Origin of the sequence: Nonomuraea turkmeniaca (assembly GCF_005889735.1) — a bacterium.
Taxonomy (GTDB): domain Bacteria; phylum Actinomycetota; class Actinomycetes; order Streptosporangiales; family Streptosporangiaceae; genus Nonomuraea; species Nonomuraea turkmeniaca.
Genome location: NZ_VCKY01000073.1, coordinates 1 through 42,658, shown reverse-complemented (window position 1 = coordinate 42,658; position 42,658 = coordinate 1). Strand labels below are relative to the sequence as shown.

Here is a 42,658-nt window from a genome sequence, read left to right as displayed (position 1 = left end):
GCTGCTTCACCCACGCCCGCGAAGGATGGTGCCCCGAATCCAGCGATCGAGCGTGCAGGCCGTCGGCGTACAGGGTGGTGTTCTCCCCATCGAGCTTCTCGGTGACCACGACCTCCCGCCCGCGCATCCCGGACAGGTCACCTGCTCGCACATCGTCCGGCGTCGCGCCAGGCGACCAGGGGAGATGAGGGGTACGCGGATAGTGCACGCGCATGATCCCCTCCCCTGACAAACGCTTGGTCGCGTCACAGTACAAGCGGCCAGGAAAACGGATCTACCGAATATCCACCACAGCGACGACCACGGGCAGTTCTCTCCTCGGGAGACGCGCCGCATCTCCGTTCCGGAGCTTCCGGGCCTCTCCACATACGGTCCCAACATGGACACAAAGCGGACATACAGGATGAATGCGAACATTCTTGGGCCATACCTGAAGATCACCTGTGAACGCCAGAGCATGTTAGACGGAGCAGCGCTCAATCTGGTTCCTGGATCTGGGACACAATCAAGCGGCTACTGTGTGCAACATCGCACTAACGGAACTTTGGTCCCATCCACCACGCCCCCCGCGTACCCTGCAAAAACATCTCCTTCCGATAACAACACGGCTAGGCCTCTGACAGATAACAGCACAGTAACGCGGGTAACGGCGCCTACCAGATCGTCCAAACCGGGTTCCACCTGCGGAGATCACCACGCTATGTTCCTTGCTATCCCTTTACTGACGCATGGGACGCATGTTGCGACCCACGACAGAGCAAGGAGCAGTTCCCTTGAAGCGCATCCTCATCCCCGCCGGTGGCGCCATCATGGCTACCGGCCTTCTCGCCGCCGGCCTGGCCGGTGCGGCCCAGGCCGACCAGACGACCGCCTCCGACCCGATGGCGACGAGCGCGGCCAACGCGAAGGCCATCGCCCAGTTCTGGGCGGAGAACAACGGTGCTGCCCTTAAGGCCGCGACCGAGTCCGACGTCTGGACCAAGTCCGACGTGGCCAAGCTGCAGAGCAAGGGCGGCTACAGCTCGGACACCAAGCCGGGCTCGACCGCTCCGATCGGCGAAGAGAAGAAGACGACCTCCAAGGTCCAGAACGTCAACATGCCGAAGACCATCGGCAAGGTGTTCTTCGTCAACAGCAAGGGCGAGAAGAAGTGGTGCTCGGCCACTTCGATCCAGTCCAAGTACCGCAACCTCGTGGCCACGGCCGGTCACTGCGTCTACGACACGGCCAACAACACCGAGGTTGTGTCCAAGTGGGTCTTCGTCCCCGGCTACTACCAGGGCAAGGCCAACTGGGGCATCTACGTGGGTAAGCAGGCCTTCACCCACTACGACTTCGACACGTACGAGGACTACGACCGCGACTACGCGTTCGTTACCGTGTACAACGGTGTCTCCATCGGCAACGGCACGCCGAAGAAGGTCACCAAGGAGGAGTGGGACAAGTACCCGGGCATCAAGGATGCCAAGGACGAGCCCATCACTCAGGCCGAGTACCAGAAGTGCAAGGACTACAACGGCGGCGAGACCCCGGACTGCTGGGCCAAGACGACTGACTACGACGACTTGGTGGGCCCGAACTACACGGGCGCCATCGAGACCAAGAAGGAAGTCACCAAGGAGCAGTACGAGGCCTCCAAGGTCGCCGAGCCGGGCAACGGCTCCAAGTTCGGCGAGCCGGTCACGGAGCATGTGACGGAGTCGGAGTACAAGGCCTACAAGGGCCCCGGCTACCAGATCAAGGACGCAAAGGGTAACTACACGATTACCCATTACTTCCTTCGCTACTGGGTGAAGCGGACCACCGAGGTCAAGTACTACCGGACGACGTTCTTCATCATCGAGGGCTACGTCAAGGACGCCGGCCGTCTCGGCGACAACGTCGGCGGGCAGGGCTTTGCCTGGAACCAGCCCACCGGCAAGTACGTCCGCGTGTTCGGCTACCCGGCCGCGAGGCACCCCGACGGCAACAAGGCCTACACGGGCGTGACGCCGAAGTGGTGCTACGGCAAGACCACCTCGAAGCTGGTGGGCTCCGCCGCCAAGAAGATCGAGGAGCACGTCGCCCTCAAGTGCGCCATGACCGAGGGCGCCGACGGTGGCCCGTTCCTGTACAAGTACAGCAACGCCAAGCGTCTCGGCTACGTGAACGGTGTCATCAGCACCTTCAACGACCAGGACGGCAACGGCCGCGTGGACTACGTCTCCTCGCCTTACTTCGACGGTGAGACCAACGTGGTCTACAAGGCAGCCGCGGCCTCGTGGTCCGGCAAGATCGTCTAGTGACGATCAGCGATCGGTCCTAGACCGTTCGTGTCACACTGCAAGAAGCAAAAGGGCTCGGCGCCGCCGGGCCCTTTTGCTATCCGGTCCCAGAAGTGAAGGCGCTTGGACGCATGGCGCGCCCATACGGTGCCCTCAATCCAGTGTGATCTGTGTCACACATCCCTCTTGGGCCGGATCAGGAGAGCACCACAGCCCCGGCGACCACATTGACAACTTCCTTATGTTGATCAGGGCAAATGGTCGCGAGACGAACCCTTCTCACCCTTGCGCATCGGCAACTTAAACATCACAGAACGGTTACGCCCGGCTTGTCGCATCTTTTCCTCTCAAAGCGACTACCCGAGTTCAAGATCGACACTGTATGTTCCTGGCTATCCCTTTACTGACGCATGGGACGCAAGAGGCGTTCCACGACAGCGCAAGGAGTTCATCTTGAAGCGCATCCTCCTCCCCGCCGGTGGCGCCATTCTGGCCACCGGTCTGCTGGCTGCTGGTCTGGCCGGCACGGCTTCCGCCTCGGGCGTCGTCGACACCGACCCGCTGGCCCCGAGCAACAAGGTCGCCGAGACCGTCGACTTCTGGCTCAAGGCGAACGGCGCTGCCCTCAAGGCCGCGACCGTCTACCGCTACGACTACAAGGAAGTCAACAAGCTCGTTCAGACGGGCGGCTATACCGCCGACACCAAGCCGGGGTCGACCGCCCCGATTGGCGAGGAGAAGAAGACCGCCGCCAAGGTCCAGAACGTGAACGTGCCGAAGTCCATCGGCAAGGTTTTCTTCGAGGGCACTGACGGCAAGCTGTACTGGTGCTCCGCCACCTCCATCCAGGCCAAGTACCGCAACCTGGTCTCCACGGCCGGTCACTGCGTGTACCAGCCTGGTGGGAACGGGCACGTCCTCAACAAGTGGGTCTTTGTCCCCGGTTACTTCCAGGGCAAGGCCAACTGGGGCATCTACGTGGGTAAGCAGGCCTTCACCCACTACGACTTCTCCAACTACGAGGACTACGACCGCGACTACGCGTTCGTCACCGTTTACAACGGCATCCGCCTGACGAACGGCCAGAAGAAGGTCGTTTCGAAGGCGGACTGGGACAAGTACGAGGGCATCAAGGACGCCTTCGAGGTCGAGATCTCCAAGTCCGAGTACGACAAGTGCAAGGACTTCAACGGCGGCGAGACGGCTGACTGCTACGCCAAGACGTCCGACTACGACGACCTGGTTGGTCCCACCTACCCGGGCGCCATCGAGGTCAAGAAGGAAGTCAGCAAGGACGAGTGGACTGCCGCTGCGGGTAAGACCGGCAACGGCTCTCAGGTGGCCGAGACCGTCAAGGAGAACGTGACGGAGTCGGAGTACCTCGGCTACAAGGGTCCGGGCTACCGGATCAAGGAGGCCGATGGTACGTACACCATCACCCACTACTACCTGAAGTACTTCGTCAAGCGCACCACCACGGTGAAGTACTACAAGACGGTCTTCTACGTCCTCGACGGCTTCAGCAAGGACGTCGGTCGCCTCGGCGACAACGTGGGCGGTCAGGGCTTCGCCTGGAACCAGCCGACCGGCAAGTACGTCCGCACCTTCGGGTACCCGGGTGGCGAGCACGGCGACGGCGACAAGCCCTACTCGGGCGTGACGCCGAAGTGGTGCTACAACAAGACGTCCGCCAAGGCGAACGTGATCGCGGCCATCAAGGCTGAGGAGCTCGTCTCGCTGAAGTGCGCCGTCACCCCGGGTTACAACGGCTCGGCGTGGCTGCTCAAGTACAGCAACACCAAGCGTCTCGGCTACGTCAACGGTGTCACCACCGCTGCGTTCGGCGACCTGGACGGCAACAACCGCTACGACACGATCTTCTCGGCGTACTTCGACGGCGAGACGGCTGCTGTCTACAAGGCTGCTGCCAACCTGTGGTCCGGCAAGCTGGGCTAAGTCCCAGATTGGCTGGAGCTGGGGGTCCAAACCTCAGACCACTGCTTTACCCGAAGGGCTCGGCTTCTGCCGGGCCCTTCGGCCTATGTGGTGAAAAAAGTGAGAAGACCTCTTACCAGAGTGACTAATGGGTCGATAGGGTCTTTACACTCTTTCTTGACAACCGTTGTGGAGCCTCTGTTGAAGCGCCTGCTCATCCCCCTCGCCGCTGCCGGCTTGAGCGCCGCCACCCTCGCCCTTCCCGCCAACGCGGAACCGCACTGGGCCACTGACCCCCTGACACCGAAGCCCGCCGACGCCTACAGCAGCGCCAACTTCTGGCTCGACGCCAACGGAGCCGCTCTGCGCAAGGCCACGCAGTACTACTGGGACTTCAAGAACGTCCCCAAGCTCGTGGGCGCTCAGAGCAACACCCCCGACGACGGCAAGCCCGGCATGACCGCCCCCACGGGCAATGTGGCGGCCGCCACCAAGGTCAAGAACGTCAACCTGCCGAAGACGATCGGCAAGGTCTTCTTCCTCGACCAGGCCGGCAGATACCGCTGGTGCTCGGCCACCTCGATCCAGTCCCGGCACCGCAACCTGGTCGTCACCGCTGGACACTGCGTGTACGAGAAGGGCAAGGACGTCTTCCGCAAGTGGGTCTTCGTCCCCGGCTACTACCAGGGCATGGCTCCTTGGGGCATCTACGTGGGCGCGTACGCCTTCACCGCCTACGACCTCGACACCTACGACGACTACGACGGCGACTACGCCTTCGTCGCGGTTCACAACGGCTTCTCCCTCGCCGGTTCCAAGCAGGTGAGCAAGGCCGAGTACGACAAGTGGCTGGGCGACAAGTGGGCGCAGGACGCCCAGATCACCCAGGCCAAGTACACCAAGTGCGTTGACCTGCATGGCGGCGAAACGCCGGACTGCTGGGCCAAGCTCGCGACGACCAGCGACGTCGTCGGCCCCGACTATCCGGACAAGAAGCGCGCGTTCAAGGAAGTCTCCAAGGAAGAGTATGACAAGGCCCCGACCGGGAACGGCAACGGAGCCCAGGAGCCGCTCAAGACCGTCGTCGACCATGTGACGAAGTCCGAATACGAGGCGTACAAGGGTCTCGGATATCGCAAGATCGACGCTCTGGGCAATTACACGATCACCCACTACTTCCTCGGATACTGGGTCAAGGAGTCGACGAAGACCCTTTACTACAAGACCGTCTTCACCGTGGGCATCGCCAAGAACCTGGGCCGCCTCGGTGACGTCGTCGGCGGTCAGGGCTTCGCCTGGAACCAGCCGATGGGCCAGAAGGTGACCGTCTTCGGCTACCCGAGCGCCCACCAGCCCGACGGCGACAAGCCCTACACCGGCCTCACGCCCAAGTACTGCATCGGCAAGACCGGCACCAAGACGTACCAGGTCAACACGTTCAAGGCGGAGACCCACCAGGTCCTGAAGTGCTCCATGACGCCCGGCGCCGACGGCGGCCCCTGGCTCCTGCGGTACGACAACAACAAGCGCACCGGCTACGTCAACGGCGTGACCAGCGTGTTCCACGACCAGGACGGCAACGACCGGATCGACTACATCAGCTCGGCGTACTTCGACGGTGAGGTGGCCGCTGTCTACAACAAGGCCAGCTACGCGGAGACCAAGGTGATCGTTGGTCCCAAGGGCGAGCTTCTCCAGTAGACGGTGGGCACCCGGTAAGAAACGGCCCGGAGCGGGGAGAAGAGCTCCGGGCCGTTCCCGTTTCGGGTGACCGATTCACGCGGAGGTGAGCTCTCGGGTCCGCTCCCGCAGCACCCTCACCACCCGCTCGTTCTTGTGAGGCTGCAGCCGCCTCCGCAGATCCGCCGCGTACGACCGCGACCGCACCGACTGCAACTCCTCCGCCATCGCCATGGCCGTCCCGGCAATGGAGCACGCCTCCTCCAGCTCCCCGCACTGCACCAGCCCGGCGGCCAGCAGGGACAGGTTGAACATCCGCCCACGCACGTACCGGGAGTCCATGTCGAGCGAGCGCCGCGCATACCGTACGGCCCGCTCCCCCTCCCCCAGGTCACGGAAGCAGTGGGCGAACTTCGCCGACAGGTACGCCTCGTCGAAGTAGCTCAGCCACCGGGGTTCGTCGACGGGTCTGCGGGCGTCGAAGGCGCGTTCGGCCGCGTGCAGTGAGGCGCCGCAGGAGCGGGCGTCACCGCGGCCGGCGTGGGCGTGGGCCTCCAGGACGTGGGCGGAGGCCAGCAGGGTGTTCACGCCCGCGCTGCGGGCCGCGAGCTGGGCCGCTCTGGCCAGGTCGAGGGCGTGGGCCGGCTGGCCCACGTAGATGGCCTGGTGGGCCATTCCGGCCAGGATCTCGCCGCCGAGCGTGTGGTCCTCGGCGCCCCTGGCCAGGCGGAGTGCCTGGATGAGGTAGCGCTGGGCGAGCCCGTGCTGCTCCATGTCGTACGCCATCCAGCCGGCCAGCCGGGTCAGCTCTGCGGCCGCGGACGCCAGGCGGCGGCCGGTCGCCTCGCCGTACGAGCCGTCCTTGAGCAGGGGCGTGACGGCACTGTCGAGGTATTTGACCACGGACGTCCGCACGCGGCCGCTGCCGAAGCGGTTGTCGAGCTCACCGAAGGACCGGGTGACCTCGTGGATGGCGGCGATCTCGGCGCTACCCACGCGCCGTATCCCCCTGCCGCTCGGATGTCCCTCTAACGGGGACGTCAACCAGCGCATGGCTCCTATGGAGCCTGCTCCTATTGCGAACGTCGAGTCGATCAGAAACCTCCGTCTCTCTACGTCGGCCCGCCACAGCGCGGTCACAGTCGCGACCCCCTCCTGCCACGTGTGCGTGAACTCCTGCCCGAGATCGAGGGGTGTAATGATCGCCGGCATTCCGAGGTCTTCCGAGGTGACCCGCCTGCCGAGCCGGAGCGCGAAGAGCTCCGTCAGCAGGCAGGGCACCGGGTCCCTCGGGCGCTGGCCACCGATCCAGCGCAATACCGAGCTGTGGTCGTACTTCAGACCAGGGGTACCGCGTGCGGCTCCCAGATCGTTGAGGCGCCTGGCCAATCCCTTGTGGGAAAAACCCGCCTCCGCGATGAGCTGCTGCAGCAGTCGATTCGGCTCGCGTCCCATCGCTCTCCTTGTCGCAGGAGCCGGCGCCCACATCATTACAGCGAGCTACAGTTATAGCACCTTGCGTAAAGGATTTATGGCAGTTCCCAATGGACGTCCAAACTCGCTTCGCTTGCGCCGCCGGCTCCGCGTGTGCGGCGGGTGGCCGGCGGCTCGGTCTCGGGCGAGTAGCTCACGTACCCAAGGCAACGCCAAGCAATCGGAAAGCGGCCTTGACGTGCCTAGATGCGGGCGACGCCGTCGGCGCGGGCCTGGGCCGCGACCGCGGCGGTGACGGCGGGGGCGACGCGGTCGTCGAACGGGCTGGGGATGACGTACGCGGGCGCGCGGTCGTCTCCGACGACGTCGGCCAGCGCGTTGGCCGCGGCCACCTTCATGTTCTCGGTGATGGTCGAGGCTCGCACGTCCAGCGCGCCCCTGAACACGCCCGGGAACGCCAGCACGTTGTTGATCTGGTTGGGGAAGTCGGAGCGGCCGGTTGCGACCACTGCGGCGTGCCTGGCGGCCACCTCGGGGTGAACCTCGGGGGTCGGGTTGGACAGGGCGAACACGATCGCGTCCTTCGCCATCGACGCGATGGCCTGCTCGGACACGGTGGAGCCGGACAGGCCCACGAACACGTCGGCGCCCGCCAGGGCCTCCTCCGTGGAGCCGGTGTGGCCGGCCCGGTTGGTGTCGCGGGCCAGCGCCTCCTTGGACGGGTTGAGGCCCTCCCTGCCCTCGTAGATCATGCCCTTGGAGTCGGAGACGGCGATGTCGCCGATGCCGGCCTCCAGGAGGATGCGGGTGACCGCGACGCCGGAGGCGCCGGCGCCGGCCACGACCGCGCGCAGATCGCCGAGCGGGCGGCCGGTCAGGCGGGCGGCGTTCTGCAGCGCGGCGAGCACCACGATGGCGGTGCCGTGCTGGTCGTCGTGGAAGACGGGGATGTCGAGCAGGTCGCGCAGGCGGGCCTCGATCTCGAAGCAGCGGGGCGCGCTGATGTCCTCGAGGTTGATGCCGCCGAACGACGGCGCCAGCCGCACGACGGTCTCGACGAGGGCGTCCACGTCGGTGCAGTCAAGGCAGATGGGGACGGCGTCGACGTTCGCGAACTCCTTGAACAGCAGCGCCTTGCCCTCCATGACCGGCATGGCGGCCGACGGGCCGATGTCGCCCAGGCCGAGCACGGCGGTGCCGTCGGAGACGACGGCGACCACCCGGGAGACCCAGGTGTAGTCGTTGACCAGCGCGGGCGTCTCGGCGATGGCCGTGCAGACCCGGGCGACGCCGGGCGTGTAGGCGAGCGACAGGTCGTCCGCGTCGCGGACGGGAACGGTGGAGCGAACCTCGATCTTGCCGCCGCGGTGCAGCGCGAAGGCCGGATCGAGATCGAGTGTTTCGACGGATGCGGAAGCGGGCGTGGCAGCCACAGCGACCCCTGTGATCGGTTGGAAGCGGAAGAAACCTTCGGCGGACGAGCGCGAGCGGTCTGGCTTCGGTAGCTGCCAGGATCCCCTCGGCGATCATCGTCGTGAGGGGGTTCGGGGGTCACCCGTGACCCCATAGTGCCACATGGTGAGATGGTGTTCGGTGTCGGCGTCGTCGCCGTTCCGTTGACGCATCGTTAAACAGCTGATGACGGACCGGTGCAAAACCCCACTTAAACTGCACAAAACCCGAGATTCACATCTAGGAGGCCGTACATGGCCCTCAGCCTTAAGGGCCGCCGTGGCTCAGCCATCGGCGCGCTCGCGCTAACCGCCGTTTTCGCCCTGTCCGCATGCGGGAGCGAGTCACCGAGCACGGATTCCGGAGCGACGACGACCGCGAGCGCCACGGCCGCGGGCGGCGTCCAGCTGGTCTCCCCCGGCAAGCTGACCACGTGCACGAACCTGCCGTACCCGCCCTTCCAGTCGAAGGACGCCAGCGGCAAGATCGTCGGCTTTGACGTCGACATGATCGACCTGGTGGCCAAGAAGCTGGGCGTGACCCAGGAGATCGTCGACATCGACTTCGACTCCATCAAGGGTGGTGCCGCGCTCAACGCCGGCAAGTGCGACGTCGCCGCCGCCGGCATGACCATCACCGATGAGCGCAAGCAGAACCTCGACTTCTCCTCGCCGTACTTCGACGAGGTCCTCGGCCTCGTCACCAAGAAGGGCGCGGGCATCCCCACGCTCGAGGACGCCAAGGCCAAGGGCCTGAGCGTCGGCGTGCAGGCCGGCACCACGGCCCTCGACCTGTCCAAGTCCAAGGGCATCGAGCCCAAGGAGTTCAAGGACTCCGGCAAGCTCCTGCTCGCACTCCAGTCCGGCCAGGTCGACGTGGTGGTGCAGGACCTGCCCGTCGTCGTCGAGTGGATGAAGAAGCCGAACATCTCCTCGGCCTACGAGCTGTCCGGCCAGACCCCGACCCAGGCCCAGTACGGCTTCGCGGTGAAGAAGGGCAACGCCGAGCTGCTCAAGGCCGTCAACGAGTCCCTGGCCACAGCGATCAAGGACGGCACCTGGACGAAGGCCTACGAGCAGTGGATGGGCGCCGCTCCGGCCTCGACGCCGTCACCCACCTCCTGACCATGGCGGACACGCCCATCTCGGCTGAGCCCGCGCGCAGCGGGCTCAGCCCCAGGAAACGACGCCAGATCAGTCTCGGCGTCCAGTACGCCGTCTTCGTCGCCGTCCTGGTGGCAGTGGCGATGCTGGCCGACTGGCCGAAGATCGCGGAGAACTTCTTCAACGGCCCCGTCGCCGCGGGGATGTTCCCCACGCTCTTCACGGTCGCGCTGAAGAACACGCTGATCTTCACCCTCGCCGGCTACGCGATCGGCTTCGTGCTGGGCCTGGTGCTGGCGCTCATGCGGCTGTCGTCCGTGGCGCCGTACCGGGTGGTGGCGCTGGTCTACATCGAGATCTTCCGCGGCCTGCCCGCGCTGATCATCTTCCTGCTGCTCGGGTTCGGCCTGCCGATCGCGTTCCCCGGCTTCAGCCTGCCCGGCGACGTCTACGGCACGGTGGCGCTGGCCCTCGGCCTGGTCGCCGCGGCCTACATGGCCGAGTCGTTCCGCGCCGGCATCCAGGCGGTGCCCAAGGGACAGATGGAGGCGGCCAGGTCGCTCGGCATGAAGCCGACCCGGGCGATGATCTCGATCATCCTGCCGCAGGCCATCAGGATCGTGATCCCGCCGCTGACCAACGAGCTGATCCTGCTGTTCAAGGACTCCTCGCTGGTCTTCACGCTGGGCGTCACCGCGGCGACCACCGAGCTGACCAAGTTCGGCTCCGACACGACGATCGACCAGGCCAACAGCACGCCGCTGATCGTGGCGGGCGCCACCTACCTGCTGATCACGATCCCGCTCGGCATCGTGGTCCGCCGCCTCGAAGCGCGTCAGGGGAGGAAACGGTGACGCACGCCGTAGAGATCCGGGATCTGCACAAGTACTTCGGCGACAACGAGGTGCTCAAGGGCATCGACTTCACGGTCGAGCCCGGGCAGGTCGTCTGCGTGATCGGGCCCTCGGGCTCGGGCAAGTCCACGCTGCTGCGGTGCGTGAACATGCTGGAGGTCCCCACCAAGGGCCAGGTGTTCATCAATGGGGCCGAGCTGACCGACCCCGACGCCGACATCGACGCGGCGCGGCGCCACGTCGGCATGGTGTTCCAGCAGTTCAACCTGTTCCCGCACCTCACCGCGCTGCAGAACGTGATGATCGCCCAGCAGCGGGTGCTGGGAAGGGGCAAGAACGAGGCCGAGATCATCGCCAGGGAGAACCTGAACAAGGTGGGGGTCGCCGAGAAGTGCGACGCCTACCCCGGCCAGCTGTCCGGCGGGCAGCAGCAGCGAGTGGCGATCGCCAGGGCGCTGGCCATGAACCCGGACCTGATGTTGTTCGACGAGCCCACCTCGGCGCTCGACCCTGAGCTGGTCGGCGACGTGCTCACCGTCATGCGCAAGCTGGCGGAGGAGGGCATGACCATGCTCGTGGTCACCCACGAGATGGGGTTCGCGCGCGAGGTGGCCGACCGGGTGGTGTTCATGGACGGTGGCGTGATCGTCGAGGACGGCGAGCCGTCCAAGGTGATCGGCAATCCCAGTCACGAACGCACCCGCACGTTCCTGCACCGCGTCCTGCACCCCGAGGGCTGACGACCAGGAGCGGCAGCGATCCGAGCAGGCGGGGTGCTCCGGCATCCCGCCGCTCGTGTAATACTCCGGCATGGACCTGACCTCTTACGCCGAGTGGGCGGTCCGCCTCGCCAACGATCCCGCCCCTCCGCCCGACCTGGTGCGGCTGCGGGACGAGCTGGCCGCGGTCTTCGACGCGGCCGGTGCCGAGCGGGCCGTGGTGGAGCTGCTCAACGCCCTGCTCGTGCGGTATCCCGTACGTCCCCAGCTGACCGACCACGACGGCGGTCACTGGCACCTCCACCTGGCCGAGGACCCCGCCGCCACCGCCGTGATGGGCCTGGCCGCGGTCGTGGCCGAACTGGGCGTGGACCGGCTGGGCCGCTGCCGTGAGCCCCGCTGCGGGCTGGCCTTCCTCGACACCTCCTCCAACCGCTCCCGCCGCTACTGCTCGGCCCGCTGCGCCAGCCGCGCCAACGTCGCCGCCTTCCGCGCCCGCCGCAAGAACGCCTCGTAAGCCCCTAGCGTCGCCGCCTTCCGCGCCCGCCATAAAAGCGCCTCGTAAGCGCCTAGCGTCGCCGCCTTCTCACCAGGGGCCAGTAGCGCAGCACGACGCGCCCGACGATGTCGTGGACCGGCCCGAAGTCCCAGCTGTCGCGCCGCCCGCTGGCCCGCTGGTTGTCGCTCTCCAGCCACCATCCGTCCGCCCCGTGCCACTGGGCTCTCTTCACGATCAGCCGGTCCGGATCGTCGGGAAGCCTGGCCACCACGAGGTCACCCGGGTGGACGGCGGCGTTCCTGCGCACAAGAAGCCAGTCGCCGGGAACCAGCCTGGGACGCATGGAATCCCCTTCGACACGCACTCTCATCCGCGCTGACCCCCCACTCCGCGGGCGTTCCGACCCGAGTAAGGTCGGTTGTGGACCAAGCTGATTCAGCATCCAGGAAGGACTTTCTGATGCTCGCACGACTGCTACGACCCAAGCATGTCGCTTCCGCACACTGCGACCTGCCCTGTGGGGTCTACGACCCCGCTCAGGCCCGCATCGAGGCGGAGTCGGTCAAGGCGATCATGGAAAAGTACGCGGCCAACGAGGACCCGGTCTTCCGCGCCCGCGCGCTGACCATCAAGGAGGAGCGCGCGGAGCTCGTCAAGCACCACCTGTGGGTGCTGTGGACCGACTACTTCAAGCCGCCGCACCTCGAGCAGTACCCCCAGCTTCACCAGATCTTCTGGGACGCCACGAAGCTCGCGGGCGCCGCCGGCGCCAAGGGCACCGTCGACGTCGCCAAGGCCGAGGACCTGCTGGGCAAGATCGACGAAATCTCCAAGATCTTCTGGGCGACCAAGGCCGCCTAAAACGGCACATAAGGCTCTGTGCGGCCCCAGGCCGCACAGAGCCTTTTCCGTCGATGGCGAGTCTGAATAGTCCAAGCACCTCTCCGGGGCGGTAAGTTGCAGTTGGCGTCGGATTCGCGAGGAGGAACGTGACCGAGGAAACCGAGACGCGCGCGGAAGGCGTGGCCGGCATCCGCGACGTGGTGAGCATCAGGCTCCCCGCCGCGAGCGCCTACCTGTCTGTGTTGCGTACGGCCACCGCCGGACTGGCGGCGCGGCTGGACTTCACGCTGGACGAGATCGAGGATCTGCGGATCGCGGTCGACGAGGCGTGCGCCATGCTGCTGAGCGAAGCGGTGCCTGGCACCGACCTGACCGCCGAATTCGAGTTGACCGGGCACGAGATGCAGGTCAGGGTCGAGGTGGCGACGGTCGGAAGCTCCGCTCCCAAGCGTGACGACTTCGCCTGGATGGTGCTGACCGCCCTGGCCGACGATGTCGACGCGGTGACCGGCTCCCCCGATCGCATGGCGATCGTCCTGCGTAAGCGCCGAGGCGCGGCCCAAAGAACGGCGGGGCCGGCGTGACGGAAAGGACTGGAGCCATGGCCACCAGCGAACACGCCGTGCCCGACAGGGTGCGCGCCCGTCAGCTCTTCGCCGAGCTGGCCGAGCTGGGACCCGAGGAGCCGCGCCGCCAACGCATCAGGGACGAGCTGGTCGAGCTCCACCTTCCTCTGGTCGAATACCTCGCTCGCCGCTTCCGCAACAGGGGCGAGTGGCTCGACGACCTCACTCAGGTCGCCACCATCGGTCTGATCAAGTCCATCGACCGCTTCGACCTCAACCGCGGCGTGGAGTTCTCCACCTACGCCACGCCCACCATCGTCGGCGAGATCAAGCGGCACTTCCGCGACAAGGGCTGGGCGGTCCGCGTGCCGCGCCGCCTGCAGGAGCTCAAGCTCTCGCTGACCAAGGCCATAAGCGATCTGTCGCAGCGCGAGGGCCGGGCCCCGACGGTGGCCGAGCTGGCCTCCTACCTGAAGATGACCGAGGAGGAGGTGCTCGAGGGCCTGGAGTCGGCCAACGCCTACTCCACCGTCTCGCTCGACGCGCCGGACTCCGGCGACGACGACGCCCCTGCCGTGTCCGACTCGCTCGGCATCGTGGACGAGTCGCTCGAGGGCGTCGAATACCGCGAGTCGCTCAAACCCCTGCTCGAGCGGCTGCCGCCGCGGGAGAAGCGCATCCTGCTGCTGCGTTTCTTCGGCAACATGACGCAGTCGCAGATCGCCACCGAGCTGGGCATCTCGCAGATGCACGTCTCGCGTCTGCTGGCCCGCACGCTGGCGCAGCTGCGCGAGGGTCTGACCGCCGAGGACTAACCATCGCCGTAGAGCGCGTGGGTGGTGACTAACCGTCGCCGTAGAGCGCGTGGGTGGTGGGGGGCGCCAGCAGCGTCGCCAGCCCGGCCAGGGCGACCACGATCAGCGGGATCCCGAGCTGGGGTTGGTCCGACTGGATGAGCGTGACGGCGACGGGCATCATGAAGATCTGGGCCAGCACGCCAGGTGAGCGCCCCCACCGCTCCATCTTGAACAGCCCGCCCCAGGCCACCCAGAGCAGCCCGGCCCCGACCAGCGCGCCGAACGCGGCCACGGCCACGGCCGACGTCATGTCGTCAGGCTTTCCGATCAGCGCCTCCACCGCGACGAAGAGGCCGAGCCCGAGGGCGACGAGACCCTCCAGGGCGACGATGGCGGCGGCGAGCAGGAGGGTCAGTGGACGACGATTCACGTCCGTACGCTACCAGCCGACCGGCCCCCTTCCCGGGCCGGTCGGGGCCGTCCGGAGGGCCCGTCACGCAGCCGGTTCCCAGGCCGGTGGGCCCGCCAGGAGCGCCCGCCGCGCATCTGGGAGAAATGGGACATTCGGCCGATGAAGGAAGGCGGCTGTCGCGGGCTACGCTGGCGATATGCGCGCGATGTTGCTGGTGAACCCCAAGGCCACGACGACGAACGCCCGTACGCGGGACGTGCTGATCCGCGCACTCGGCGCGGCCGTGGAGCTCACCGTCGAGGAGACCCGCTACCGGGGGCACGCGGCTGCGCTGGCCGCCACCTCCCTGGCCAAGGGCTACGACATAGTGGCGGTGCTGGGCGGCGACGGGACGATCAACGAGACCGTCAACGGCCTGCTCAACCCGGTCAACGGCGACGACGCCCCGCTCCTCGACGATCCGAGCACCGGCCGGCCCGCGCTGATCGTCATCCCCGGCGGCAGCGCGAACGTGTTCGCCCGTGCGCTCGGCCTGCCCAACGACCCGGTGGAGTCCACGGGCGCGGTGCTGGAGGCGCTCAGGGACGGCCGGCGCAGGACCGTCGGCCTGGGTCAGGCCCTCTGGGAGGGGCAGAGCAGGTACTTCACGTTCTGCTCGGGGATGGGGTACGACGCCGAGGTTGTACGGGCCGTGGAGGGCCTGAGAGGCACAGGCCGGAAAGCTACCCCGACCCGGTATGTGAACACGGCTCTACGGCACTATCTGGCCACGGACAAACACCATCCCGCGATGACGCTGACCGGTCCGGGGATCCCGACCGCCAGGGGTGTGTTCATGGCGATCGTTTCGAACACCTCACCGTGGACATATGTCAGGAGCAGGCCCGTGCGGCCGACCCCGTGGGCGAGCTTCGAGACGGGGCTCGACCTGCTGGGGCTGCGTCGCATGGGGTTGATCTCGCTCACGCCGGTGATCCGGCACATCCTCACGGAGAGTGATGCCCTTCCGTCCGGCCGGCATCTCGTTCAGCTGCACGATGAGCCCGAGTTCACGCTCACCGCGGACCGTCCCGTGGCCTTTCAGCTGGACGGGGACTACCTGGGTGAACGCGAAACCGTAACTTTCCGGTCTACCCCGAACGCGTTACAAGTTCTGGTCTAGCCGGTTACATTCGGTCATTGTGTGACGCATCCGACATCCATAACGGCCAAAACTTCGCCCCAACCCCCTTGCGTGCACTCTCCGTGGCTGAAAAGCTCACTACTGACGTCGGAACGTAGGACCTTTAACAACCCCATAGGTTCTACCAGGGCGTCAGCGGGCAGCCCCCGGTCCTGAAGAAGGATCTGGGGTACTTGTTCGCGTGAGTTAGTGAAACTCTTCACAAAGTAGTGGCCGCACGGAGCCGACAAGGCTTCATCTACAAAGGAGTGGACGCATGGACTGGCGCCACCGAGCTGCCTGCCGTGACGTGGACCCCGAGCTGTTCTTCCCGATCGGGAACACCGGCCCTGCCCTCATGCAGATCGAAGAGGCCAAGCAGGTCTGCCGGTCGTGCTCGGCCGTCGACGCCTGCCTGAAGTGGGCGCTGGAGTCCGGCCAGGACGCCGGCGTTTGGGGCGGTCTGAGCGAGGACGAGCGCCGCGCGTTCAAGCGCCGCTCGGCTCGCGCCCGGGCCCGCGCCAGCGCCTGACCTGCCGTTTCAGGGGCTCACGCCCGTCGGGAGCGGGATCGACAACACGGCCTCCGTGCCGCCTTCGAGTCGCGGCTGGATGCAGATCCTGCCTGACAGCTCCCCTTCGACGAGCGTACGGACGATCTGCAGGCCGAGGCTGGTGGAGCTGTCGAGGTCGAAGCCCTCGGGCAGACCTCGCCCGTCGTCCCACACGGTGACGTTGAGCCGGTCGAGCGCCGGCTCCACCACCACCTCCAGCCGCTTGGGCCGCCCGTGCTGCAACGCGTTCTGCAACAGCTCGGTCAGCGCCATGGCCAGCGGTGTGGCGATCAGCGACGGCAGCACGCCGAACCCGCCGACGCGCCGGGGCATGACCGCGACCTCCGGCGACGACACCTCCCCCGCCATCGCGATCACCCGGTCGGCGATCTCGTCGAAGTCCACGAACTCCTCGGGGGCGTGCGACAGCGTCTCGTGCACGATGGCGATCGACCCGACCCGGCGTACCGCCTCTTCCAGCGCCTCCCGGCCCTCCGGGACCTGCAGGCGCCGCGCCTGCAGGCGGAGCAGCGCGGCCACGGTCTGCAGGTTGTTCTTCACCCGGTGGTGGATCTCGCGGATGGTGGCGTCCTTGGTCATCAGCTCGCGCTCGCGGCGCCGCAGCTCGGTGACGTCCCTGATGAGCACCAGCGCGCCGATGCGGCCGCCGCCGACGATCAGCGGGATGGCCCTGAGCTGCACGATCGTCCCGCCGGACTCGACCTCGGTCTCCTTGGCCGCGCGCCCGCTGGCCACGATCATGAGGTCTTCGTTGATCGGCTCATCCGAGTAGCACAGTGTGGCGGTGATTCGGCCCAGCTCGGCGCCGACCAGGTCGGCGTGCAGGCCGAGCCGCCGGTAGGCGGACAGGGCGTTCGGAGAGGCGTACGTGACGCGCCCGGCCCGGTCGAGCCTCAGCAGGCCGTCGCCGACGCGCGGCGAACGCACCAGGATCGGCTCCTCGCCGGAGAACGGGAAGCGGCCCTCGGCCACCATCTGCGCCAGGTCAGAGGCGCTCTGCAGGTACGTCAGCTCCAGACGGGAGGGCGTACGGGCGGAGGACAGGTTCGTGGAGCGCTGGATCACCGCCAGGAAGCGGCCTTCGCCGCCCTCCACCGCGCGCCGGACCGGGATCGTCTCCTCCCTGACCGGGACGCCTGTGGACCAGTCGGGGTCGCCCTCGCGGCAGATGCGGCGCTCGTTCCACGCGGTGTCGATGAGATAGCGCTCGCCCTTGGCCGCCACGGAACCGACGATGTCGTCGTGGTAGACGGTGGGCCCGGTCGTGGGGCGCATCTGGGCGATCGCGATCCAGCCGTTCTCCCCCAGTAGGGGCGCCCACAGAATGAGGTCGGCGAACGACAGGTCGGCCAGCAGTTGCCAGTCGGAGACCAGCGAGTGCAGCCAGTCGAGGTCCGCCGCGTCGAGAGCGGTGTGGCGGGCGACGAGGTCGCTGAGAGTCGGCACGAATGCATCATGCGTGCTCCGCCCCGCCAGAACCAAACCGGCCCCTGGAGTCAGCGTGCCGATGAGCGGGCAATACTCCCCAGTAGGCCGCCGCACGCCCGCCTGCTCGCGCAGTGAACACGGATACGGCATCGTTCACCCGACCGGCCTTATTACGAAATCTCATATTGTGAGAACAGTCACACTGCCGAAGTTGCGGGGGAAGCCGAAGGTGATCTCCACGGGCACGTCGTACCGCCGCGACACGGGTCGCCTACGTGCGGGGACCTGCGGCGGGCCGTTCGACGCGGCCACCGTACCGGCCTCGGTTGCGAGCGTGCGCGCCGCTGTGGATATCCTTCACCATCAGCCTGAGCAGCCCGGATTCGCACGTGCCAGGCACCGTACGCGCTCGGTGCCGGTCGGCCGCTGTCGCCCGCGGTTGACCGTTCGGGCCAATGTGAGTTCCGATGATCTCGCGGTGATCAGACACGCCTCACCGCCGTGGCAGAAGTGAAGGTGAGCGCGTGACAGACGACAGCCCCCGCGTACCGAAGTACTACGACGTCAAACGCAGCCTGCTGGAGCTCACCAAGAGCCTGCCGCCAGGCACGGCGCTGCCGCCCGAGCGCACGCTGGCCGTGCGGTTCGAGACCTCCCGCACCACCGTCAGGCAGGCGCTCACCGAGCTGGTCGTCGAGGGACGGCTGCTGCGCATCCAGGGCAAGGGCACGTTCGTGGCGCAGCCGAAGGTGGCGCAGGTGCTCCAGCTGACCTCCTACATCGGCGACCTGCGCACCGCCGGCCTGGAACCCGACACCAAGATCCTCGAGATGGGTTACATCACCGCGGACGAGGCCCTGGCGCGGCGGCTGGCCATCAATCCGGGCGGGCGCGTGCTGCGCATCCACCGGCTCCGGCTGGCCAACGGCGAGCCCGTCTCCATCGACACCACCCATCTGTCGGCGCGGCGGTTCCCGCGGCTGCGGCGGGAGCTGGAGGCGCACTCGTCGTTGTACGAGACGCTGCACAACGCCTACAACGTGCGGCTCACGGACGCCGAGGAGATCATCGAGACCGTGCTCGCCACCCCGTACGACGCCAAAGCCCTGGGCGTGGACGTCGGCCTCCCGATGCTCCTCCTCACCCGCCACGCCTTCGACGCCGACGGCAATCCGGTCGAGTGGGCGCAGTCGTTGTATCGCGGCGACCGGTACAAGTTCGTCACGCGACTGCGCCGTCCATAAAGGTCAAAACCCTTTTCTCTTACGGCAGGCCGGCTTGACCGCCTCGCCGACGTTGGCGCGCGACATTCAAGCGCCGGTCGTGAACGCTCACGTGGTTCTCGCCGTGACGAGCGCATCGTGGGCCGGCCAGGTGGTTCATGCCTACGCTGGGGTTATGAGCATCCTCGTCGTCACAGGGACCGATACCGGCGTCGGCAAGACGGTCGTAGCGGCGGCCGTAGCGGCGCTGGCCAGAGGACGGGGCTCTTCCGTGGCCGTGGTCAAGCCCGCTCAGACCGCCCTCGCTTCCGGCGACGCAGGGGACCTCGACACCGTCATCCGGCTCTCCGGGGTGACCACCACGTTCGAGTTGTGCCGTTACTCCGAGCCGCTCTCCCCTGCCGCCGCGGCGCGGGTGGGAGGGCTCCCACCCGTGTCGTTGGCGGATGTCGCACGGCTGGTGCGGGAACTGGCGGAGAGCAACCGGCTGGTGATCGTGGAAGGCACTGGCGGGTTGCTGGAGCGGTATGACGAGGACGGCGGGACCATCGCGGATCTGGCGCGATCGCTGGGCGGGCAGGTGCTCGTGGTCGTGGGGGCAGGGAGCGGGAGCGTCAATCAGGCGGCGCTCACCCTGGAGGCCCTCGCTCATCGTGGGCTCGAACCGGTCGGGCTCGTCATCGGGCGATGGCCTGAGGAGCCCGGGGTCGTGGAGCGGAGCAACGTGGCCGATTTGGAGATGCTGGCGGCACGGCCGCTGGCGGGTGCGTTGCCGGAACGGGCGGGCGGCCTCGGCAGGGAGGCGTTCGCACAGGTGGCGCGCAAAGGATTGGGGCCCGCGCTCGGTGGCGTGTTCGATCCCTCGGCGTTCCGGCAACAGGTCCTCTAGCAGGAGGCCTCGGGGAGCTCGCAGACTCTGACCGTCATGGTTTCCGCCTGGGCTATCAGGTCACGGAACCGCTGGATCGGCAGGCTCTTGGTCGGCCAGGCGGACTCGCCCACCAAGTAGACGGCGGCGCCCCGGCGTACCGCCACCGCGTGCTCGCCGTTCTCGAAGAAGCGGCCGCCTGCGCGCAGGCCCTCGTCGCCCACGTCGAGCGGCCTGGAGAAGTAGCGGTAGCGTTCCCAGCCCTTACCGACGTCGGCGCATTTCCTGAGGTCGGCGCGGAGCAGGTTCATGGCCCGCTTGGCGTGCTCGACGTCCTTGTAGACGACCAGCTGCTCGTACTTGCTCTCGTAGCCGTCCCCCGCGTAGAGCACGGCGCGGGTGGTCAGGCGTCCCCCGTCCCGGCGCGAGCGGTGGAAGCACGGGTTGAGCTGAAGTGGCAGGTTCCTGGAGTCGGTCTCCTTGTAGGTCTCCCACTCCTTCGCGGGCGGATGTGACTCCATGAACAACATTCCGTCCGGCAGCCCGCCGGACATCATCGCCGCCGCCAGTGCGACGGCGACCCCCATCTGGATCATTGTCGACCTCCCTGCCTCATGAGATGCCGGAAGGTGCGGATTAGTTCGGCCGGGGGGGTAGAGCTAGCCCCACCCTCCATCCGCACACCAGACGTATTTCGCGTGTTCCCTACAGCTCAATACCGTGGAGGCATGAAAGTCCCCCGTCCGTGGTCGGCACGGGCCTGGCTCGACACGGGACACGTGATGATCGGCCTGCCGGTCGCCATCGTGCTCGGTGGGCTGACGCTCGTCCTGATCGTGGCGCCTCCCCTGCTGCGGCGCCGGCTGCCGTGGTTCACCCGGGTGCAGCGCTCCCGGTTCGAGGCGTTCCTCGGCGTGCACATCCCGCCCGTGCAAACGCCGAGCCAGTGGCGCAGCCCGGCCACGTGGCGGCAGATCGGCTACCATCTGCTGTCCCCGATCGTGGGGCTGGCGGCCGCGTTCCTGGTGGCGGTGGCGTGGGGCGGGGCGATCGTGGGGCTGTTGTCGTTCCTGCCGGCGAAGCTGTCGGGCCCTCCGCTGGAGTTCGTGTTCGACCTCAGGGACAACCGGGTGGTGCTGCTCTTCATGGTGATCGGGCTGGTGCTGATGGTGCTCGCGCCGATCCTGGCGCGCGGCATGGCGGCGCTGGACCTGTCGGTGGCGCGTACGCTGCTCGGCCCCAGCCGGTCCGAGCTGGGGCAGCGGATCGAGACGCTGACCGAGAGCCGGGCCGGCGTGATCGACGCGGCCGACGCCGAACGCCGCAGGATCGAGCGGGACCTGCACGACGGCGCCCAGCAGCGGCTGGTCTCGCTCGCCATGAACCTGGGCCTGGCCAGGGCCACCCTGACCGACCTGCCCGAGCCGGCCAAGGAGGCCATCGCGCAGGCGCACGAGGAGGCCAAGCAGGCGTTGAAGGAGCTGCGCGACTTCGTCCGGGGCCTGCATCCGGCCGTGCTCAACGACCAAGGCCTCGACGCGGCGCTGTCCGGCGTCGCCGCCCGCGCCCCCTTCCCCGTGAAACTGCACGTCGACATCGAGCGGCGTGCCACCCCGACCATCGAGGCGGTGGCCTTCTTCATCGTGTCCGAAGCACTGACCAACATCGCCAAGCACGCTGCGGCCACCAAGGCCGAGATACGCGTGCGGAGCGAGCGCGACCGGCTGCACGTGCTCGTGTACGACGACGGCTGCGGCGGCGCCCGGCTGGACGCCGGCACCGGGTTGCGCGGCCTGGCCCAGCGCATCGACTCCGTCGACGGGACGCTCCGGCTGTCCAGCCCGCTCGGCGGCCCGACGACGATCGAGGTGGACCTGCCGTGCGAGTAGTGCTCGCCGAGGATTCGGTGCTCCTGCGTGAGGGGCTGATCAGGCTGCTCGACGCCTCAGGCATGGAGGTCGTGGCGGCCGTGGACGAGGCCGAGGGGCTGCTGCGGGCGGCCGAGGAGCACCGGCCGGAGCTGGTCATCACCGACGTCCGCATGCCGCCCACGCACACCGACGAGGGGCTGCGGGCCGCGCTCGTGCTGCGCCGCCAGCAGCCCGGCCTGCCGGTGCTGGTGCTCTCGCAGTACGTCGAGGAGCGCTACGCCGCCCAGCTGCTGGCCTCGGCCACGAACGGCGGCGTCGGCTACCTGCTGAAGGACCGGGTGGCGGACGTGGCCGAGTTCATCGACGCGCTGCGCAGGGTGGCCTCCGGCGGCACCGCGCTCGACCCGGAGGTGGTGGCACAGCTCCTGCTACGCGGCAACAGCGACCCGCTGGAGCGGCTGACGCCCCGCGAGCACGAGGTGCTCGGGCTGATGGCGGAGGGCCGTTCCAACACCGGCATCGGCCAGGCTCTCGTCCTCAGCGAGGGAGCCGTGGGCAAGCACATCGGCAACATCTTCACCAAGCTCGACCTGCCCCCTGCCGAGGGCGACCACCGGCGGGTGCTCGCCGTCCTGCAGTTCCTGAAGATCAGGAGCCTGCCGTGAGAGCCGCCTGGCTGACGGCCGGGGCCGTGGCGACGGTGATCGCGCTGCTGATGTCCACGTCGCTGCTCTGGCGCGGCTTCGCCAGAGCCAGGACGCCGGTGGACACCGAGCTGAGGTCCATCCCGTTCACGAAGGACAAGGTCGAGATCGCGGCGGCCTCCGGGCAGGTCGATCTCGTCATCCTGCCCGGCCAGGCCGGCGAGCTGCTGATCAACAGGACGCTGCGGTGGTCAAGGGACCGGCCGGACGTCACCGAGGACTGGGACGCCACCGCCTCGACCCTGCGGCTGGAGGTGTCCTGCCCGGGTGCCGACCAGCCGGACGGCCCCATCTGCCAGGCCGAGTACATGATCACCGTGCCGCCGGAGACCGACATCGTGGCCAGCACGACCCGGGGCGAGCTCGACGTGGCCGCGACCTTCGGGAGCCTCCGTCTGACCTCCGTCTCGGGCGACCTCCGCCTCCACGACGTCGCCGGCTCTGTGTGGGCCAGGACCGGCACCGGGCGCATCGAAGGGGAGCGGCTCGACGGCGACGTGGCCGACGTGGAGGCCGGCTCCGGCCGAGTCCATCTGTCGTTCAGCGGCCCGCCGACGTCCGTCCGGGCTGTGGTCAGGACCAGAGGCAACATCACCATAGGCGTGCCCACCGGGGCCTACAACGTGGCCGTGGACGCCACCAACTCCACCATCGGCATCAAGCGGGACAAGGAATCACCGCGGAAGATCATCGCGACGACGGCGGAGGGCACCGTGTCCTTGTTCCACCATTGAAGGTCTGTTTACCCGTGTGACTGGTTGGTAAGTTCCCCGGCATGGAGTCTGCGAAGCACGCCGGTGACGCCGCCGTCGCCGTGTCCAAGGCCTATGGTGTCGAGACCATGTTCACCCTGTCGGGAGGTCATGTCTTCCCGCTCTACGACGGCGCGGTGCACGAGGACATGCGCATCCTCGACGTACGCCACGAGCAGAGCGCGGTGTTCGCCGCCGAGGCGACGGCCAGGCTGACCAGGAGGCCGGGACTGGCCGTGCTGACCGCCGGCCCCGGCATCACCAACGGTGTGAGCGGCATCGCGACCGCCCACTTCAACGGCTCGCCGGTGGTCGTCATGGGCGGGCGCGCACCCCAGTCGCGCTGGGGCAGCGGCGCGCTGCAGGAAATGGACCACCCGCCGCTGCTCGGCCCGATCACCAAGTTGTCGTTCACCGCGAGCGGCGCCGACTCCGTCGGCCAGGACGTCGAGTCGGCCTTCCGCACGGCCGTCGCGCCTCACCGGGGCCCGGTCTTCCTCGACTTCTACATGGATCATCTGTTCTCTCCATCGCCGGTCCACAAGGTGCAGACGCAGACGCCGTCGCCGCTGGAGCCCGACCCCGACGACGTGGCCGCGATCGCGCGGCTGCTGGCCGAGGCCGAGCGCCCGGTGCTGGTGTACGGCTCGGACGTGTGGATGGACCGGGCCGAGGAGGCGGCGCGGGACTTCGCCGAGACGTGGCGGCTGCCGGTCATCCCCAACGGCCAGGGCCGCGGCATCCTGCCCTCGGGGCACGAACTGCTGGTCACCCGGGCCCGCGGGCAGGCCTTCGCCCAGGCGGACCTGGTGATCGTGGTCGGCACGCCGCTCGACTTCCGGCTGGGTTATGGCTGGTTCGGGGGCAAGGACGGCGCGCCGCTGGCCCGCGTGGTGCACATCGCGGACGCGCCCTCGCAGCTGGCCACGCACATGCAGCCGGTCGCGTCCGCCGCCGGCGACCTTTCGGTGGTGTTCTGGAGCCTCGGCACCGCCTGCGGCGACGCGGGGGTCAAGCCGGACGCGTACGCCTCGTGGGTGTCGAAGCTGTCCGAGGCGGCCGCAGCGGCCATCGCAGGCGACGCCGGGCTCCTGGCCTCGGACTCCGACCCGATCCACCCCATGCGCGTGTACGGCGAGCTGGGGAAGGTGCTGGCCGAGGACGCCGTGGTGATCGGCGACGGCGGCGACTTCGTCTCGTACGCGGGCAAGTACGTCGAGCCCAAGCAGCCGGGCAACTGGCTCGACCCGGGCCCGTACGGCTGCCTGGGCACCGGCCTCGGCTACTCCATCGCCGCCCGCCTGGCTAGGCCGTCCTCCCAGGTGGTGCTGCTGCTCGGCGACGGCGCCGCGGGCTTCTCGCTGATGGACGTCGACACCCTCGTCCGCCACAAACTGCCGGTCGTCATGATCTGCGGCAACAACGGCATGTGGGGCCTGGAGAAGCACCCCATGCAGCTGCTGTACGGCTACGACGTGGCCGCCGACCTGCAACCGCAGTGCCGCTACGACCAGGTCGTGACTGCGCTGGGCGGCGGCGGCGAGCTGGTCACCAAGCCGTCGGAGATCGGCCCGGCGCTGCGCAGGGCGTTCGACTCGGGCGTCCCCTACATGGTGAACATCGCGACCGACCCCCAGGTCGCCTACCCGCGCAACACCACCGGCGTATAGCCGCTACTTCGGCGTGGTGGTGGGAGTCACCGACGGCGTCGAGCAGACGCCGTCGATGACGACCAGCGTGACCGGCTTCGTCACGTCGTACGCCGTGCCGCCGGCCGGGTTGGTCTTCTGGATCTTGCCACAGCGCATGCCGTTGACGCTGGTGGTGTTGTCGATCACGCGGGTGTCGAAGCCGGCCGCCACCACCATCTCGTCGCCCTGCAGGAAGGGCATGCCGACGACCTTGGGCACGAGCACCTTCTTGACGGTCGGTGTGGGCGTGCTCGACGGCGTCTTCGACGGTGTCGGGCTGGATGACTTCGACGGCGTAGGGGTCGGAGTCTCCTCTTTCTCGGTCTTCGTGGGCCTCGGCCGGGTGGTGATCGGCTTGGGATCCGGCGTCGACTCCGCGGTCCTGGTCCTCTTCGGGCTCGGGGGCTTGGTCGTGGTCTGGGTCGTGCTCTTCGTGGCAGCGGGAAGCGTGGTGTTCGTCGGCGTCGGGGCCCCGGTGGTCATGCCGGTCAGCGCGACGGCGGTAGCGCCCGCGCCGAGCACCACCAACGCGGCGATGCCCGCGATCAGACCGGTCCTGCGCGGGGCCTTGGCGGCGCGGCGGCCGCGCCGCTCGGCCACCGTCGTCGCGTCCTCGTTACGGGCGATGCGCATGCCGGTCTGGTACGGGCTCGCCTCGTACTGACCGGTCTGGTGCGCCGGGTAGTCCGCCGGCGGCACCATCGTGGCCCCGGTGACCGGCGGGTGCACCGGCTCAGGGACCTGACCGCTGGCGATCGCGCGGGCCGCCTCGCTCATGGCCTTGGCCGTCGGGTAACGCCTCGTCGGGTCCTTCGACAGAGCGATCTCGACCAGGGTGCGCACGGCGTGCGGGATGTCGGCAGGGAGCGGCGGCGGGGCCTCGCGGATGTGCTTGAGCGCGATCGTGACCGCGCTGTCGCCGTCGAACGGCCGCTGCCCCATGAGGCACTCGTACGCGACCACGCCGAGCGCGTAGATGTCGACCGCAGGCGTGACAGGGGCGCCCTCGGCCTGCTCGGGCGCGCAGTAGGCGGCCGTGCCCAGCACCATGCCGGCGTCCGTGAGCCGGTTGGCCAGGTCGGAGCGGGCGATGCCGAAGTCGGTCAGCACCAGCGTGCCGTCGCGCTGCACCAGCAGGTTGCCCGGCTTGACGTCGCGGTGCACGATGCCCTGGTCGTGGACGGCCTGCAGCGCCGACGCGGCCTGCGCGATCAGCTCCATGGCCGCCTGCGGCGGGATCCTGCCCAGCCTGGCCAGCAGCCGGTCGAGCGGCTCGCCGTCCACGAACTTCATCACCAGATAGACGGTGTCGCCGCTGACGCCGTAGTCGTAGACGTCGACGACGCCCGCGTGGTTGATCGTGGCCATCGCCCGCGCTTCCCCCTGAAAGCGAGCGACGAACCCAGGATCCTCCATGCGGCCCGGAAGCAGCACCTTGACGGCGACGGTGCGGGCAAGGACGATGTCCTCGCCTCGCCACACCTCGCCCATGCCACCGGCGCCGATGCGGGTATCAAGCCGATACCGCCCCGCCAGTGTTGTCCCTTGGGCCACCATGATCCCCCGCTAACCCCCTACCTCTGTAACCTCTTCCACCCCGCGGTTCTCCAACAAAGCGAACCTTTGTCGCGGTGAGGTAACACAGCGGTCACGGAACTCAGAGAGTGTACGACTCACTAGTCTCACATGCCACTCATATGTCTCAAGCCGTACAAACCCTATCCTGCGGCCTTAAGAAGCTACTTGTCCGCGTTTCCGGGAAGTCAGGTGACCTATTAGAGGGTGCCCGCAGGGCCCCCTAGGCTGATCCCATGACGCTCGCTCCGGGTCTCCGCTCCCAACTGCTCATCATGGTCGAGATGGAGGACACCGCGAAGAGGATCGGCAGCGGAGACGTGCCCGTGCTGGCCACGCCCCGCCTGCTCGCGCTGGCCGAGGCGGCCACCGTACGCGCGGTCGAGCAGCACCTCGCGCCCGGCGAGACGTCCGTCGGCACCAGGGTCGAGCTCGAGCACCTCGCCGCCAGCCCGCTGGGCGCACACGTCCAGATCACCGTCGAGCTCACCGAGGTCGACGGCCGACGGCTCGTCTTCGCCTTCACGGCCCACGACAAGCGCACCGTCGTGGGCCGCGGCACGATCGAGCGCATCGTGGTCGACCGCACCGAGTTTCTGGCCCGCTCCCGCCGTCGCCTGGGCTGAGGAAGGCGGCTCCCCAGTGACCGACCCCGCCTCCACGCAGTGGAGGCCGTGAACAGGGCGCTACTCGATGACGGCGATCAGGTCACCTTCCTGAATCACGTCGCCCTCGGCCACCTTCAGTTGTGCCACCACACCGTCGTCCTCGGTCAGCACCGGGATCTCCATCTTCATGGACTCGAGGATGACCAGCGTGTCGCCGTCCGAGACGGTGTCGCCCTCGCTGACGAGGACCTTCCACACATTCGCCACCATCTCAGCGCGTACCTCAGCCACCAGGACTCCCCTCGATCATCGATGTACACACCTTAGGCCCGCATCCTTGCGACCAAGCCCGTGTCATAGTCGCCGGTGACGAACTCGGCGTTGTCCAGCAACTCCACACAGAACGGCAAGTTGTTCTTGGGGCCCACGACCACGAACGCCCCGACCGCCTTACGGCCCTTCTCCAGCGCGTCGGCGCGGTCTTCGCCGTACACGCAGAGCTTGGCCATCAGCGGGTCGTAGAACGGCGTGACCGTGTTGCCCGCCTCATAACCGGAGTCCACCCGGACGCCGTCGAAGCTGGGCTCGTCCCACTCCATGATCTTGCCGGGTCCGGGGAAGAACCGCTTCGGATCCTCGGCGTAGACGCGGAACTCGATCGCGTGCCCCCTGGGCTCGGGCCGCACGTCGGGGCTCTCGCCCGCGGCGACGCGCAGCTGCAGCTCGACCAGATCCAGGCCGGTGACCAGCTCGGTGACCGGGTGCTCCACCTGCAGCCTGGTGTTCATCTCGAGGAACACGAAGTCCTGCTTGTCGGCGTCGACCAGGCACTCGACAGTGCCCGCGCCGAGGTAACCGACGGCCTCGCCGGCGCGCACGGCGGCGGCCAGCATGCGCTCGCGCAGCTCGGGGGTGATGCCAGGGGACGGGGACTCCTCGACGACCTTCTGGTGGCGGCGCTGCACCGAGCAGTCCCGCTCGCCCAGGGCCACGATTCGGCCGTCGGGCAGGCCGAGGATCTGCACCTCGACGTGGCGGGCCCGCTCGATGTACCGCTCGAGCAGCACCGCCGGCCCTTCGAGCGCGTCGCCTCCGGTGAACCTGGCGGCCGCCCGCGCCGCCTGCTCGTACGCCTTGCTCAGGCCCTCGTCGTCGAGGGCCACGCTCATCCCGATGCCACCACCGCCGCCCGCGGTCTTGACCATGACCGGATAGCCGATGGACTCGGCCGCCCGCAACGCCAGCGACAGGTCGGTGACGGGCTCGCGGGTGCCCGCGGCGACCGGCACGCCGGCGGCCTCCATGAGGTTCCTGGCGTTGATCTTGTCGCCCATACGGTCGATGGCCTCGGGCGCGGGACCGATCCACACCATCCCGGCGTCGATCACGGCTCTGGCGAACGCGGCGTTCTCCGCGAGGAAGCCGTAGCCCGGATGCACCGACTTGGCGCCGGTCACGCGGGCCGCTTCCAGCACCTTCGCGACGTCCAGGTAGCTCTGCGCGGGGTTGGCCGGGCCGATCGGCACGGCCTCGTCGGCCTCACGCACGAACGGCAGGTCGGCGTCGGCCTCCGAGTAAACGGCGACGGCACGCAGCCCCATCCGCTTGACCGTGCGGATGATCCGCCGCGCGATCTCCCCCCGGTTGGCGATCAGAACGGGTCCCAGCGAATCAGTAAGCACGCGCCCACCCTATGGCCGCCACCGGCTTACCCCCTTTCCCCCGAAACCACCGATCCGGCGATGGCGTTCTGTAGAAACCCCACAAAGGTGAACGGGTGGAAACGTGACCAGCGCATGCCGAACTGCGGGAGGACCACAACCGCCTAGAGACGGCCCCGGTCGATCACGCGCGCCAGCGCCTCCAGCGCGTGCGGATCGTACGCCCCGCCGGGGGCCAGCCTGATGCGTTCCAGCGCGGCGCCCGCGCGGTCACGGTCGGTCGAGGGCCCCACCAGGTCGTCGTAGGCGTTGGCGACCTTGATGATGCGGCTCGACAGCGGCGGGTCGTCGGCGATCGGATCGCACTGACGTCTGACGACCTCCGCCACCCGGTCCAGCACGCCCGTCTGCTTGATCACCTCGGCGCCCAGCTCGGCGATGCGACGGGCCTGCTCCGGCTCGCTGAGCACGGTGGCGCCGCCGGGGATGGGGTCACGCAACGACAGCTGGCCGATGTCGTGCATGAGCGCGGCGTACTCCAGCTCCAGCAGCTCGGGCTCGGCCATGCCCAGCTCTCTGCCGATCGCCAGGGCCAGGCGGCTGACCCGGCGCGAGTGGCCGGGCTCAACGTAGCCGCCGACCTCGGTGACGCGGGACAGCGCGCGCACGGTCTGCAGGTAGGTGGCGCGGATGCCGGCGTACTTGCGGAAGGCGACCTGCGTGACCAGCAGCGGCGCCGCGAACACCAGCAGCGCGACCAGGTCCATGCTGTGCGTGGCCAGCGCCAGCAACACCCCGGACGAGCCCACCGCCGCGCCGAGCGGCAGCGCCATGTTGAGCTCGTCGCGGACGGCCACCCGGAACGCGGTGCGCACCTGCTCGGACCTGAGCCAGGCCGCGACCAGCACGTCGATCATCACGGTGGCGACGATGAGCGCGACCATGACGGCGAGCGCCGGCCACCAGGTGCTGGTCGGCGCCTCGGTCAGCCGGTAGAGCGGGTCGGCCAGCGGGCGGAAGGCGAAGGCCAGCAGCGCGCCGGTGAGCAGGCGGCGGGCCATCCCGTCCAGGCGCGGCGGGCGGCCCACCGCCAGGTGCGGCAGCGCGCCCGCCAGCATGCCGACCGCGATCACGGCCACGACCTGCAGGGCCGAGTGTTTCAGCTGATTCTGGCTGAGGTCGAGCAGCAGCGTGTAGCCGAGCGCGGCTGCGGCGCCGATGGGCGCGACCTCCCTGTTGCCCGGCATGGTGAGCCTGGCCAGCTCGCCGACCGCGATCAGCGCGCCGAACCCGACGGCGATCTGCGGGCGATCGAGCCCGACGGCGGCCGTGTGCGCGATGCCCGCGACCGCGACCAGGCCGGCGGCGCAGATCAGCAGCAGCTGGCCCGAGTCGAGCCGGCGCAGGACCGTGTTCGCCGACCGTTCAGTACGCCTGGGGCGTTCCGTGGTGATCATGGCCCGGTCACGACCTGGATCGGCATGGTCGGGTCATCGTGGTCCTTGATCGGGGCCTCGGCCGGGTCCGGCGGCGGCTCGACGCGCCGCGGCGGCTGCCACGGCTCCCGCTCGAGCGCGCGGATGAAGGCCGCGACCATGACGGGGTCGAAGTGCTTGCCCGCGCTCTTGCGCAGCTCCTCGATGGCCTCGGGCACGGGCCTGGCGCCGCGGTAGGAGCGGTCGGAGGTCATCGAGTCGAAGGCGTCGGCCACCGCGATCACCTTGGCGAACTCAGGGATCTCGTCGCCGGCCAGGCCCATGGGGTAGCCGGTGCCGTCGTGCTTCTCGTGGTGGTGCATGATCCCGGCGTACGCCTCGTCGAGGAAGCCGATGCCGCGCACGATCTCCAGCCCGCGCATCGGGTGCAGCTGGATCGCGGCGAACTCCTCCTCGGTGAGCGGCCCGTCCTTCTGCAACACCTTGGTGGGTACGCCGAGTTTGCCCACGTCGTGCAGCATGCCGGCGTACCGGATGGCGCGTACGCGCTCCAGCCCCATGCCGATCTCCTGAGCGATCATGGACGAGGCCAGCGAGACCCGCGTGCAGTGGCCGCGCGTGTAGTAGTCCTTGGTCTCCACGGCCTGGCAGAGCGCGGCGATGGTGGCGTCGTACGAGCGCTGCTGCGCGTGGTACTGCCCGAAGGCCCACCGCGCCACGAACAGCGGCAGCAGCACCAGCACCGCCGAGATCGACTGCACGGTCGCCCAGAGCCCGGCCACGAGCAGCCCGAACGTGCCGTACCCCAGATAGGACAGCAGGAACTGGACCATGCCGCGCAGCGGGACCTCGGTGGCCCGCACCCTGGTGGCGAGCCCGATCATGGTGAGCGTGAGCGCGATGTTGAGCGGCACGAACACGGCCGTGGCCGCCACGTAGGGGCCGATGAGGTCGTCGAACGCGTTGACCTGGGGCACGCCGACCTGGCCGTCGAGCGCCACGTAGACCCGCCCGGCCACGTAGCCGCAGATGGCGAACTGCGCGCCGTTGAACAGCCGTTTGATCAGCGGCAGCCCCGGCCGCACGCTGAGCACGGCGGTGAGCCCCACCAGCGCCGCGCCCTCCGGTCCGATCAGCACCACGGCAGCCAGCGAGGCGGAGAAGCTGACCGACACCGCGAACTGGTCCACGTTGAGCAGCGTCGGCATCGACTCGCACACCAGAAAGAGCAGGGCGAGCACCAGCAGGACATCGAGATCCTCCGGGGCCACCGGAGCGCCGGAAGTGATCGCGCCGCGTACGACGAGCGCGGCCGCCGCGCCGATCACGGCGACCAGATAGACCCGCGCCGGCCATGGCAGGTCACGCATTGCGCCCCCCTACGGTGTGATCAGGTCCAGGACACTCCAGGAGGTACCGCTCCGCCGATGAGCATCACCACCGGGGTGATCAACACGAGGGCGGTGAACAGCCTGGCGACCATAACCTTCAACATCCACATGCCTCCACGTCGACTCTCTGGGGCTCACGCTACAGAAGACGACGTGGGCGCACCGGCGGAGCGGGAAATCGCAAGCAAAGCGTAATCAAGCCACTACGAGCCGCGACGTGATCTAGCCCACTCCACGGTGTTCTTGATCCCGGTCCCCAGGTCGACACGCGGCTGCCAGCCGAGCTCCTCGTGAGCCGGTACCGGGTCGACCGCCATGGCCGGCAGGTCGCCCAGGCGCGGCGGCGCGAACCCCGGCTTGTCGGCCGCCCCCGCGGCGTCGGCGATCAGCGAGTGCAGCCGCCGGTCGGTGGTCTGGATGCCGGTGCCCAGGTTGAACCGGCGCCCGTCGCCGGCCTGGCCGCAGGCCCGGACGAAGCCGTCGACCACGTCCTGGACGTAGATGTAGTCGCGGGTCTGGCTCCCGTCGCCGTAGACGACGGTGGGCGTGCCGCTGAGCAGGCCGTCGGTGAAGATCGACACGACCCCCGCCTCGCCTTCCGGCGACTGGCGCGGGCCGTAGACGTTGGAGAGCACCAGCGTGGTGTATTCGATGCCGTAGAGCGCGCGGAACGTGGCGAGGTAGATCTCGCCGCTCAGCTTCGAGGCGGCGTACGGCGAGCGCGGGTCGGTGGCCGCGTCGCCGGGCACGGGGATGGTGGTCGGCCGGCCGTAGACGGCCACGGAGGAGGCGAACAGCACCTTGCGCGTGCGGCCCACGTGAGCGGCGTCCAGCACGCGCGCGGTGCCCTCCACGTTGACGGAGGCGTCGTGCGCCGGGTCGGCGACGCTCTTGCGCACGCTGATCTGCGCCGCCAGGTGGCAGATCACCTCGGGCTGAAGCTCGGCCGTGAGATCGGCCAGCGCCGGGTCGCGCACGTCGAGCTCGTGCAGGCGGAACCGGTCACTGGTGACGGCTTGAGCCAGGTTGTCCCTGCTCCCCGACGACAGATCATCCACCGCGACGACCTCGTGACCGTCCGCGAGCAGACGATCGACGAGATTCGAACCGATGAACCCGGCACCCCCGGTGACCAACACGCGCATGGGGTGAATCTTAGTCGGCCAGCTCGGCCCTCACCTGAGCGATACGGGCCAGCACCTTGGAACGCAGGTCGCCCGGCACGGGGTCGCAGCCGCAGTGCTTGTGCACCAGCTGCTTGATCACCTTGTCCAGGTCGTATTCCTTGAGGCACGGGCTGCATTCGTCGAGGTGCACCCGGATCTCGACGACGTCGGCCTCGGTCAGCTCGCCGTCGAGATAGGCGTAGACCTTGTCCAGCACCTCGCGACAGTCGGTGTCGTGTGGGTTGCCACAGCTCATTTCGATCCCTCCGCCGGGACCAGACCCCGCTCGCGAGCATAATCCTCAAGGAGGCCCCGCAGCTGCCTGCGTCCCCTGTGCAGCCTCGACATCACGGTGCCGATCGGAGTGCCCATGATGTCGGCGATCTCCTTGTAGGGAAAGCCTTCGACGTCGGCCAGGTAGACCGCGATCCTGAACTCCTCGGGCAGCGCCGCCAGTGCTTCCTTGATGTCGCCGTCGGGCAGATGCTCGAGAGCCTCGACCTCGGCGGACTTCAGGCCGCTCGAGGTGTGCGACTCGGCCCTGGCGAGCTGCCAGTCCTCGATCTCCTCCGTGCCGGACTGCTTCGGCTCGCGCTGCTTCTTGCGGTAGCTGTTGATGAACGTGTTCGTCAGAATCCGGTAGAGCCACGCCTTGAGGTTGGTGCCCTGCTGGAACTGATGGAACGAGGCGAACGCCTTGGCGAAGGTCTCCTGCAGGAGGTCCTCCGCGTCCGCGGGATTCCGGGTCATCCGGAGCGCGGCGGAGTAGAGCTGCTCGAGATACGGCATGACGTCTCGCTCGAACCGCTCGCTGCGCTGCTCCAGCGTCTCCGCGTTTGTCGCGGGCACCGGACCCACCCCCCTAAGATCACCGGTGACCGGCTGTGGCAGGACACCGTACTCAGGGGAGGATACCCGCTGTACCGAGGCCGGCTGGGCATCGGGCCGGGGGTGGAGGAATGGAGCGAAGGAGCTCGGGGGGAGAGAGCGAGAGTAACAATGCCAACGAGCCCCGAAGCGGTCGCGACCATCAACACTGGCGAAGGAGCTCGGGGGGAGAGAGCGAGAGTAACAATGCCAACGAGCCCCGAAGCGGTCGCGACCATCAACACTGGCGAAGGAGCTCGGGGGGAGAGAGCGAGGCGCGAGCCAACGAGCGCCGGAGCGGTCGAGACCATCAACAACAGCGAGCATGCTCGTCGCAACACCCCCGCGCCGTTGTCTGTTCCCGCAAGATAGAAGGTACGAAGGACCCGGTGCGGGGAACGTCATACGTACCGGCTGGTAGCCCTTTTTCCGGAACCCAGGAGTCGCGTGTGCTGCCCATTCCGGCCGAGGAACTGAACGGCTCAGGCACGCTCGGGCCGTACTGGACGTTCTACCGCGCCGTCGCCGCCGAACAACTCAACCGATGGCTTCCCGCCGAGCCCTCCGTGATCCTCGATCTCTCCGGCGGTCGCGGGCGATGGTCCGGCCAGGCGGCCAGGGCAGGGCATCGGGTGATCGAGTTGCTCGACTTCCGCCGCACCGTCGACACGCAGTCCCGGTTGCGGGACGCCGACCGCGTCCGGCACATCCGCGCCGACGACCTGGCGTTCCTGCCGGACGCGAGCGTGGACGCGGTGCTCGCCGAGGAGCGGGTGATGTCGATCGAGCTGATGGCGGAGTCGGCGATGAACGACGTGGCCAGGGTGCTGCGGCCGGGCGGGCGGGCGCTGGTGTGCGTCGACTCGCTGGTCCTGGGCATGGCGATCCTGGCCGAGCAGGAGCAGTGGCAGCACCTGAGGCAGACCGGCGAGGTCATGCTCGTGCCCTGGCCGGACGGCAGCATCACACGCTGCTTCAGCAGCACGCAGCTGCGCGAGCTGCTGATCGGCGCCGGGCTGGAGGTGGAGTGGATGCGGCCGCGCACGGTGTTGTCGCCGTCCACGGTCGACCACGTGCTCGGCTCCGACGCGCGCGCCCTGGCCTGGCTCGTGCGCACGGAGCTCGAGGCCCACCCGGACGACGACGACACGGTCGGCATCCACCTGGTGGCCAGCGCCCGTAAGAGCTGAACCCGCCGTTCTTCGTGTCCGGCGGCTCGCTCCAGACGTCGGCTGCTCTAGTGCCGGCGCTCCTTCTTGGACTGGCACTGGACGCAGCGCGCCGCCTCGGGTCGCGCCTCGAGGCGGCCTTCGGGCACCGGCTTGCCGCAGTCGACGCACCTGCCGTACGCGCCTTCCTCCAGGCGCTTGAGCGCCTCGATCACCGCCCGCCGCTGTGCGGTGGCCACGGTGAGCATGGCCTGAGCACGGTCGGCGTCGGTCAGGTCCGAGCCTGCGTCGGCCGCCGAGTGCTCGCGTACCGCGACAGGATCGCCCTGAAGGACCCCGATCGAACGATCGAGCTCGGCGAGCATGTCTTCCAACCGCTCACGAGCGGTCGTGACGTCCACGAATCCGCACCTCCGGGTAAAGAGGGCAACCCGCGGCGAGGACTCCCCGGTTGTCCCGCCCGGTGGCAATTAGGGGCTTTTATGGCGGTGACACCGAGTAAACGGATGCATCGCTTTCCTCACCGGATGCCCACTTACCGTGCTTCTTACACCTTTAGAAAAGCGCCGTTTCCTCCTCATCAGGAAGGGGTTTGATGAGGTCCGGCCCGTTGTTTCTGACGTTGTTGACATCCGTCGAGACCGGGTACGCCGTGAGCCGCCCCTGCTCGGCCGGGACCAGCAGCCGCGAGGCCTGCTCGACGTCGGTGAGCTTGGGGTCGAGCCACTCCTGCCAGCGATCCCGCTCGATCATCATGGGCATCCTGTCGTGGATGCGGCCCAAGTGGTCCTCGGCGTCGGTGGTGATGACGGTACAGGTGACGAGCCACTTGAGCGGGTCGTCGTCGTCCCGCGACGGGTCCTTCCAGAATTCGTACAGGCCCGCCATGGCCAGCACCCCGCCGTCCTCCGGATGGATGAAGTACGGCTGCTTCTTCTTTTTCTCGCCTTCGACCGGCATCCATTCGAAGTAGCCGTCGGCCGGGAGCAGGCATCTGCGCTTGGCGAACGCCTGGCGGAACGACGGCTTCTCGGCCACCGTCTCGATCCTGGCGTTGATCAGCCGCGACCCTATCGACGGGTCCTTCGCCCAGGCAGGCACCAGGCCCCACTTCACGACCCTCAGCTGCCGCACCGCCCGCTCGGCCTCCTTGGGCACGCGGCTCATGACGGCGTAGACGTTCTTGGTGGGGGCGACGTTGTAGTCGGCGTTGAGCTCCTTGTCGGGCTCGGCGTCGAGCTCGACCTGGAACTCCTCGAGCAGCTCGTGCTTCTTGCGCGCCGATGCGTATCTACCGCACATGACCCCACCCTGCCACGTACGGCTTTCGCTCGCATGTTTGCTTCCGCACCAGTCCGCCGTGTGCACCACCCGCCGTATGCACCACCCGCCGTATGCGCCGTCCGCCGTGTGCGCCGTCCACGGTGTGCGCCGTCCACGGTGTGCGTCGTCCACGGTGTGCGTCGTCCGTGCGGGCGTCGTCCACAGGGCCGAGACGCCACGTACTCGTTATCCACAGGCTGTGACCTCGCTCCGCCACGCCCCAGTAGTCTTTGACCATGTCCGCTCCGCACTGGCCCGCACCCACCGCGACCGCCCCTGTCACCGCCACCGTCCCGTTGCCCGGCTCCAAGTCGGTGACCAACCGGGCTCTGGTCCTCGCCGCGCTCGCCGACGGCCCGGGCGTCGTGCGCCAGGCGCTCCGCAGTCGTGACGCGGACCTCATGGTGGCCGCGCTGCGAGCGCTGGGCACCACGCTGGTGGCGAGCAACGAGACCTCGGCGGGCGTGGACTGGCACGTGACCCCCGGCCCGGTCCGCGGCGGCGCCGCCATCGACGCCGGCCTGGCGGGCACGGTCATGCGTTTCGTCCCGCCCATGGCGGCCCTGGCCGACGGCCCCGTCTCCTTCGACGGCGACCCGCACGCCCGCAAACGCCCGATGGGCCCCATCCTCGACGCCCTGCGCGCGCTGGGGGCGCGGGTGGACAACGACGCGCTGCCGTTCACGATCAGCGGCCCGCTGGCGGGCGGCGAGGTGACGCTGGACGCGTCGGGGTCGTCGCAGTTCGTCTCGGGGCTGCTGCTGACGGCGGCGCGGTTCGAGAAGGGCATCACGATCCGCCATGTGGGCCCGCCGGTGCCTTCGCAGCCGCACATCGAGATGACCGTGCAGCTGCTCAGGGCGGCCGGCGTCACGGTGGACGACAACGAGCACGACGTCTGGCGGGTCGAGCCCGGGCCCATCGCGGCCAGGGATCTGACGGTGGAGCCCGACCTGTCCAACGCGGCCCCGTTCCTGGCCGCGGCCCTCGTCACAGGCGGCACGATCACCATCCCGGCCTGGCCACGTGAAACGACGCAGCCGGGCGACGCCCTGCGCGGTCTGGTGACGGCCATGGGCGCCACGGTGACCAGGGCGGAGGGCCCCGGCGCGGACGTCACCGACCTGGTGGTCACGGGTACGGGCGAGATCTCCGGCATCGACGCCGACCTCCACGAGGTGGGGGAGCTGACCCCGACGATCGCCGCCCTAGCCGCGCTCGCGACGACGCCGAGCCGCATCCGCGGCGTCAGCCATCTGCGCGGCCACGAGACCGATCGCCTCGCCGCGCTGGCCACCGAGATCAACCGTCTGGGCGGCGACGCGGAGGAGACCGAGGACGGCCTCATCATCCGCCCCCGCCCGCTCCACGGCGGCACTTTCCGCAGCTACGACGACCATCGCATGGCCACGGCCGGCGCCGTGATCGGCCTCAGGGTGCCCGGCGTGGAGGTGGAGAACATCGCGACCACCGCCAAGACCCTCCCGGAGTTCGTCCAGATGTGGACGGCGATGTTGGAAGCATGATGACTCGCCTGCGACGGCCGGACCCCGGACCGGGGCACACCACCACCCGCGCCCGACGCCTGAACCCGGAGCCGGTCACACGATGACCGGTCCCGGGGCCCGGCTGGTTTCACGACCTCCGCTCCGGGCACGTCGGAGAAGGGCGACACGTGCTGGCGCGCCGCTGCCCGCATTCCGACGCGAGGATCTGCCCGCACCACGCCACCCGCCCAGGCCCGGGCGGCGCGCCCACAACAGAGACCAGTGCACGACAACGGACCACCCCCTCCGGAGGTCTCCTCCGCCCGGGTGCCGTGACCGAACGCCCAGGGTGCGACGTCAGCAGCCACATCAAGCCGCTGACGACCGCCCCGACAGGCATTCACCAGCAATGAATCCATGGAAGGGGAGCGAGCGTATGGGAGCGGACCGCTGAGGAAGCGGGAGTACGACGAGGACGACGTACGGGTCAGACCGGGCAAAGGCTCCCGGCCGCGGACTCGTATTCGCCCCGCGCATGAAGACGCCGTCGAAGGTTTCGTGGTCGCGGTCGACCGCGGCCGCTACACGACGCTGGTCGAGCCCGGACGCCCCAAGGGTTCGGCCCAGAAACGTAAGCAGCAGCAAGGCCACCTCGTGGTCGCGATGAAGGCCCGCGAGCTGGGCCGCAAGGGCATCGTCGTAGGCGACAGGGTCGCCCTGGTCGGCGACGTGTCCGGCCGCCCCGACGCCCTGGCCAGGGTGGTCCGCGTGGAGCCGCGCACCTCGATGTTGCGCCGCTCGGCCGACGACACCGAGGACACCGACGGCATCGAACGCCCGATCGTGGCCAACGCCGAACAGCTCGTCATCGTGACCGCCCTGGCGGACCCGCCGCCCCGGCCACGCATGATCGACAGGATCCTGGTGGCGGCGTTCGACGCGGACATCGACACCTTGCTCTGCCTCACCAAGTCCGACCTCGCCCCGCCGGACGAGCTGGTCGCGCTGTACGAGCCACTGGGCGTGGCGCACGTCGTCGTCCACAAGGGCAGCCCGCTGGACGAGCTCCGCGAGCACCTGACCGGTCGCATCAGCGTCATGGTCGGCCACTCGGGCGTCGGCAAGTCCACCCTGGTCAATGTCCTGGTCCCGGATGCCAACCGAGCCGTCTCCCAGGTCAACGCGGTAACCGGCCGCGGCCGCCACACGTCCACGTCCGCCGTGGCCTTGGAGCTCCCGGACGGCGGCTGGATCATCGACACGCCGGGGGTCCGCAGCTTCGGCCTGGCACACGTGTCGGTGGAGACGGTCCTGGCCGCGTTCCCCGACCTGGTGGAAGGCACTGTCAATTGTCCTAAAGGCTGCACCCACCTGGGTGACGGCTGCGCACTCGACGCCCTGGTAGCCGAGGGCAGCGCCGACCCGACCCGTCTGGAATCCCTCCGCCGCCTGCTGTCCAGCCGCGAAGGCACCCTCGACGACGATCCCCAGAGCCCGTAGCCTCACGACGCCCCGCCGTGCCCCGGTGCAGGTCCCTCGGGGCAGGGAGCAAGGGTCCGGGCCGGCCCTCGCTCGACCACCGCGCGGGCCGGCCGCCGAATGGCCGGCGAGACCGACATCACTCAAGCGGCGCGCGGCCACGATCAGGAAGAGCCGAGGTGGCGGTCAGGGGCGGTTGTTGGGGCGGAAGGTCCAGGTGACGGTGAAGGTCGACACCAGGGTGCCGTCGGCGTTCTTGATGTCGACCGCCACGTCGAACACGGGCCGCTCCCCCGCGTCCAACTGCGCGACCACCTCATCCCTCGTCACCAGTAGTCGCGCCTCGGCAGAGACCTCGCCCTTGGCAAGCTTCCGGTACTCGATCGCCGCCGACGTGGCCAGCGGAACCGCCCGCTCCAGTTGATCCCCGAGGGCGGACAGCATCGCCGCTCCCGACGCCGACTCGGCCAGCGTGAACAGCGCTCCCGCATGCGGGCCCGCCACGTGGTTGTGCAATTCCCGCCGGTCGGGCAGGCGGCCAACGGCCTGGCCGTCCCCGACGGTGTCGAAGGTGATACCCAACGTGCGGGCAAAAGGGACGGTCTGGAGCAGCAAAGCACCGATATCTAGCGACATGATCGATATGTTACTGGCAAGTAATAGAAATGGGAGTTACCAGAAAAGAGCCCTCTGTGACTGATGTTCTGTATACCCGACACGGTAGCGTGGGCGATCGTGCAGGGTTATTCCGATGATCTACGCCTCGCGCATGTCATGGCGGACGCCGCCGACGACATGACCATGCGCCGGTTCAAGGCGGTCGACCTCAAGGTCGACACCAAGCCGGACCTCACGCCGGTCAGCGACGCCGACCGCGCCGTGGAGGAGGCGATCCGCGGCACGCTGCGCCGTGCCAGGCCGCGTGACGCGGTCGTGGGCGAGGAGTTCGGCAAGACCGGCTGGGGCGCCCGGTCGTGGATCATCGACCCCATCGACGGCACCAAGAACTACGTACGCGGTGTGCCCGTGTGGGCGACGCTGATCGCGCTCATGGAGTACGGCAAGGTCGTGGTCGGCCTGGTGTCCGCCCCGGCGCTCGGCCGGCGCTGGTGGGCGGCGACCGAGGGCGGGGCGTGGACCGGCAAGAGCCTGACGAAGGCGTCCAGGATGCGTGTGTCCTCGGTGTCCGACCTGGAGGACGCGTCGTTCTCGTACTCGAGCTTCGGCGGTTGGGAGAAGACCGGCAAGCTCGACAACTTCCTCGACCTCGGCCGCACGTGCTGGCGGACCAGGGCCTACGGTGATTTCTGGTCGCACATGATGGTCGCCGAGGGGTCGGTTGACCTGTCCGCCGAGCCCGAGTTGTCCCCGTGGGACATGGCGGCGCTGACGGTGATCGTCGAGGAGGCCGGCGGCGTCTGGACGGACGTCGCGGGGGTGAGGGGCCTGGAGGGCGGCAGCCTGGTCTGCACCAACGGCATCTTGCACGACGAGGTCATCCAACGCCTCAACGGCACGCGCATGAGATAGCGGATGCCCGCACGGCGGTTCGTCCGGCGCCTTACCGCAGAGACGTCTCGGCGGCTCGCTTGGACGTGCGCGATCCCGGTCGGGGATGGAGCAGACCCGCCTGGGACCGGATGGCGGCGGTGGCGGCGTTCAGTTCCTGTTCATTTTTGAACGTCACATTCCCCTCGTACGCCACCCCATCAGGCGGGCTGTCGTGCCCCACCGGGTCGGCGTCCCAGTAATTCCCCCGGTAGACGACGTTCTCCAGCGGCGGTGCCACCCCTAGCACGGCCGTGTTGTCCGCCCGCGCGACGACGTTCCCCTCCACCGTCACCCACGCGGCCCCGTAGTCGGTGTAGAGCCCGAAGTTGTACGGCGTGCGCGTGTCCTCGATGACGTTCCCCTGCACCGTCGCCCCATCCTCACGCGACGACCCCTGCGGCCCGGACACGTAGATCCCGCCACCGTCGGCCAGCACCTTCATGGTGTCCACGGTGAGGTTGCGCAGGACGCGCAGCCCCTCACCGGGACCGGCGACGATCCCGCAGTGCGGTACGTCCGCGATCTCGTTGTTCGCGACGACGCACCTCTGCCCGCCCGACACGGCGATCCCCGGCGTCCCGCTGTAGTCGAGCCCGACATCATGCACCCAGGTGTCCTCGATCGTGACGTCCCGCCCGTCCGACACGGAGATGCCGCCGCCCGACAGCGTGTCGAAATCACAGCCGCGCATGGCGACCTCGACGCCCCCGGACACACTCAGCCCGAACGCCCCCAACCGGGTGAACCGGCAGCCCTCGATCTCCGCGCCCGCCACGTCCTCGAACGTCACGCACGCCGGGATCGACGCCGACGCGGCGGGGAACGTCACCGACGCCCCCTCCCCCAGGACGGCCGTCTCCACGCCGCCGCCCTCGTAGTAGCCGCTGCCGTGATAGTGCAGGAACCCCTCAGGACGGCTGGGACGCAGCCAGGTGGCATCGGCGAACACCAGCCCGCGGAGAGACACGTTCCGCGTCCCCACGACACGCAGAAGCGTTTCCAGGACCGGCGCGACCACCCGCGTACGCTGGGGGTCCTCGCCCGGACGGGGCAGATAGAGCAGGAGGTGCGCGCCAGGACGCGACCGGTCGAGCACGAACGTCCCTGGCTCGGTCAGGAAGGCGGCGTCGTTCTCGATCCGCGTGGGCAGCCCGAGCCCGCTGGACGTCTGCCCCTCCCAGGTGGAGTTGTAGAGCTCGGCGGCCCACCCGAACGCGGGCTGCGCCATGGTGACCACCGTCGCATCGCCATCGGCCGAGACCCCGGCGACCCCGCAGCGGGCCTCGGTCCAGGGATAGACACCGCGGTAGACGAATTCGACGTCGCCCGGGCTGTGCCACAGGCGCGGATCCGCGCTGTCCGTGACGTAACCCGTGACGGTCGGGCGGGCATCGCCGGGCAACGCCGGAATGCCGGCGCGGAGGGCCCGGCGGCCGTCCACGTAGAGCTGGCGCGTGTCGAGGCGGCCGACATCGGCCGTCCACACGCCGTCCCGCACCTGCCACCCCGTGATGAGGCGGCCGCCGCTCACCACGGCCCGCTCCTGATCGGGAGTGCCGTAGCCGTAGGCCTGGTAGACGATCCGGTGGCCGTCACGCCCCGAATCGGCGTCGGTGAGCTCTAAGGTCCTCGTCAGTACGTGGGCGCCCGCCCTGAGGTGGACGACGACGTCTCCGGCCGCCTCGCGGGCCGCGGACCGGGCGCGTTCGAGGGTGGCGAAGGGCTGCGCTGCGGAGCCTGGCCCGGTGTCGTCACCAGAAGGCGCGACATGAAAATGGAACATCGGAACTCCTTTTGCTGTTTATGGCGTACACGTAGTAGTACACCATAAACAAGGAGGGCGCCAATGACGCGAGGCAGCGCCGGGGATCCGGACCGGGGGATCGAGCTGCTCTGGCAGGCTCGGGAGCGCGACCCCCGGCCCGGTCTCAGCCTGGGGCGGATCGTCCTGGCCGCCATCGAGCTGGCCGACGCCGAAGGGCTGGCGGGACTGTCGATGCGCAAGGTGGCCGATCGGCTCGGCTTCACGACCATGTCCCTCTACCGGCATGTGCCCGGCCGGGACCAGCTCGTGGATCTCATGGTGGACGAGGTCCTGAGCGAGCACCCCGACG

Annotated in this window: 43 protein-coding genes; 24 read left to right on the top strand and 19 right to left on the bottom strand. The window is 68.5% G+C overall.

All coding sequences use genetic code 11. The annotated features are described in order from the left end of the window. Positions 1–214 (bottom strand): RNA ligase family protein (locus ETD86_RS22365; protein ID WP_170223210.1); only part of this gene is annotated, 214 nt, incomplete at its 3' end. A gap of 559 nt (positions 215–773) precedes the next feature. Here ETD86_RS22365 and ETD86_RS22360 point away from each other — a divergent pair. The 3 genes from ETD86_RS22360 to ETD86_RS22350 all read left to right on the top strand — a co-directional run bounded on the left by ETD86_RS22360 (position 774) and on the right by ETD86_RS22350 (position 5,900). Continuing rightward, entirely contained in the window at positions 774–2,282 is a 1,509-nt protein-coding gene (locus ETD86_RS22360; RefSeq protein WP_138668108.1) for a trypsin-like serine peptidase, read from the top strand. A gap of 435 nt (positions 2,283–2,717) precedes the next feature. Further along, positions 2,718–4,220, top strand: coding sequence for a trypsin-like serine peptidase (locus ETD86_RS22355; RefSeq protein WP_138668107.1), 1,503 nt, complete (start codon positions 2,718–2,720; stop codon positions 4,218–4,220). A gap of 180 nt (positions 4,221–4,400) precedes the next feature. Next, positions 4,401–5,900 carry a trypsin-like serine peptidase gene (locus ETD86_RS22350; RefSeq protein ID WP_138668106.1) on the top strand — a complete coding sequence of 500 codons (1,500 nt, stop codon included), beginning with the start codon at positions 4,401–4,403 and terminating at the stop codon, positions 5,898–5,900. Between the two features lie 75 nt (positions 5,901–5,975). On the opposite strand, the gene ETD86_RS22345 is transcribed toward ETD86_RS22350, so the two are convergent. Beyond that, the gene (locus tag ETD86_RS22345; protein ID WP_138668105.1) at positions 5,976–7,334 is read right to left on the bottom strand and encodes an NsdA family TPR-like regulatory protein; all 1,359 of its coding nucleotides are present in this window, start codon (positions 7,332–7,334) and stop codon (positions 5,976–5,978) included. Between the two features lie 221 nt (positions 7,335–7,555). Beyond that, positions 7,556–8,746 carry an NAD(P)-dependent malic enzyme gene (locus ETD86_RS22340; protein ID WP_138668104.1) on the bottom strand — a complete coding sequence of 397 codons (1,191 nt, stop codon included), beginning with the start codon at positions 8,744–8,746 and terminating at the stop codon, positions 7,556–7,558. Between the two features lie 273 nt (positions 8,747–9,019). Between ETD86_RS22340 and ETD86_RS22335 the strand changes: the two genes are divergently transcribed. From ETD86_RS22335 to ETD86_RS22320, 4 genes are all read left to right on the top strand, one after another. Then, the gene (locus ETD86_RS22335; RefSeq protein ID WP_138668103.1) at positions 9,020–9,889 is read left to right on the top strand and encodes an ABC transporter substrate-binding protein; all 870 of its coding nucleotides are present in this window, start codon (positions 9,020–9,022) and stop codon (positions 9,887–9,889) included. Positions 9,890–9,891: 2 nt separating this feature from the next. Further along, complete coding sequence (locus ETD86_RS22330) at positions 9,892–10,722, top strand: amino acid ABC transporter permease (RefSeq protein WP_138668102.1); 831 nt, start codon at positions 9,892–9,894, stop codon at positions 10,720–10,722. Next, entirely contained in the window at positions 10,719–11,462 is a 744-nt protein-coding gene (locus ETD86_RS22325; protein WP_138668101.1) for an amino acid ABC transporter ATP-binding protein, read from the top strand. The genes ETD86_RS22330 and ETD86_RS22325 overlap by 4 nt, the downstream gene beginning before the upstream one ends. 70 nt (positions 11,463–11,532) lie before the next feature. Beyond that, positions 11,533–11,958 (top strand): CGNR zinc finger domain-containing protein, encoded by a 426-nt coding sequence (locus tag ETD86_RS22320; protein WP_138668100.1) that lies wholly within the window; start codon positions 11,533–11,535, stop codon positions 11,956–11,958. 52 nt (positions 11,959–12,010) lie between these two features. On the opposite strand, the gene ETD86_RS22315 is transcribed toward ETD86_RS22320, so the two are convergent. Further along, a complete protein-coding gene (locus ETD86_RS22315; RefSeq protein ID WP_138668099.1) occupies positions 12,011–12,310 on the bottom strand; it encodes a S24 family peptidase in 300 nt (99 codons plus the stop codon). A gap of 89 nt (positions 12,311–12,399) precedes the next feature. On the opposite strand from ETD86_RS22315, the gene sodN reads away from it, so the two are divergent. The 3 genes from sodN to ETD86_RS22300 all read left to right on the top strand — a co-directional run bounded on the left by sodN (position 12,400) and on the right by ETD86_RS22300 (position 14,164). Beyond that, positions 12,400–12,801 carry a superoxide dismutase, Ni gene (gene sodN / locus ETD86_RS22310; RefSeq protein WP_138668098.1) on the top strand — a complete coding sequence of 134 codons (402 nt, stop codon included), beginning with the start codon at positions 12,400–12,402 and terminating at the stop codon, positions 12,799–12,801. A gap of 128 nt (positions 12,802–12,929) precedes the next feature. Next, positions 12,930–13,367, top strand: coding sequence for an ATP-binding protein (locus tag ETD86_RS22305; protein ID WP_138668097.1), 438 nt, complete (start codon positions 12,930–12,932; stop codon positions 13,365–13,367). A gap of 17 nt (positions 13,368–13,384) precedes the next feature. After that, positions 13,385–14,164 (top strand): RNA polymerase sigma factor SigF, encoded by a 780-nt coding sequence (locus ETD86_RS22300; protein ID WP_020544159.1) that lies wholly within the window; start codon positions 13,385–13,387, stop codon positions 14,162–14,164. A 28-nt stretch (positions 14,165–14,192) separates the two neighbouring features. On the opposite strand, the gene ETD86_RS22295 is transcribed toward ETD86_RS22300, so the two are convergent. Further along, a complete protein-coding gene (locus ETD86_RS22295) occupies positions 14,193–14,576 on the bottom strand; it encodes a hypothetical protein (RefSeq protein WP_138668096.1) in 384 nt (127 codons plus the stop codon). A 178-nt stretch (positions 14,577–14,754) separates the two neighbouring features. Between ETD86_RS22295 and ETD86_RS22290 the strand changes: the two genes are divergently transcribed. Together ETD86_RS22290 and ETD86_RS22285 are read left to right on the top strand one after the other, a co-directional pair. Next, positions 14,755–15,720, top strand: coding sequence for a diacylglycerol/lipid kinase family protein (locus tag ETD86_RS22290; protein ID WP_138668095.1), 966 nt, complete (start codon positions 14,755–14,757; stop codon positions 15,718–15,720). A 277-nt stretch (positions 15,721–15,997) separates the two neighbouring features. Further along, positions 15,998–16,252 (top strand): WhiB family transcriptional regulator, encoded by a 255-nt coding sequence (locus ETD86_RS22285; protein WP_138668094.1) that lies wholly within the window; start codon positions 15,998–16,000, stop codon positions 16,250–16,252. Positions 16,253–16,261: 9 nt separating this feature from the next. Here ETD86_RS22285 and ETD86_RS22280 read toward each other — a convergent pair whose 3' ends face one another. Then, the gene (locus tag ETD86_RS22280) at positions 16,262–17,740 is read right to left on the bottom strand and encodes a PAS domain-containing sensor histidine kinase (protein WP_138668093.1); all 1,479 of its coding nucleotides are present in this window, start codon (positions 17,738–17,740) and stop codon (positions 16,262–16,264) included. Between the two features lie 506 nt (positions 17,741–18,246). Between ETD86_RS22280 and ETD86_RS22275 the strand changes: the two genes are divergently transcribed. Both ETD86_RS22275 and bioD read left to right on the top strand, forming a co-directional pair. Further along, a complete protein-coding gene (locus tag ETD86_RS22275; protein WP_138668092.1) occupies positions 18,247–18,966 on the top strand; it encodes a GntR family transcriptional regulator in 720 nt (239 codons plus the stop codon). A gap of 154 nt (positions 18,967–19,120) precedes the next feature. Continuing rightward, the gene (gene bioD, locus ETD86_RS22270) at positions 19,121–19,834 is read left to right on the top strand and encodes a dethiobiotin synthase (protein WP_138668091.1); all 714 of its coding nucleotides are present in this window, start codon (positions 19,121–19,123) and stop codon (positions 19,832–19,834) included. Here the strand turns inward: bioD and ETD86_RS22265 are convergent. Continuing rightward, complete coding sequence (locus ETD86_RS22265) at positions 19,831–20,409, bottom strand: hypothetical protein (RefSeq protein WP_138668090.1); 579 nt, start codon at positions 20,407–20,409, stop codon at positions 19,831–19,833. The genes bioD and ETD86_RS22265 overlap by 4 nt on opposite strands. A gap of 132 nt (positions 20,410–20,541) precedes the next feature. On the opposite strand from ETD86_RS22265, the gene ETD86_RS22260 reads away from it, so the two are divergent. The 4 genes from ETD86_RS22260 to ETD86_RS22245 are packed head-to-tail and all read left to right on the top strand — an operon-like array spanning position 20,542 to position 24,810. Beyond that, positions 20,542–21,702, top strand: coding sequence for a sensor histidine kinase (locus ETD86_RS22260; RefSeq protein ID WP_138668089.1), 1,161 nt, complete (start codon positions 20,542–20,544; stop codon positions 21,700–21,702). Then, a complete protein-coding gene (locus ETD86_RS22255; protein WP_138668088.1) occupies positions 21,693–22,349 on the top strand; it encodes a response regulator transcription factor in 657 nt (218 codons plus the stop codon). The genes ETD86_RS22260 and ETD86_RS22255 overlap by 10 nt, the downstream gene beginning before the upstream one ends. After that, positions 22,346–23,122, top strand: coding sequence for a DUF4097 family beta strand repeat-containing protein (locus tag ETD86_RS22250; protein ID WP_138668087.1), 777 nt, complete (start codon positions 22,346–22,348; stop codon positions 23,120–23,122). Before ETD86_RS22255 ends, ETD86_RS22250 begins: the two co-directional genes overlap by 4 nt. A 41-nt stretch (positions 23,123–23,163) precedes the next feature. Beyond that, positions 23,164–24,810, top strand: a complete 1,647-nt coding sequence (locus ETD86_RS22245) for an acetolactate synthase (RefSeq protein WP_138668086.1) — start codon at positions 23,164–23,166, stop codon at positions 24,808–24,810. A gap of 3 nt (positions 24,811–24,813) precedes the next feature. On the opposite strand, the gene ETD86_RS22240 is transcribed toward ETD86_RS22245, so the two are convergent. Next, complete coding sequence (locus ETD86_RS22240; protein ID WP_138668085.1) at positions 24,814–26,388, bottom strand: protein kinase domain-containing protein; 1,575 nt, start codon at positions 26,386–26,388, stop codon at positions 24,814–24,816. Positions 26,389–26,642: 254 nt separating this feature from the next. On the opposite strand from ETD86_RS22240, the gene ETD86_RS22235 reads away from it, so the two are divergent. Next, on the top strand, positions 26,643–27,032 hold the full coding sequence (locus tag ETD86_RS22235; RefSeq protein WP_170223209.1) for a thioesterase family protein: 390 nt from the start codon (positions 26,643–26,645) through the stop codon (positions 27,030–27,032). Positions 27,033–27,092: 60 nt separating this feature from the next. Here ETD86_RS22235 and ETD86_RS22230 read toward each other — a convergent pair whose 3' ends face one another. The 7 genes from ETD86_RS22230 to ETD86_RS22200 form a co-directional block, all read right to left on the bottom strand. After that, on the bottom strand, positions 27,093–27,305 hold the full coding sequence (locus ETD86_RS22230; RefSeq protein WP_211370228.1) for a biotin/lipoyl-binding carrier protein: 213 nt from the start codon (positions 27,303–27,305) through the stop codon (positions 27,093–27,095). Between the two features lie 32 nt (positions 27,306–27,337). Further along, positions 27,338–28,696 carry an acetyl-CoA carboxylase biotin carboxylase subunit gene (locus tag ETD86_RS22225; RefSeq protein WP_138668083.1) on the bottom strand — a complete coding sequence of 453 codons (1,359 nt, stop codon included), beginning with the start codon at positions 28,694–28,696 and terminating at the stop codon, positions 27,338–27,340. A gap of 143 nt (positions 28,697–28,839) precedes the next feature. After that, positions 28,840–30,132, bottom strand: a complete 1,293-nt coding sequence (locus tag ETD86_RS22220; RefSeq protein WP_138668082.1) for an HD-GYP domain-containing protein — start codon at positions 30,130–30,132, stop codon at positions 28,840–28,842. Continuing rightward, positions 30,129–31,481, bottom strand: coding sequence for an HD-GYP domain-containing protein (locus ETD86_RS22215; protein ID WP_138668081.1), 1,353 nt, complete (start codon positions 31,479–31,481; stop codon positions 30,129–30,131). Before ETD86_RS22215 ends, ETD86_RS22220 begins: the two co-directional genes overlap by 4 nt. A gap of 224 nt (positions 31,482–31,705) precedes the next feature. Continuing rightward, a complete protein-coding gene (locus ETD86_RS22210) occupies positions 31,706–32,647 on the bottom strand; it encodes an NAD-dependent epimerase/dehydratase family protein (RefSeq protein ID WP_138668080.1) in 942 nt (313 codons plus the stop codon). Between the two features lie 10 nt (positions 32,648–32,657). Beyond that, a complete protein-coding gene (rsrA, locus tag ETD86_RS22205) occupies positions 32,658–32,924 on the bottom strand; it encodes a mycothiol system anti-sigma-R factor (protein ID WP_138668079.1) in 267 nt (88 codons plus the stop codon). Further along, entirely contained in the window at positions 32,921–33,526 is a 606-nt protein-coding gene (locus ETD86_RS22200) for a sigma-70 family RNA polymerase sigma factor (protein ID WP_138668078.1), read from the bottom strand. Before ETD86_RS22200 ends, rsrA begins: the two co-directional genes overlap by 4 nt. A 458-nt stretch (positions 33,527–33,984) precedes the next feature. Between ETD86_RS22200 and ETD86_RS22195 the strand changes: the two genes are divergently transcribed. Then, a complete protein-coding gene (locus ETD86_RS22195; protein ID WP_138668077.1) occupies positions 33,985–34,725 on the top strand; it encodes a class I SAM-dependent methyltransferase in 741 nt (246 codons plus the stop codon). Between the two features lie 47 nt (positions 34,726–34,772). Here the strand turns inward: ETD86_RS22195 and ETD86_RS22190 are convergent, their stop codons facing one another. Both ETD86_RS22190 and ETD86_RS22185 read right to left on the bottom strand, forming a co-directional pair. After that, entirely contained in the window at positions 34,773–35,105 is a 333-nt protein-coding gene (locus ETD86_RS22190; protein ID WP_138668076.1) for a TraR/DksA family transcriptional regulator, read from the bottom strand. A 154-nt stretch (positions 35,106–35,259) separates the two neighbouring features. Continuing rightward, positions 35,260–36,006, bottom strand: coding sequence for an SOS response-associated peptidase (locus ETD86_RS22185; RefSeq protein ID WP_138668075.1), 747 nt, complete (start codon positions 36,004–36,006; stop codon positions 35,260–35,262). Between the two features lie 257 nt (positions 36,007–36,263). On the opposite strand from ETD86_RS22185, the gene aroA reads away from it, so the two are divergent. Together aroA and rsgA are read left to right on the top strand one after the other, a co-directional pair. Further along, positions 36,264–37,553, top strand: coding sequence for a 3-phosphoshikimate 1-carboxyvinyltransferase (gene aroA / locus ETD86_RS22180; RefSeq protein ID WP_211370227.1), 1,290 nt, complete (start codon positions 36,264–36,266; stop codon positions 37,551–37,553). A 378-nt stretch (positions 37,554–37,931) separates the two neighbouring features. Continuing rightward, complete coding sequence (gene rsgA / locus ETD86_RS22175) at positions 37,932–39,014, top strand: ribosome small subunit-dependent GTPase A (RefSeq protein ID WP_138668073.1); 1,083 nt, start codon at positions 37,932–37,934, stop codon at positions 39,012–39,014. A 165-nt stretch (positions 39,015–39,179) separates the two neighbouring features. On the opposite strand, the gene ETD86_RS22170 is transcribed toward rsgA, so the two are convergent. Further along, positions 39,180–39,629 (bottom strand): DUF4442 domain-containing protein, encoded by a 450-nt coding sequence (locus ETD86_RS22170; RefSeq protein WP_138668072.1) that lies wholly within the window; start codon positions 39,627–39,629, stop codon positions 39,180–39,182. Positions 39,630–39,692: 63 nt separating this feature from the next. Between ETD86_RS22170 and hisN the strand changes: the two genes are divergently transcribed. After that, a complete protein-coding gene (gene hisN, locus ETD86_RS22165; RefSeq protein ID WP_425465650.1) occupies positions 39,693–40,523 on the top strand; it encodes a histidinol-phosphatase in 831 nt (276 codons plus the stop codon). Positions 40,524–40,554: 31 nt separating this feature from the next. Here the strand turns inward: hisN and ETD86_RS22160 are convergent, their stop codons facing one another. After that, positions 40,555–42,327 carry a right-handed parallel beta-helix repeat-containing protein gene (locus tag ETD86_RS22160; protein ID WP_138668070.1) on the bottom strand — a complete coding sequence of 591 codons (1,773 nt, stop codon included), beginning with the start codon at positions 42,325–42,327 and terminating at the stop codon, positions 40,555–40,557. A 63-nt stretch (positions 42,328–42,390) separates the two neighbouring features. Here ETD86_RS22160 and ETD86_RS22155 point away from each other — a divergent pair. After that, positions 42,391–42,658: TetR/AcrR family transcriptional regulator (locus ETD86_RS22155; protein WP_138668069.1), on the top strand; the 268-nt coding region annotated here is incomplete at its 3' end.

What these genes read in the sequence shown, in the direction of transcription:
- ETD86_RS22170 (WP_138668072.1), bottom strand. Translation starts at nt 39,629, where the DNA reads ATGTCGCTAGATATCGGTGCTTTGCTGCTCCAGACCGTCCCTTTTGCC.
- rsrA (WP_138668079.1), bottom strand. Translation starts at nt 32,924, where the DNA reads ATGAGCTGTGGCAACCCACACGACACCGACTGTCGCGAGGTGCTGGAC.
- ETD86_RS22210 (WP_138668080.1), bottom strand. Translation starts at nt 32,647, where the DNA reads ATGCGCGTGTTGGTCACCGGGGGTGCCGGGTTCATCGGTTCGAATCTC.
- ETD86_RS22330 (WP_138668102.1), top strand. Translation starts at nt 9,892, where the DNA reads ATGGCGGACACGCCCATCTCGGCTGAGCCCGCGCGCAGCGGGCTCAGC.
- ETD86_RS22160 (WP_138668070.1), bottom strand. Translation starts at nt 42,327, where the DNA reads ATGTTCCATTTTCATGTCGCGCCTTCTGGTGACGACACCGGGCCAGGC.
- ETD86_RS22185 (WP_138668075.1), bottom strand. Translation starts at nt 36,006, where the DNA reads ATGTGCGGTAGATACGCATCGGCGCGCAAGAAGCACGAGCTGCTCGAG.
- ETD86_RS22320 (WP_138668100.1), top strand. Translation starts at nt 11,533, where the DNA reads ATGGACCTGACCTCTTACGCCGAGTGGGCGGTCCGCCTCGCCAACGAT.
- ETD86_RS22345 (WP_138668105.1), bottom strand. Translation starts at nt 7,334, where the DNA reads ATGGGACGCGAGCCGAATCGACTGCTGCAGCAGCTCATCGCGGAGGCG.
- ETD86_RS22335 (WP_138668103.1), top strand. Translation starts at nt 9,020, where the DNA reads ATGGCCCTCAGCCTTAAGGGCCGCCGTGGCTCAGCCATCGGCGCGCTC.
- ETD86_RS22285 (WP_138668094.1), top strand. Translation starts at nt 15,998, where the DNA reads ATGGACTGGCGCCACCGAGCTGCCTGCCGTGACGTGGACCCCGAGCTG.
- rsgA (WP_138668073.1), top strand. Translation starts at nt 37,932, where the DNA reads ATGGAAGGGGAGCGAGCGTATGGGAGCGGACCGCTGAGGAAGCGGGAG.
- aroA (WP_211370227.1), top strand. Translation starts at nt 36,264, where the DNA reads ATGTCCGCTCCGCACTGGCCCGCACCCACCGCGACCGCCCCTGTCACC.
- ETD86_RS22290 (WP_138668095.1), top strand. Translation starts at nt 14,755, where the DNA reads ATGCGCGCGATGTTGCTGGTGAACCCCAAGGCCACGACGACGAACGCC.
- ETD86_RS22315 (WP_138668099.1), bottom strand. Translation starts at nt 12,310, where the DNA reads ATGAGAGTGCGTGTCGAAGGGGATTCCATGCGTCCCAGGCTGGTTCCC.
- ETD86_RS22265 (WP_138668090.1), bottom strand. Translation starts at nt 20,409, where the DNA reads ATGATCCAGATGGGGGTCGCCGTCGCACTGGCGGCGGCGATGATGTCC.
- ETD86_RS22235 (WP_170223209.1), top strand. Translation starts at nt 26,643, where the DNA reads ATGACGCTCGCTCCGGGTCTCCGCTCCCAACTGCTCATCATGGTCGAG.
- hisN (WP_425465650.1), top strand. Translation starts at nt 39,693, where the DNA reads ATGTTCTGTATACCCGACACGGTAGCGTGGGCGATCGTGCAGGGTTAT.
- ETD86_RS22260 (WP_138668089.1), top strand. Translation starts at nt 20,542, where the DNA reads ATGAAAGTCCCCCGTCCGTGGTCGGCACGGGCCTGGCTCGACACGGGA.
- ETD86_RS22300 (WP_020544159.1), top strand. Translation starts at nt 13,385, where the DNA reads ATGGCCACCAGCGAACACGCCGTGCCCGACAGGGTGCGCGCCCGTCAG.
- ETD86_RS22220 (WP_138668082.1), bottom strand. Translation starts at nt 30,132, where the DNA reads ATGATCACCACGGAACGCCCCAGGCGTACTGAACGGTCGGCGAACACG.
- ETD86_RS22240 (WP_138668085.1), bottom strand. Translation starts at nt 26,388, where the DNA reads ATGGTGGCCCAAGGGACAACACTGGCGGGGCGGTATCGGCTTGATACC.
- sodN (WP_138668098.1), top strand. Translation starts at nt 12,400, where the DNA reads ATGCTCGCACGACTGCTACGACCCAAGCATGTCGCTTCCGCACACTGC.
- ETD86_RS22215 (WP_138668081.1), bottom strand. Translation starts at nt 31,481, where the DNA reads ATGCGTGACCTGCCATGGCCGGCGCGGGTCTATCTGGTCGCCGTGATC.
- bioD (WP_138668091.1), top strand. Translation starts at nt 19,121, where the DNA reads ATGAGCATCCTCGTCGTCACAGGGACCGATACCGGCGTCGGCAAGACG.
- ETD86_RS22245 (WP_138668086.1), top strand. Translation starts at nt 23,164, where the DNA reads ATGGAGTCTGCGAAGCACGCCGGTGACGCCGCCGTCGCCGTGTCCAAG.